This is a genomic window from uncultured Eubacterium sp., assembly GCF_934525195.1.
Classification (GTDB): Bacteria; Bacillota; Clostridia; order Oscillospirales; family Acutalibacteraceae; genus Eubacterium_R.
Window position 1 is genome coordinate 1 of sequence record NZ_CAKSZA010000005.1, and the last position, 57,671, is coordinate 57,671.

Below are 57,671 nucleotides of genomic sequence, written 5' to 3' on the forward strand. Positions count from 1 at the left end.
TTGCATGAAAGAACAGCACGGCAGGATTCCTCCTGTCGCCATATGTTTGAAACAGCATTTCTATCACCTCATATTTTTATAAAAAGCATCATTTACTTCCTTATCCCAATGCCACATCTAGCACCATCATCACGCTGAATCCTACCGCAAAGAACACCGTTCCAAGATTCGAGTGCCGCCCCTGCGACATTTCCGGAATCAATTCCTCTACCACCACATAGAGCATGGCACCCGCTGCAAAGCTCAGCAGATACGGCAGCGCCGGGATCACAAGCTGCGCCGCGAGAAGCGTCAGCACCGCGCCGATAGGCTCGACAACGCCGGAAAGCACGCCGCCGAGAAACGCTCGGCCCTTGCGTACCCCCTCCGCCCGGAGCGGCATGGAGATAATCGCACCTTCGGGAAAATTCTGAATGGCAATGCCGAGGGAGAGCACCAGTGCGCTTGCCGCAGTAATTTGCGTATTTCCCGAAAGAAAGCCTGCATACACCACGCCGACCGCCATTCCCTCCGGAATGTTATGTAAGGTCACCGCCAGCATCATCATGGTGGTGCGCCCGAGTTTGCTTTTCGGACCCTCGGCCTGTTCACTTCCCACATGAAGATGGGGAATCAAACGGTCAAGCTGGAGCAAAAACAGCACGCCGACCCAAAATCCGATAAAGGCGGGAAGAAAGGAGAGCTTTCCCATATCCTCCGACTGCTCAATGGCGGGGATCAGCAAGCTCCAGATGGACGCTGCCACCATCACACCGGCGGCAAATCCGGCAAGAGATCGCCGCACCAAATCACTAAGTGACTGTTTCATAAAAAACACGCAGGCTGAGCCCAGCGTTGTGCCAAGAAAGGGAATCAGTATTCCGAGAAAGGTTTCCATTTGTCTCACCGCCTTTACATTGCGTTTTTATTTGTTCCTTCTGAAGCCCGCTTCATCCCGATATTCGGGATGTTCTTTTATATACGGATCCCGGTCGCCGCAGATGGTATAGTCGCACCGGCAGCCGTTCACGCAGGTAGTCGCCCGTATAAGCTTTGCGTGGAGCAGCTCCATAGACGCAAAGTCCACATTACACAGGGCGGGCATAATATCCGTAAGACCGTGCCGGATGGCAAACTCTGCTGCCGGGCACGCCGTAAATTCATAATAAATAGGCTTGTCGGTTTTATAAGGCGCAACTGACATCTCGTAATCGTGCCATTTGTCGCAGCCGCTTTTCGCACGAACAAACGCCTTATACATCAGCCTCCTCCAGAACGGCTTGTTGCAGTCCACAAATTTCAGTTTGCGGAAAGTCGGAAGAATCAGATTTTCCTCCATCTCTTCGATTTCACGGAACGAGGTAACTGCTTTGCAGACCACATAATAGCTCATGATGGCGATGCAGTCGTAGGTACCGCCTACTCCGTTGTGGAAGTTCTTTTTGCCGCCCAAATCGGTGCGCCAGTCGGAGAGATAGACCGCGTACTGCCGCTGCACCTGTTCCCATATTGTCTTCCGCTCTGCTTTTGGATAGTGCAGGGCGATTTTCGCCTGTATCTCTTTCTTGCAAGGCTTTGAATACAGCACATGGCTTTTGCGGTCGAATAGAAGCTCGTTGTCCTTCATCTGTCTGCTTCTCCCTCACTTCCGCGCTGTGATACAGAGCCAGCTTTTCTTTTTGTGTATCTGCACATCGTGAAACCCCGCCTGCTCCAGATATGCCTTTAATTCAATGTCTTTGTAGATGATCATGCCGCCGATGATCTCCGTCCACTTCTCATCCTTGTCCGTATCGCCGTTGCTTTCGTTGCAGATGAGAAATGTCCCACCGGGCTTCAGCACTCGATAAATCTCCCGGAAGCATTGCGGCAGATCAGGCCAGAAATAGACGGTTTCAAAGGCCGTTACAGCGTCGAAGCGTTCGTCCGCAAACTCCATATCCGCCACACTGCCATGCAGAACGGCGCAGCGATCCTCCGCGATGGCGGCTTCGTTGACCTTTTTGGATTTCTCCACGCTGACAGGTGAATAGTCGATGCCTTTCACGATGCCCTGCGGACATTTTTTCAGAAGTCTCTTGATGTTCGCCCCTCCACCGCAGCCGCAATCCAGCACCTTAGCGTCCGGAGTAAGCTCTAAAAAGCGAAGTCCCCACCGTGCCACAGGACTGTGTCCCATGTTCATCATGGCGACCATGATTTTCCCGCCAAAGCCCACAGGCTTGCGGGTGTTTTCAAAGAATGACATATTACACCTCCAATTTTACACACTCGATATAGGCCAGCGGGAACGAGGCTTTCAGCATACCGCTTTGCCCACCCCGGTAGTTTTCTATTTAAAACAGCAGCCGTGAATCGTGAATCTTGATAAATGTTGAATAAAAGTCCGTTTATAAGTATGATACAATCAGTTAGCAATGACTAACTAATTATATCAAAAAGCGGACAGAAAGTCAATCTGTTTGTCTACCCTCTGAAGTTCCTGTTATCAGTAGGGAGCGTACTTTCCACCATATAAACTTGTCAGATAAGTAATCCTTTTGATAGCTACCTTTGCATTTTTGATGGATAAACAATATAAAAGGGCAAACTTAAAAAAGAGGGTTTAAAGTTTTATTACTTTAAGCCCTCTTTATTTTTTGAAATGTCTCTCAAATTTTTTGCTAATTTCAATTTGTGTTACGATTTTGATTCGAGCGATGTCTCTCAAAAGTCTCAGTCATAAATGCACTAAATCGCACTAAAATGACTTTGAAATTTTGAAATTTGCCGTCTCTTAGAATCTCTCAAAGACTCTCACGATATTTTAAGGCAAAGAAAAAGTGCCCGAATACCGCCGTAAAAAGCAGTATTCGGGCATAAAAAAGCCTCGGAACACGAATGTTCCGAGGTAATGGCAGAGGTATAAGGATTCGAACCTTAAATGACGGAGTCAGAGTCCGGAGTGTTACCGTTACACTATACCTCTATATATGCTAATCGCTTTTGCCTAATTATTATAACATACATTTTCAAAAATGCAAGGGTTTTTTTGAAATTTTTAAAAAAAGGTTGACACAGTGAGTGGGGTGCTCACTGCGTCCTGCTTACAGAGGAGGGGTGTGCCTCTGTTTATATTATGAAGCAAATTTATTATGCCATAATTTTCTTGTAAAGTTCCTTGAGTTCTGCTTCGTTTGTATCTCTTGGATTGCCAGGACGGCAAGCGTCTGCGAATGCGTCTGCTGCAAGAACATCAAGGTCTTCTGCTTTTACTTTTTCATTAACAGCCGGAATGCCTACATCTGCCGAAAGCTTCTTAACAGCGTCAACAGCAGCCTTTCTGTATTCTGCCTGTGACATATCGTCAACGCCCTCAACGCCCATTGCACGAGCAATTTCTCTGTACTTCTCGCCTGTGAAGTCCTCGTTATATTCCATAACGATTGGGAGCATCATAGCACAAGCTACGCCGTGAGGTGTGTCGTAGTGAGCACCGAGTGTATGTGCGATTGAGTGAGCAATGCCAAGGCCTACATTTGAGAAGCCCATACCTGCGATATACTGTGCAAGAGCCATTCCCTCTCTGTCCTCAGGCTTGTTTTCAACTGCACCACGGAGATGCTTTGCGATAAGTTTGATTGCTTCAAGATGGAACATATCAGACATTTCCCAAGCACCCTTTGTTGTGTAGCCCTCGATAGCGTGTGTGAGTGCGTCCATACCTGTTGAAGCTGTGAGTCCCTTTGGCATTGATGACATCATATCAGGGTCAACAACCGCATATTCAGGAATATCGTTTTCGTCAACGCAAACGAACTTTCTTTCCTTTTGAACATCGGTGATTACATAGTTGATTGTAACCTCTGCTGCTGTGCCTGCTGTTGTCGGAACTGCGATTGTCGGAACGGCGTGATTTTTTGTCGGAGCAACGCCCTCAAGCGAACGAACATCTGCAAATTCAGGATTTGCAATGATGATGCCGATAGCCTTTGCTGTGTCCATTGATGAACCGCCGCCGATAGCGATGATTGAATCTGCGCCGCAAGCCTTGAAGCTTTCTACACCCTCAACAACATTTTCGATTGTTGGGTTTGGCTTGATGCCTGAATAAACTGTGTATGGAATTTTTGCCTCGTCAAGAAGGTCTGTTACCTTTGATGTAACACCAAATTTGATGAGGTCAGGGTCGGAGCAAACAAAAATGTGCTTCCATCCCTTTGACTGAGCAATAGGAGCAATTTCCTTGATTGCGCCCTTGCCGTGATATGAAACTGTATTAAGTACGATTCTGTTAGCCATAATGAAAACCTCCGTTTTTTCTTTTCGTTTTCTATATTATACCACAAAATTTTAAGTAAGTATTGTTAAAATTTTAACAATTATTTAAGAATTTTTACTATTTTGGTAAATAAAATAAAATTTTTAACGAAAAACGGAGCTTTTACGACCAAAACCAATCGCAAAAGCCCCGATATTTTTAATGTCTAATTAAATTTGATACCACTTGATTTCGTTTGCTTCAAGATGCAATTCAAAACTTGTGCCGTCACCGACATAAACAGTTGTGTCCTGTGGCTCATAAGTGTTGTTTACAACGCAATACTTGCCGTTCTTTACATAAGCGTGAACCTCAACATTGTAGTTTGTTGAATACCAACGGTGAAGCTCGTCCTCTGCCGAAGCACTCCACAAAACAGCACGATAAAGCACACGGCTGTTCTCGAACGAATACGGAAGTCCGCTGATGTAAACGCCTCTGCCCTTGCCGAATTCTCTGACAGCCATTTGAACTTCCTCGGCGTGTCTTACGGCGAACGGAAGCTCGGTCGCATTTTGAACAAGAACGGTTGTGCCGTCAAGAGCAACAATATTCTTCTTGCCCTCGCCGAAGTCAACATTGCCGTTTTCAGTATCTGCAAGGATGAAGTGGTCTCTGTGCTCCTCGGTGTTGTATCTGCGAGTGTTGAGAGTGAAGCCGTTTTCTTCCTCAACGCCCAAAATATCATTGAGCTGGAAGAACTTGCCCTGCCAATGATGAGCGGCAGGCTCACCGACACCGATAAATCCGCCGCCGTTGAACACGAACTTCTTAACGGCTGTGATAATTTTTTCATCTGCCCAATATTCGCCGCCCGACTGTGCGGTGTCCGCATCGCCGACATTGATGATTACATCAAACTTGTCGAGGAAATTATCGTCATTCTTAATATCATCAAAGCTGATGAACGAAACATCAAACGGTGCACCGCTGAGAGCCTCGATAACTCCGAAATAAGAATAGTTTTGTCTGTAATAAAGTCCGTGGTGAACCATATGATTTGACCAAGAACGCATCTTGCCCCAACAGTTAAGCACAGCAACTTTCTTTACACAATAAGGAGTTACGCCCTGAATATTATCATAAAGAGTGCGGAATTCATCGCAAACACCCTTGATATATTCAACAAATTCAGGGAATTTGAGCGCAAGTTTGAGATAACCGCCGTAGCCGATACGCTGAATAGGACTTCTCAAAATTGCTCGTCTTGCAGTTACCCAATTTACCTTTGCTTCATAAATAGGGTCGCCGCCCTCGCAGAAAACATCAGGGAAGAAATAAGGCAAAAATCTGCCCTCGGTGTACTTTACATTTTTAATATCGCTGAAAAGACGAAGTGTTGCACCGTTGCCGACACTGCCCACAACAGCGTCAAGACCGATTGATGCAAAGTCATCCATAAACGGCTCCATACCAATCCAATGGTCGCCCATAAACATCATTGCTTCCTTGCCGTACTCGTGAACAATGTCCACCATTTCCTTGGCAAGTTTTGCAACCTCACGCATTTGGAACTTTTGGAAATCCTTGAATTCCTTTGACGGAATACGATAAGTGTTGTTCATATAACCCTGGTCAATGATGAACTCCGGACGGAACTTGTAGCCGACCTCTTTTTCGAATTGTTCAAGGATATATGGGCTTACAGAAGCCGAATAGCCGAACCAATCAACAAATTTTTCTCTCGCAAATTCATCAAACACAAGAGTGAACTGATGGAAAAATGTTGTGAATCTGACAACATCAACATAATCGTGAGTGTCAAGGAATCTGCGAAGTCTGTCGAGTGAATGTGCTCTTGTCTTTGGCTGACGAACATCAAAAGTGATCTGCGGCTCAACATCTTTCCACTCGTTGACAACTGCGTTGTACATATGAACCGGGTCCCACATAATGTAAGCAAGGAAACTTACTGTGTATTCGTGGAATGGTGTGCACTTGTTAATCTTTACATTGCCTGTTGCCTCGTCATATTCCCAATCGGTCGGAGCAACAACATCACCTGTTGTGCGGTCGATAACCTCCCACCATCTTGTGATGTCGTCACGATTGTTAACTTTGAGCATATCGGGATAAAGATGATTCATAAGATGAATTTCAAGTGTTGACTCGGTTGCCGTGTAAAACGGAGTCATAATGTACATCTGCTGAATTTCATCAGGGTTAGCCTTTGCCCATTCGTTATCTTTTCTGGTGGTGTAATAGGTTGCATAAATCTTTGCACCTGTGTCTCTAAGCTCCTGTGGGAACTCTGTACCGTCACAGTCACGGATTGCGTCTGCGCCCCATTCGTCCATAATTTCAAGAGTTTCCTTAACCACATCCATATCGGTAGGAATGGTTACTCTGCCTTTGTTTTGCGCCATATTTGTACCTCGTTAATCTATAATTTGTATTTTGTTATTTTTGAGAGTCATTTTGCCGTGATTTCTCTTGCGTTTGAGCGGAACACTCTTTCGCATATAGAATTCGTTGTCCGCAACATAAGCATCAGGATTGCCGGACGGACTTAAAATTCCGCCCAAATCGTCATAGCTGACATTGTTCACAAATGTATTGTGCACCGCTTCACCGAGGCAGAACATCATACATCCGCCCTCGTTGAGCCTTGAATAGTTATATTTATATGTAGTGCCGTCACCCGAATCGGCATCCCACGGCATACCGTCTTGATTAAGTTTTGTGTCTACACCCTCATTGTATTGAAGCAAAGCATTTTTGCATTTCCACGGCCAAATCGCAGCCGCAACCTTGCCCATTCTCTTGCCGGGTTTGGTATAAACACGGTCGTTCATCTCGGTTGCGCAAGTGTCCGAAACATTGTGTTCAACAAGCGGAGTGAGTGCATACATCGGAGTGATTGCGTCACCGCCGATATTCTTTGTGTAGTTGCCGGTAATCAAAATATTAAGGTTGCCGTATTTTTCAAAGGTTTCCTCTTTAAGTTCCTTGCCTGCAAAATCAGCGTGACGATAAGTATATCCGACTGCAATTCCCCATCTGCTGACATTCTTTACAAAACAACCCTCGACAGTTACGCCATCATATCTTGCAACGCCTGTTTTGCTTTCGTCCTCAGGCTTGAAAACGGTCATATAAATACCGCCGTTGTTCATATGCTTGTTGTAAACATTGCCGTTGACATCGTGAACAAAAAGATTTTTGAGTGTGATTGAATGAACAGTTCCTCTGTTTTGAGCAACAACCGCAACACCTGTTCTGTCCCTCTTGTCAGGGTCGCTATAAGCCTCGGGAGAAACAAATTCCTCCTTGTTGGAAATTTCTATATCACGGATGATGATATTCTCCACATCATAAAGAAGCACGGAGGAAGAAACATCACCCTTGTAAATATGCCCTGCGTTGTCGAGTTTTGTGCCGTAATCCTGATACCAAATGCCCTCGCCGTTTGTGTTGATAAACGGAGGGCGCTCACCATCACCGTAAGGTGCAATCTCGATTGCCTCGCCGTCAATGCTTCCGCAATTTTTGAGGTGCAAAAACTGATTGTTGAACACCGCACCTCTTTCAAGCAAAATCTTATCTCCTGCATTGAGTTTGAGCGAATTGACCTTATCAAGAGTTAAAAAGGCGGTTTGAGGAGTCAAGCCGTCATTATTGTCGTTTCCGTTAAGAGAGCTTGCGTAATATGTTGTTGATTTCATTTTCATATTCCTCCTCTCTTATTTTCTTGTAGACAACATCTCGTGATTCTTTAAATCTGAACTTATCGCCGTTATAACGGGTAAATAAATCCTTGTTAAGTTTGTAGTATTCCTTGAGTTGTGATTTTTCAATAGGTTTGTAGCTATACTTAATATCCTTTTGTTCCGACACAAAATCAAGTCTGAAACGGGTAAGTTCCCAATCAAGATACGCTGTCGGTGTAAACTGCTTCAAGCCGTAAACAATCTCACCGTTGTCAAGAGCAGTTTTACGTTTGAAGTTTTCATTTTCACATCTTGACACAACCGCATCAAGACTGCTATCGTCAATCAGTCCGAGCTGTTCGGCAAAAACAAGACACGCTTTTGCATATCTTTCCTCCCTATCACTCGTGAAAAAAATATTATTCATAATCCCTCTCCGATTGTTATTTATGCCCGATTACAAGCCACCATTTCGAGGTTAAAAGTTGCAAATCGGCATATCCCTTTTAATTATAATATATAATACAATCAATATTCAAGGTACAATCAAAACTATATGGTAAAAAAACTGTCGTATTTTTTGGCTATTATTACTAAAAAATACCGCTGCAATTTGCTTGAAAGAACCATCAATTTTTGGTAAACTGAATGTATCACACAAAAAAGGAAGTAACTATGGATATAGTAAAACAATTAGAACTTGAGTTTTCGCTAAAGCCTTGGCAGGCGGAAAACACGGTTAAACTCATTGACGACGGAAACACAATTCCGTTCATTGCACGATACAGAAAGGAAGCCACGGGTTCACTTGACGACCAGTTGCTCAGAGAGTTGAACGACAGGCTGAACTATCTCCGCTCATTAGAGGAGCAAAAAGAAAAGATTATTGCATCCATCACCGAGCAGGAAAAGATGACGGACGACATTGCAAAATCTATCGAAAACGCAAAGACAATGACGGAACTTGAGGACATCTACCGTCCGTTCCGCCCAAAGAGAAAAACAAGAGCATCGGTTGCAAAGGCACTCGGACTCGAACCGCTTGCAGAGGCAATCTACGCACAGGAAAAAGGCACTCCTGCACCTGAAATTTTGGCAGAGGACTACCTGACCGATGAGGTTGCTGACATCGAAAGCGCACTTCAGGGCGCAAAGGACATCATTGCAGAGCTTGTTTCCGACGACCCGAACGGCAGAAAACTTATCCGCTACGCCGTGCACAACAACGGTATGCTCACATCAAAGGGAGCAGATGAAGACCTCGGCGTGTACGAAATGTACAAGGAATACAGCGAACCTGTAAAATCCATTGCAGGGCACAGAGTTTTGGCAGTCAACAGAGGCGAAAAAGAGGGCAAACTCAAGGTTGCAATCGAATTTGACAAGACCATTGCCACAGACCTGCTTTTCAACATTCACTGCAAAAACAACACCAAGGCGACCGACCTTGTTATCGAAGCGATTGAAGATTCATTCAGCAGACTCATCTTCCCGTCTATCGAGCGAGAAATCCGCAACGAACTAACCGACAACGCCTGCGAAGCATCAATCAAAGTCTTTGGCGAAAACACTCGTCAACTTCTTATGCAACCGCCTGTAAAAGGCAATGTCACAATCGGGCTTGACCCGGGCTATCGCACAGGCTGCAAGGTTGCGGTTATCAGCGAAACAGGCAAGGTGCTCGACACGGGAGTTATTTATCCTGCACCGCCACACAACAAAATTGACGAAGCGAAAAAGACAATCACCGCACTTGTGAAAAAGCACAATGTCAAGATGTTTGCAATTGGCAACGGCACGGCATCGCACGAAACAGAGGTGTTTGCGTCCGACCTTATCAAGGAACTCAACTGCGGTATAACCTATATGGTTGTCAGCGAAGCGGGTGCATCGGTTTACAGCGCATCAAAGCTTGCGGCGGAGGAATTTCCGCAATTCGATGTCAGCCTGCGCAGTGCGGTCAGCATTGCAAGACGACTTCAAGACCCGCTTGCAGAACTTGTAAAAATCGACCCAAAGGCAATCGGCGTCGGTCAATATCAACACGATATGCCGCAAAAAGAACTGTCGGCAGAGCTTGACGGTGTTGTTGAAAGTTGCGTAAACAGCGTTGGAGTTGACCTCAACACTGCGTCACCGCAATTACTTTCAAGAGTTGCAGGCGTTTCAAGTGCAGTTGCAAAAAATATTGTTGCATACCGTGAGGAAAACGGCTCATTCACATCAAGAAGCGAGTTGAAAAAAGTTGCCAAATTAGGACCAAAGGCATTTGAGCAATGTGCAGGTTTCTTGCGTGTTGCCGAAAGCAAAAATGTATTTGACAACACTGCTGTTCACCCTGAAAGTTATTCGGCGGCAAAGGAACTTTTGAAAGTTTGCGAAGTGTCTGAAAACGACATCAAATCGGGCAACATCGCAAAACTTCAATCACAGGTGCAAACAATCGGAACGTCGGCGCTTGCGCAAAAACTTGACATCGGCGAGCCGACCCTTGTTGACATCGTCAGCGAACTTTCAAAGCCGGGACGTGACCCAAGAGATGAACTGCCAAAGCCGCTTCTGCGCACGGATGTTATGGGCATGGAAGATTTGAAAGCGGGAATGGAACTCAACGGCACAGTCAGAAATGTTATCGACTTTGGTGCATTTGTTGACATCGGCGTGCATCAAGACGGACTTGTGCACATCAGCCAAATCACAAACCGCTACATCAAGCATCCGTCGGATGTGCTCAAGGTGGGCGACATTGTGACCGTTTGGGTGCTGTCGGTTGATGTTGACAAAAAGCGAATTTCGCTGACTATGAAAAGCCCTAACGAGAAAAAAGATAAAAAATAACACAAAACAAAAATCCGTAAACATAACGCTTACGGATTTTTATTTATGAAGTTATAATTGACAACACATAATCACCGATGAATTGATACTCGGCGGTTATTTTTTTACCCTCAAGCACAATAGCTTTACCACGAGTAAGCGGAAGAACATCCACACCGTCAAAAAGCATTTTTATGCCCTTGCCCGTAAGTTTTGACAACGCCTCTTTGAGCGTCCAAAGAACGGTCAGTTTCACATCGTCATCGCCTGCCCAAGCCTGTTCGGGTTCTGTAAAAAATCGAGCCGAAACATTCTTTTTCACTCTGCCGACAGCCTCAACATCCACACCGACAGGGCAATCAAAAACCGCCAATACACAAAGGTTGCCGCTGTGTGAAACACTGAAATATCTGCCGTCATTGAGATACGGTTTTTCCGTATCGGTATACAAAATCTCATCCTCGCTGATTTTAGCCCTATCAAGCAAAAGTGCAACACAAAGGCACAAATCGGAGTCGGATTTGTCGGCATATTGAAGCGATTTTTTGTATCTTTTCGGATAGTTTTTTTCAACAAATTCAACCGCTGTCGAAGTCAATTCAACAGCGGTCATCATATAAATCTTGTTCATTCAAAATAAAAATATCTGTGCATAAATTCTTCTACTTTAGGGGCATAAACCTTGTTGTAGCCCGCCTTTGTAGGTGATGAATCGTCAACCATATACAGCTTTTTTTCTTTTTTATCAAGCGAAATTTCCTCGTCATCGTAGAAATTAATCACCTTTGAATTCCATTTTTCAGCCACATCATTCGCCGCTTTCACAACCTCGGCATATTTCTTTTTGTTGTTGCTCGGGCAGGTGATAAACACCACCTTGCAACCCCAGTTTAAATCCGCACTTGCGCAAATATATTCCATTGCGCCGTAGAGAGTTGTTGTGTCGTAATCGCCGATATAGTAACTTGAAGTCAACTCGCCGTTTGACTGCTTGCCCTTTGCATTGCACACGGGAACTTCGCAAAAAACGACCTTTGGATTGGTGTTTTTCTCAACCGCTTTTTTGAAACAATAAACAAGTGTATTTTCGTCCTTGCCGTTAAGTTTGTAACCCTCACCGCCGTATTTTTTGCACTTTATGCCGTCAACCGCTTTGAGATAGTCAACAAAAGACTGACCGTCCGACTTTGAGCCAAAGGTAAAGTCCGAACCCAAAAACACATACGGGTCGCCTTTCATAACAGAATTCTCGTTCAATTTCAGTTGCTGAACATTGTATTCATCGTTGTTGCCCTTGCTGATTGAGCCTGTTTGCTTGCCTGCAACAAAATAAATGCCGACAAAAACGACAGCCAACGCCAATGCCAAAACGACAAATAATTTCACTTTATTTTTGGTTTGTTTATCCATCAAAATTTATCCCTTAAACTTTTTGCAACAGGCAAAAACGACAATTGCTCATCGTCCTTGCCTGTTATTAATCTGTCAACCCGTTGTGTCAATTTCCGTGCCTTGCCCTGTGGAGTTTGTGTTGCCGTTCAAGATTTTTTCGTCAAAGAACATATAGGCACCTCCCTGGTTTTCGGCTTTTGAATTGCCCAATGCAACATATTCGGACGAAACATTGTTTTCCATATTGTCGAACTCTTCTTTTGAAATCAAGTAAACCTTACCCGATTCAAGAAGCTGAAGATCCATATTTCTCCAATTTTCAAATCTATGGATGTTAATATAGAAAGTCTTGATGTCAACAGTATCGCCGATTACCGAGCCCCAAATTTCTTGATAGAAGCCGTCAAAAGTTACGGCACCGTGCGGAGCATAGAACAATGCCGACATTTTGCCATAAATTGCATTATAGGTGATATTGCCCCTGTAAGCGGCAATAGCATTTGGCAATTGATACAAATTGTTGTCGTCATTTTCCGAAGAATTATAGAACGGGTCGGAAATAGACACATTGCCTTTGCAAGCCACAAGATAAGACATTCTCATCTCGGTTGAAGTTGATATGGTGATATCGTTATTAGCATAAATCGTAACCGGACAGGATACATTTTTCCTGAGCGTTTTTTTATCAAGAAGAGCGCCGCACTTGTCACACTTATATGTTTTATTTGGGTCATAATTCTTTGTATAAACCAAATATCCGTGAGGGTGCTTTGCCTTGTTTTTACATCTCAATGTTGTGTAAACATCGCCTCTTGAAACAAAACCGCTGTAGCCATCGCCTTTTATTCCGCCTACCAAATCAAGGCTTGGTGTTGAACACTTGAAATCGTGACCAAAGTAAGCCAACGAATCGTGGCACAACAATACTTTGCCGAATGTAAGCAAATCGTGTGTGCCCATAACGGAGGCATTCTTGTTCAAAGTGAAATCACCCATTGCGTAAATTGAGCCGTTCTTAAAGGACAATTTATCCTTCAAGTTATATGCAAACAATTTGAGGTTTTTGACGATTTCGCCACCGATTGTGCCATCACTTTCAAAATTTGCATCAACATGCTTGTAGGTTTCGTTTTCATACGCCTCAGGAAGAACCCACATATCAGAGTTACTTCTGAGAGTTATGTATCTGTTTGCAAATACATATTTGCCGACCGTTGTGCTGGAGAAACCGTATTGCCTGATATATCCCATATACGATACCAAAGCCTTGCCAATGTAGAATTCACCGCCGTCAGCCTTGTCGGTATAATCATCAAGCAAATCGTTTTTAAGTTCCTCGGCGTCCTCATCTTCTATTGCGCACTTGCTGAAATCGCCATTACAAACAGGACAATCAGGGTTTGCCTTGCTGCACTTTGAAGTACAAATACAAACAGGATCGTCTGAACTGTCAGGATTTTCAGCCTTACAGCTATGCCAATCAGAACCGTGAGCGCCGTTGCAGACAGGACAATCATTGTTGAAATTGCCGTCTTCGCACAATTCCGAACAGATACATTCATAAGGTGCCTTACATGCGTCGGCAGGTTTGCTTGCATTGCCGCAAATCGGGCAATCCTTGTCGTAGTCATCATTTGTACAATGACCTGTACAAGTACAAACATTGTCGCCTGATTTCGGTGTTTCGTATCTAAGGGTATCCTTATATTTTGCATCGTATTTGCCGAGTTCAATATATCTGAGTGCGGTCATATCGCCTGCACAGAATACCTTTGTTTTGTCGGCAATGTTGATTTTGCCGAGCGTTGCCTTTATTGAACCGCAAGCATAAACTATTGCACTTGTTTTAGCCTCAAACGAAGTTCCGCACTTTATTTCGCCGCCGCTGAAGATTGTGCCGTGCTCACGAACACAAACATAGTTCCAAGCGCTGATATTATCCTTTGCGAAAATTTCGGAATACTGACCTATATCAATATATCTGTGAGTCGCAATCTTTCCGCCTGAATATACGCTTGTGTCGTGCATAAGCTTAACCATTCCACGAGGAGTGTAATCCTTTCCGGTTCTGATTGTTGTGCCCGGATAGATATTTACCTTTCTGTCGAGGTCAAGTTTGCCCTGAACATAGAGATAGCAAGCGTTGGCATAGTTATAATCGAACTTTGGATTTTGAACTTCTTTTCCGTCTTTTTGGATAAATCTCGGTTCGTCTTCCTCATCAACGAATGTGCCCTTAGATGCCCAAGTGTCGCCGTCATCGGAAACATTGAGCGCTCTGCCGATTTCAAATGCGGTAATCTTGCCGAGAACATCCGTTCTGTTAACCAAATCGCCGTAAACATAGAACTTTGTCATATCGGAAATTCTTGCTCTGTCGTTGAGCAATGCGCTTCCGTGAACATAGAATCTGTTGAACATTGTCTTTGTTCTGCCCTCTTTAAGAGTGGCCTGAACATCGAATCTGTTGTTTACAACAAACTTGAAGTTGTCAAGATTATAGCCGTCAATTCTAAGGCTGAGATTTGTCACACGGTTTTGAAGCCATGTGATAAAGTTGGTTGTTGTGTTAACTCCGCCCTTGTCAAGACCGTCAACGATAAATGTCAAGTTCTTGTGAGGGGTGAAGATACTGTTTGTAAAGAATGAACCGCCAACATAGATGTTTGCATTTGAGAAAACATCAAAATAGTTCCATGTGCTGACACCGCCCCAGCTACCTGCAAGGTCACCGGCTCCGCCTTGACCGTTGGTACTGATTGCCATATTTCCGCCAACATAAAGATATGAACTTGAGTTGAGGTCATCCTCACTGTTAGCTTTTTCAGAAATACCGATTCTTGCACAACGCTTTGAAATGAAGTTTCCGTCACACATAAGCATTGAATTGCGCATTGTCAGCGTACCGCTGTTTGAGAAAAGTTCGCCCGAAGCGAATGTGCTTGAACCGACTTGTGCAGAAATTGCAACATAGTTGATTGCATACTTTTCATAAGAATAGGACTTCATACAACCGTCAACATACATCTTGCCGTAGTTTTGGATTGTGCCGCCTATCTTGGTGTTGTCTGATTCTTTTTCGCTTGTGCCGACAACAAGGTCGCCGCCTGCAAAGAACACAGCGTCCGCAACAGGTGCGGAATAACCACCATTACGGTTTGGATAGAATGTAAAGCCGTTTACAATTGAGTAAGCACCTTTCCAGTCACCTGCAAGAGCCGATTCGGTTGCATAATATCTAATCCAAAGGCTTCTGATTCCGTAATTCTCAAACGCATCTTTTTCGCCAAGTCTATTTACTTCCTCAGTAAAGCCTACTTCGCCTGTATATCCGACTTTACCCTTTGCATAGAATATACCGCCGTTGAGAATAACCTGACCGTAAGTTGCATCGCCTTCTGCGGAGAACACAGGCATTTCTTCTTTTTTGCCCGTTGTGTCTCTGTTAAAGGTTACATATCCTGCAAACATAGCCACATTTCCGCCGAAGTTTGCTCTTGAACCTTGCTCTGCAACGATGGATGCTTTTGCACCCCATTCGTCCTTCATTGTACTGTATACGGCATACGGGTCTTCACCGATGGTTCTCATCCACATGTAAGAACAAGGATTATAGCCCTTGATGTACACATCTTGCATGATGTTAATCTTGCCGTAGTTTTGAACATAGCCGACAAAAATAATTGTATTTTTGGAAACAATGCCTTTATCTCTGTCGGTATAACCGCCGATATAAATGCTTGCATTGCGGTTCTTTGAGCTACCGTTAAGGATAGACTTGCCCTCTTTATAGTTCGAATTACCCTTATCGGTTGGCCAAGTTCTTGCGTTTGCTTCTTCTGTTCCGTCTGCTTTTTTGTAATTTACAAATTCGCCGAATACATAGAACTTGCCATAATTATAAATTGCAGAGTCGGAATAGAACGCACCGCCACAAGAAAGCGAGCAGTTTTCGCCGACATAAACAGCGTTGCCGAGATTGTTGTTTTTGCCGTTTGAGAAAACATCGCCTGTTACATAAAGGTTTGAATTGCCCTCAACAATGATAGCTTCACCACGGTGTGGAACAAGGTCGTTTCCGCCGATTCCGCCCTTGCTTTTTGAATTGTTTGCAAGGTTGCCGTTTACTATTATATCATTGTCAAAGAACAAGGTTTGTTCGCCGAAAACATCAAGTTCTTTGTTGAACTCAAGTTCTCCGCTCTTTGTCCTGCCGATGAATACATCAGCCTTTGGACCCGTGAAAGCAATGCGGTTCTCGATATTAGAAAGTGCAGATGTTGTTGAGCCGTCATCATAATATATTTTGCCCGTGATATACAATGTGCCCTTGACATTGAGTTTGCCGTTGTTAGCAAACTTTATGTTATTGGCACAGAGCATCTGACCTTCTTTGATTGTGATTTCGCCCACAACCTGGACATTACCGCTTGTAACAATTCTTACACCGTCAGCCCTGAAGTTATTTTCCGAAACGGAAACATAAGCCTCCGGGTCAGGAGCGTAGAAAGAATCATCGGATTTATACAATTTGATTGATGGAATTCTCGCATTTTGAGGAGTGAACAGTACACTCGCATTTTCAAGTCTAACTTTATACGTTACAACATCGTTGCCGTCTTTTATTTTCAAAAGATAAACATATGATTTGTTTGCGGTAATCGAGTAGAACTTAACGCTATTTCCAAAGCAGTAAATTCCTGCAAAATTTTCAAGTTGCAACTCAGTTGTCAAAGGACAGTTAACATTTCCCTCAATATATACAACGCCACCGTCTTTGATGTAGAATGTTGTCATGTAAGCACAAGTGTATTCGCCATAAACATACATACTACCCTTTACTGTTTGCGTATTCTTACCACTAAGAAGTTTAGGTGGAGTAACATTAAGGTTTCCGCCAAAATAAAGTTGTGCGCCTGTTTGATAGCAATTAATCAAACCGCTGTTGTGACTGTTTTTAGCGGTTAGTCCTTGATCGCCATATACGCTATATACAGCCTTTTCGGCATCTGCATCAGGATTTTCGGCAATCATCATACCGTCACTATCATTTGAGCACGGAATATCGCCATGAACATAGAGCTCTGCCGAGCCTTCCATATAAACATTGTTCTTGACGCCGTTTACAGAATACGAAACAGAGTTGGATACTTCGGCATTACCGTAAACATAAAGTTCTCCGTCAGTTGCGTGAATAGCACCCTTAGCCGATATGTTTCCGTTAACATACATATTGCCCTCATTAAAGAGAGAAATGTTGTTGTCACATCCTATAAAATGAAGTCCTCCCGGACCCGCAAAGGCAAACTTCGCATCTTTCTTATTCCAAATATAATCAATTAAGAAGTCCTTTGAGCCGGAATCAATAAAGAGTGTGCCCTCATTCTCGATTTTCTGTGCAGAAATCTTTGTTAATTTAAGCTTTGTTCTGTTTACAAGAGTATCTCTGATTGTAAAAGAGCCGTTATATTTGAGAGAGCATTTTGCATTAATCTCAAATTTCTTGGTTAAGATATTGCCCTTGTCAACATAAATTCTGCTGCCCTTGTAGGAACTGAAAGTATCGACAACACGAACATTAATGTCGTGTGCAAAGAAATCGGCATAGTTATTAATATGATATGCATAAATCTCTGTCGAAGTGCTTGCACTTACAAAGAACAAAGCATCGTGATTGTCAATTGTTCCGTTTGTGATTGTGCCGCTGACACTTACGTTTGAATGGCAATAAACCTTTCCGAAGTTATTGAAAGTACAGCCTGCTGTTTCGCCCTGCAATGTTTCGAAGCACTCAAGCTTGCCATAGTTCAAAATATTGCCGAAATCTTTTATGTTAACATTCGATACAAAATCACCGTAGTTATAAAGGGTGTTTATATCGTTAACAAAACTACCGCCGTAAGTTTCAATAACACCGTAGTTTATGATATTACTACCCGACTTAGAGCCGTCAACATCAATCGTCTTGAATGCGCAGATACTTACTACACCGTTTTCGTTGTTTTTAAGATTGTTGAAATAGCATTGATTGTTTGAGCAAACAAATTTGTTGTTTTCAAACAAGCTTTTTGCAACAATAGAGCCTGCAATGCTCATTTCGCCGTTGTTGGTAACATATGATTCAAATGTTGCGCCGTACGAAGTGCATTGGAGTTTTGCATTTGCCGAGTTCACAACGTTACCGTTGAATGTTGCATCGCTGTCAATCTTCAACTCATTATTGTTTGTAACAGTATTGAGCAGAGTAATTCCGCTAATATGCAAAACACCGTTATTTTCCAAATCTCCTTTTTCTATAGTACAAGTGTTGTCAACTCTGATTTCGCCATCTGTACTGTTGAGGAGTTTTCCGTTCACAGCAAAATTGTTTACCTGAATCTTACCCATATTTGTGAGATTTGTTGCGGTAAATTTGGCAGGACAAATAATCTTGCTGTCTTTCTTGTTTTCTACGGTTGCAAAGTTGACATCACCGCTGACATAGATTTCTCCGCCTGTTGAACGGGAGGCGCTGTATTCATTGATGATTTTGTTGCCCTCTGCACTGCCGATAACCTGAATTGTCTTGTGGTTATTGATTGTTCCCGTGCAAATGAGCTTTCCGTTAAAGCCCGGATTTGTTGAAACTTTTGCCACACCAATCAAAGTATCGTTGAAATTGTCGAATGTGCCTGAAACTTCAAGAGTATTTGTAACAAGAAATTCACCGTAGTTTTTGATGTCCTTAGCAGTACAGTTGCTGACAACCAAAAGTTTTTTGCCCTCTTTGATTTCAATCTCGTCGGCTGATTCGATTTTGTTGATAGAAGCGTTTGCATCTATAACAAGTTTTGTTGCTTTGATGCTGTCAATATAAACCGAAGTTCCGTCCTTGATTGTGAGGGTGTTAACTGTGATACTGCTGTCCTTTGGAATGCAGAAGCCGCCGCCCTGTTCGATTGTAAGGTCGTTGATATTAAGACCCGGTGCAGAAAGGAAGCTTCCGTTATAAAGTGTATAGTTGCCGTTGCTCTTTTGGAAGCCTGAAATTGTACCTGTTGCGCCAAGAGCAAAAACTTTATTTTCAGGACTTGTTTTGAACACAAGACCTCCACAGTTAGAGATTGATTGTCCTGAAATATTGTTGCCAAGGATAAGTTTTACACCCGGATTGAAAGTGAGTGTCAACTTGCTATCCTGAACATAGATTTCCTCTGATGCAAAAATGTGAGCATTTTCTGCAAATTCGGTATTTCTGACATCCAACTTTTTGCAGATGACATTACCGAATATTGAAGTGTTCTCTTCTTTTTTGATTTCTTTGCTTTTAATCATATCGGTAACAATGAGAGAACCTTTTTCGCAATTATACATTGCAGATCTTATTCTGTGTTCTCCCTTACCGTGAGTTACAAGCACTGAGCCTGTCTTCATATTAAGGGTATATTTACCGGCAATATCTACAACAGACTTTTCTTTATCTGCATCATTCAACCAAGTATCATTTTCCGGTCTGTTTGCAACAACAATAGCATTTTCTCCTATAGTAATATTGCCGCTACTTACTGAAAGGTCTCTGCCAAGAAAAGTTTGAGATGCTTCTCCGAAAATCATATTTCCGCTGCCGCCGTCATAGAAAATAGCTCTTTGGCAGAAAATCTTGCCGTTCATAACAATGTCTGAGCCGGAAACCTTTTTAATGTCGCCGATTGCGTAGATTTCACTACCTTTTTCGGCAACCATAGTGTTCACAGAAACAGAATAATTATCTTTTGTGTTTGCTTGTTTTGAAACAACAACAGAATTTTCACCGACAGTAAATTCTCCGCCGACTCTGATTTCATATCCACAGATGAGCTTTGAGTTTTTACCGATAGTGAAATTGTGATTTTTACCGTCAACATATACATGGCCGTCAACGATTACGGTTGTGTTGTCGCCGATAGTCAAACTACCGTTGTCCACTTCGAGGTTTCCGCCTATGTGCATATAGGTAGGCTTATCGCTGTCTGAATTATCACCGATTACAGAATCGGCTTCACCACCGGAAATTTTAGCATTATTTTTTACATCAACCGAATGTCCGGATTTTACTCTGATACCAAAATAAGCCCACGATGTAGATGTATATTTCCAAATTGTTTTGATTTCAGAATACTGTGTTTTGTCACTAAGCTCATATTGCCAATCATGATCACTGTATTTCTTTGATATTTCATAAAGTGTTCCGCCGTCAGCCCAAGTTGCTGTGGATTTAGGTTTGTTAAGTTCATTGTATTTATCTTTTACAATTTTGCCGATTTGTTCAGCATTCATTTCAAAATCCTTGCGGGTTTCTTCCAAAATGCCGTCAACATCTTTTCCGTTAACCGTGGTTTTTCCGGAAACTTTCTTTTTTATTGCTCCGTCCTTGCCCGGAAGCAAATCTTCATATGTATATGTTTTATCAACATTAACAAGTTGGTTGTTTTCAAAGTCAGGCTTTATGTAATTCTTTGAAATGTTCGATGTGCTTTCGGTTTCGACACTTACGCTGGTTTTGATGTCATATCCAAGGTCTGCAAGGGTTGCGTCAACCAAAGTTCTGTAACTTGACGGAACTCTGTCAACCCTCAAATCCTCAGGGATAGTGAGCTCTGCCTCGTCGATAGCTTCGGTTTCAGCCTCGATTTCCTTAATTCGCTTGTCAAAATAATTTTTCTTTGTGCCCGATGCCATAAGGAACACATCTTCCTTTTTAGGGGCAGAATCTTCAAACTTGCTCTCGCTTGAAAGAGTAAGTTTGTTTTCGATATAATGCTTTTTCTTGGCTACCGCATCACTGCCATAGTGCTTATCGTAGTCCCAAATAGTGGAATTGTTATAATCGTCATCAACAAGGACATCTTCTTTTTCAAAGTTCTTTACCGCATCCTTGCCGTATTTGCTTGAATTTTTCTTTGCATACGAATCAATAACATTTTTGGCAGAATTAAGCTTTCCGTTTTTGTCAAAAACTTTTGTGCCGTTATATGTGGTGTGATGGCTGTTGTTACTACCGTACTTTTCAAGCGTGTATGTTTTATAATCCATACTGTTTCCTGACGGATCGGTAGAAGTCAGTTTAAACTTCAAAAGCGGTGAAGTTGCTTGATTTGTAAGCACATCCGATGATGCAAAAGAATTGTCAATATAAGTGTCGGCTTTGCCGGCCTCAACCTTTGTAGGGTCGTTTGTTGCGTCTGCCGCACTGTCTGAAAATGTGCCGTCTTTGTTTTCAACGGTTCCAAGAGTGTTCTTGAGATTTATGGTTTTCTCAAGTTGAGTTTGTGCTTTCTTTACGGCTTCTTTTACAGACACCGAATCCGAAACCTCGGCACCGTCTCCATTCTCAGATTCGTCATACTTAGAAACAGTTGCGTTTCTTACAGAACGGTTTACAACTCTTACAAAATAAGGGCGCATATTCGGAATAGCCATAGGGTCTGCATTTTGCTTGAATGTTTTTGCAATTGCAAAACGATAGCCTGCCTCCGCCTGCTCGGTAACTTTGCCGAGTTTGTTCATCTGAACAACATTTCTGTTAGTATTTTCGGCATCAATAATTTTCAACTCGGCAGTTTGGTCACTATCCGACTTAGTGAATGTGATTGTGCTGTTTTCCTTGTCAATATTTGTGCCGTCATACAAAAGCAAGCTGTCATTGGTTGCTGTTGGGTCATAACCTACCGAAAGGAAGCCTTGGTAAAGCTCGCTTATATTTGTTCTGTTTTCTTGAATGTCCTCCATTATTTTATTTGCCATAGCATTTGTTGTGGCATAAATAATGGACTTTTGTCCTACAAGCTGATATTTATTTTTGGAAACATATTTAAGGTTATCCGCCTGTGCAAGAACAGCATTTTTTTGCACCTCAGGAAGATTTATGCACTCCTTTAAATAGACCTCGCCTGTTTCAAGGAACGCCCTTCTCAAAGTTTCCTGACTTGTGATTTTGTCAAAATCCATTTGGTCAATGATATAAAGAACAGCCTGTGTTTGTTCGATATACTGATAGTTTCTGACATAAACACGGGTGTTAAGGTCTTTTTCGGAGCCAATAACTGTTCCGAGAAGAGAACCGTTTGCTATTTTGCCTGCCGAGAAATCAATCTTATTAACAGCGGAAAAATGAACTCGATTGTAGTCGTCTTCGGTCTGAGTATCACCTGTACACTTTCTAAAATCTTTTTTACAAACATCACAATAGGTATTTACCGCACCCTCGGCGCACAACGATTGACAAATACACTTTGAGTCTTTGCCATTGTAATCCGCATCTTTGCCTCGGCTTGCCTGAATTGTATTTACACCGATGCTGATATCGGCATTTGAGTGAACATCGGAATTGATAATAGCGTGAGAAAGGCTTGCGTTTACAAGTTCGTTGTAGTTCGGCGTACCGCCAACCCAGCCAACTATTTTTTGGATAAATTCCTCATTAACCTTATTAATAAAGTTAACAAAAATATTTGTTATTGCCTGAGTATTGTTAGTTCTTCCGTTGATTCTGAGCGCCATTTCTCTGTAATCATCACTTGTTTTGGAAGAATTTGCGATAATTGAATACTTAAAAGCTTCCGGCATAGCATACGGTTGCATTTCGGTCTTGGCATAACCCACTCCCGTAGGGGCAATGTTAAGCCCTGAAAGAGAACTTAAAAAGCCTTTAAGCTTTACTTTGATGGAAATTTTTATGCAGGCATAATCCATATAAGAACCCTCAAGTTCCCTATCGTCATCCTGATTTTCTTCCCAAATACCGCCTTTTCTTTCAACGGTAACAGTTGCACCCGGGTCGCTGTTGCTTCCGTATTTAATTACGGTTTTTGTTGCAGTAGATTCGCCCTCGTCCACAACACCGTCGCCGTACTCGGTAATGTCAAAGCGATTCTTGCTCATATAAACTTCAACATTTTTCTGTATTTCGGAATCATCGCCGATATTTTCAATCTCGTGCATAACAGAATATGTTGTAGCATCTACCGCATTTTGCAATTTTGCCCATTGATAATAAGTCATACCCACATCAATAATCAATGCGAGAACAGACAAAAGTGCAAGACTGGCGAATATAGAAATAAGCGCTATATCGCCGTTTTCTTTTCGTCTAAACAATTTTTTCAAAGCAATCACTCCTCTTGCTTATAGGATGTTACTGTTTAGGCAGAAACTATTGAACATCCTCTGCCTTTGAATGTGCAAGCGACAATTCCGTTTGAAGTCTGAATATCAAATCTTCGCACTTGTCGATTGCTTCCTCGTATATTTTTGAAATTTGAATAAAGCGTTCGTCGGTTACATTTGTGTAGTTTTCCTCAGCGCTTGTTCTCAAATTGTTGATTTCCGAACGATTTTTGTCAACCTTCTTTGTAAGATGTGCAACATCTCTCTTGAGGTCCTCGTTTTCCTTGGTGAGCTTTCTGTTTTCATCACCCAAAAGTCTGTGTTTGCTAAACAAAGCGTCGTATTTTTCCTGCAATTCCTTTAGTTGAGAATCGTCAACAACTTTAACCGCCTTAGGAGCTTCGTTGATTTTTTTCATCAATCTTTCTTTTTCTTCAGTTGCAAATTCATTTTTTGCAGTGAGGCTCTTAACCTGCTCCTTGAGTTCATTAACCTCGTATTCAAGCATAGAATTTGTGTTTCTGAGGTCCTTGACCTGATTGTCAAAATTCTCCGAAGCGTTCTTTTGCACATTGATAAGGTTTGAGATATATTCGTCAACCTGTGCGGTGTCATAGCCTCTGAGGGACTTGTCAAATTCCACCTTGTTTGTACCTAAAATTTGGCTTCTGTCTACGATTTCTTTGTTACTCATTGTTCAATTCTCCACTCCGAAATAATTTATTTGAATATCAGAACATCCCCGACATTTATGCCGAGTTGTTCAGCAGTTCCCGCATTCAGTTCAAGGATTTTTTTTGCGTTTTTAACCTTTTTTCTGACCTTATGCGGAGGAACGGCAGGGTCGATAAACAGCACCCTATTGTCCTTGTCAAGTGCGACGGTATCTATGGAAAACCGCATACCGAAAGTGTGAATTTCATCACACGGTGTAAGAAGCAAGCCGTGATTTTCTGCCATATTCTTGCGGTACATCAAGCCCATAAATCTGCGCACAAAATGATTTGCGTTTTCAACTTCTTCTACAAGGAGCTTGTCGCCCTTGTATGCTTTTAACATTTTCATAATTAAAATATTCCGCCCTTAAACTGATCCATTACTTGAATAATAACCGGACCCATAATAATACAAATGATAGCCGGCAAAATCAAAAGAACGGTAGGAATAGTCATCTTTGTCGGAACTTTTGCAGCTTCTTCTCTGATTTTTTCTCTCTTTGCGACACGAAGCTGTTCGGACTGTGCGGCAAGTACATTTGTAATCGGAATACCGAGAGTATTTGCCTGAATAACGGCTGAAACAAAGGTTTTCAACTCATCAACATCTGTTGAATCCGAAAGTGCTTTAAGTGCGTCGTTTCTGCTTTTACCAAGCTGAATTTGCTTGAATACGGTTACAAGTTCATCAATAAGCGGGCCTTCCATACGCTCAGACACCTTGAGAAGCGAGGCGTCAAAGCTAAGACCTGCCTCCATACAAACGCTGAGGAGGTCAAGTGTGTCGGGAAGCTGTGCTCTGATTGCGCCCTGATGGCTTTTGATTTTCTGTTTCAAAATAAAGGTTGGGGCAAGCACCGAAAGCATTGCGCCGACAACAATTACAAGCCAAAAATAGCTTGTTACATCCATCAACAACACGCCGATACCCGTAAAAACAATTGTGCCGACAACTGCAACAGCTGTTTTAAGATAAGTAAAACTACCTGTCGACATATGAAGTCCTGCCTTGCGAAGCTGAAGAGCAAGCTTTTGAGTTTCCTGTCTTTTACGAGCGGATTTTGTCTGCTTGTTGCCCTGGTCGTCAAGGTTTGAAAGCTTTTTAACAAGCGGTTTGATGTTACGGTCATAGAACGAAGTTTCGATGTTTTTGTACTCAGCGGTAACAGCCTCTTTGTCGATAGACTTCATTCTTTTGAGGTTGTTGTCCTCTTCTTTACCCTTTTTGCCGAATATTGCTATGCACAAAACCAAAATAAGTAAAGCATATGTAATTACCAATACAGCTATCATAGCGTTTCTCCTACATCTTTATGTTGATAATCTTCTTTACGGCAAGGAAGCAAAGAACTTCAAGTCCTGCTGCAACGCCCAAGAAAATATGACCCAAAGTTGTTGTAAACAACGGCATAATGAATTCTCTGTTTATTAAGAAAAACAATACACAAAGAACAATAGGCATTGAGCCTACCATAACGGCGGTTGACCTACCTGAAGCGGTCGATGCTTTAAGTTCTTGCTTGAGTTTCATTTTTTCCTTGATGGAATTTGCGATGCCCTCCAAAATTGAAGAAAGGTTACCACCTGTTTGTCTTTGAATAAGCACCGAAGACACCATAAGAGGCAAATAGTCGCTGTTAATTCTCTTATTGAGTCGCTCTAGAGCTTCATCCATTGGCATACCCATTGTCATTTCCTCAAGCACGACAGAAAATTCGCTTGAAATCGGGTCTGGCATATCTCTTGAAATAGCTTCCATTGCCTGAGTGAAGCTCAAGCCTGCACGAAGCGAACTGCAAGAAATCATCAAAGCGTCCGAAAGCTGAACATCAAACTTTTTAACTCTTTGTTTTTGCTTAATTTTTATAAGTACGAACGGGATAAACGCACCTACAACGGTTGCGCCGAGTGCAACAGGTGCAAGGCTCTCCGAAATAAGAAGAATAAACAAAGCCGGCAAAACCGAAATGATTATCCAAATAAGCAAGAATTCCTCGGGACGCATCTTGATGTCGGCACTTTGAAGCTGACCGTAAAGGGCAGAACCGATTTTTACAAAAAAGCCGTTTTGACCATCTTTTTTCTTGCGTCTTTTTTTCTTGCTTTTAACAAGAGCAACCTCTGTGTAGCCCTCCTGCTTTTTCAATTCTTCCATTCTTTTGTCTGCGGCAATCTTTGAAGAGCCTAAGGTATAAGACAAAATGTAGGCAATAACAAAAGCCAAAAGAGCAAATGCTGCGGTAATTAAGATTATACTAATCGTTGAACCAGTCATTGTTAACCACTACTCCGTTTTCTCTTATTTTTTCAACACATTTAGGGATGATGCCTGTCGGCTTAAATGTACCCTTGAACTTACCGTTTGAGTCATATTCACCCTCTGTTTCGTAGGTGAATATATCCTGCATTCTGACAACATCTCCCTCCATACCGACAAGTTCGGAAATAGAGGTTACTTTTCTTGAACCGTCACGCAAACGAGCCTGCTGAACAATGAGGTTGATGGCTGACGAAACCTGGTCTCTGATAGCCTTTGACGGCAATTCGGAACCCGACATCATAACCATTGTTTCTATACGGGAAATTGAGTCCCTCGGTGAGTTGGCGTGAATGGTGGTGAGTGAGCCGTCGTGACCCGTGTTCATTGCCTGGAGCATATCCAAGGTTTCTTCGCTACGAACCTCACCTACGATAATACGGTCAGGTCTCATACGAAGTGAGTTTACAACAAGGTCTCGGATACTGATTCTACCCTTGCCCTCCATATTTGCCGGACGGGCTTCGAGAGTGAGAACATGCTCCTGATGAAGCTGAACTTCGGCTGAGTCCTCAATTGTGATAATTCTTTCATCCGACGGAATATATGACGAAAGTACATTAAGAAGTGTTGTTTTACCCGAACCTGTACCACCCGATACAATTATATTAAGTTTGCCTTTTACCGCTGCTTCCAAAAATTCGAGCATTTTCGGCGAAACCGAACCCCATTTTACAAGGTTTTCGGCTGTGATAGGTGTTTTGCCGAACTTACGAATTGTAAGAATCGGACCTACGAGCGAAAGAGGCGGAATAATTACATTTACACGAGAACCGTCAAGCAAACGGGCGTCACACATCGGGCTTGATTCGTCAACATGTCTGCCTACTTTTGATACTATTCGGTCGATAATTTGCATAAGATGTGCGTCATCCTTGAACTGAATGTCCGTAAGGACAAGCTTACCCTTTGACTCAACATAAACATGGTCGTGACCGTTTACCATAATTTCCGAATATTGGTCGCTGTCGATAAGCGGTTGAATAGGACCGTAGCCCATAATATCGTCAAACAATTCTTTTTTGACAATCTCTCTGTCAACTCTCGCAATATTAAAATCCGGCCGTTCAACATATTCATCAATGAGTTTTTTCATTCCATCATCAGAAATGTCGGCATTGTCAGCACCGAGTTGTTGCTCGATAATCAATGCGTGGATTCTGATTTTAACATCTGCGTATCTGTCCTCAAGAACAGGTTTGATTTTTTCTGCACCGTCAAGAGGATTGCTTGTTTGCGCTGAGGAAATGCCCTCGGAATTGTCGGGTGTCGAAGCGTATCTGTTAAGTAGTCCCATTTATGTATCTTCTTTCATTTGTAATTATAGATTATTTTGAGAAAAGTCCTTTTTTCTTGCCTTTGGCAGATTTTACAAGACCCTCCTTGCCCTCACGCTCCATAATTACCTTGTCGGCAAAAGCATTAAGTTCTTTTGCGAACGGTGATCTCGGTTTGTATGAAACGGCAGGCTGACCGCTATTGAGCGAGTCGTTGATTGTTTTGAGGTCGCTGGAGAAAATAGCGTAAGCCTCCATATTCAAAATATTTTCGTAGTCGCTGATTTTTACATTGTTTTTCTTGGTGTTCTTGTTGATAACAAGTTTAACTTTATCTGCCTGATTGATTTGGTACAAAACATTTTGGCAAAGTTTTGCACGCTTAAGGGACAAAATATTAACATCGTTTACCATAAAAATGGTGTCGCTTGATTCAAGCGCTGTGATGACCGGGTCGGTGAGAATGCAACCGCAGTCAAGGATGATGTATTCATAATTATTTCTTGCAACATCAATGATAGCCTTGACATGACCTGCCTGAACGTACTCGGCAAGTTCGGGTGATGACGGAGAAGCAAGCACCGAAAGACCCGAAGCGTGAGTTACGGAACAGTTTGTGATATTGTCAATTGAAATGCCGAGCGAATCTCTTACAACATCAACGATGGTTTCTGTCGGGTTGAGGTCAAGCGCCATATCAGCGTCGCCAAACTGGAGGTCAAGGTCAACAAGGAGAGTTTTTTTGCCACGGCTTGCAAGATTGACTGCAAGGTTGGTAGAAATTGTTGTTTTGCCGACACCGCCTTTACCGCTGAAAAACGCATAAACATGCGACCTTGTTTTACGCTCAACATTGATTTTTTTGCTGAGCTTTCTTTCGCTGTTAATAACGCCCTCAAGATTTTTTGTAAGGTCCTCAGGCTTGATTTCGAGGCTCATAACCTGACGGACACCGTAGCGAGCAGCCGTGTTTACAAGGTCAACCGTTACATCATCGGTCATTACAACAGGTGAGCAACCGTTTGAGGCAAGTTCCATATCCTCGATAAATGCAAAAAATTCTTCGTCAATATCAGCACTTTCCGCTGCAAAAATTACAACATCCGGTGAATAACCCAAAATTCTTGTTTTGGCTTCGGCATTGAATTCGCTGTAGCCTATGATTTCAAGTTTTTCCGAGTCAATTTTGTTTTTGATATTTACCTTGATGTCGGTTTGCTCGGCGCAAACGACAACGCTTATTATGTCAGACATAAAAGTTTCTCCTTTTGTTTTGTGTTTTCCAAAAAATATTATTTAGCATTCGCAGGTGCTGTTGTCGGAGCATTGTTTCTATGCTTCAAAACAAGCTTGAACGAATTTTCATTTTCGATTTTATAAAGTGCAAGTGCCTGCTTTTCCGTTACCTGAACGGTGAGTGTACTGTACTCGGTAAGGGTTGTGCCCGAAGCGGAAGCGTTCTTGCTGGCAGTAGCCGTTGAAACTCTCATAATAGGAAGATTTTTGTAAGCAACCTTTGATTTTTTGGTTTCTGCATCATACACCAAAACATCAACCTTGTCGCCCTCGTTGATGTAGCCGTCAACACTTGTTACGCTTCCTGCGCTGAAAGAATAAGCAACCTTGCCCTTTGGAAGTTTGAGCGAAAGAGCAACATCCGCACCGTTGAGATCCTCAACTCTTTTGACATTGATCGGTTCGCCTGCATAAAGCGGGTCAACAGTTACCTTGCCGACAAGTTGTTTTTGCTCTGTTGCAACATTTTCTGCATTAACATCGGAAGCAACAACTGTTTTCTTTGTGAACACGCCTGCGTCCTCCGCAAACATTTCCTCGGTGATGCTTGAGTTTTGAGCCAAATCGTTTACAGGAACGATAATCTCAACCGTATCGGCATCCTTGATTGTTGTCTTTTTATCGATTTCGCTTGCAAAGAAATATGTAGCGAAGCCTGCGATTAATGCAAAAATAACTGCGATTAAATAAACTTTTTTCATTTTGTTCTCCTTTTATGAAAGCTTTGTGTTGACAAAACTTTTATTTATTATCTAAGAGAGCAAATATATGCTCTCTAATAAATTATTATATATAAATATTAAGGTCGACAAATCAGTCGCCATCGTTTCCATCTGCACGGAAAGTGAGATTTTCCTCAACCTTATAAACAGATTTGCAAGCAAGGTTGCGAGTCATTCTGCTTTCTCCAGGCTTTGCATCCCAGTTTACAAGTGGGGTAATGGCATGATGAACACCTCTTACAATTACCGTCACATCACCGTTTGAACGGCTTGCCGGGGTGTAGGTTTCAAGCCCTGTTGGCGTATAATTTTTGTCTTCTGAATAAGACACGGTGACCTTAACATTGTCAAACTCCGCCGGAACAGTTCTTTGCACCTGCAACAAAATTCGTCTTTCTTGGTCGGAAATACCCAAATTTTGCATTTGCTGAACCCGCTCGGAAGAAGTGAGATTTCCGTCAAGAACAGACTTGTATGCGTCAAGGGTATAAGTTCTTTGGTATTTTCCGCTTTCCGGATCGCCGTCTACTTTTTCTTCATAAGGCGTGCCGTCATTTTTCAAAGCAACATGAGTGTACTCAACACAGGCAATACGGGCGGCATTTCTTGCGGAATTTTCAACAGAAATCTGATGATAAAAAAGCCATCCAAAATCAAAAGTCATAGCCAATATAAGCATAAATACAGGAAAAACCAGCACAAATTCAAGCATTGATTGACCGTCTTCGGCTTTTCCCCTTTGATAAAGTCGATAATATAATTTTTTCAAGAGATTTCACCTCTTAATACTTATTTACAATAATTTAACATTATGTCCAATTATGAATAGTGGGGCAGGAAATCCTGCCCCAGATTCATTTTAAATTTTTACGAAAACTTTCTTACTAATTAGCAAGTGCATTATCAATATCTTTCATCTTATTGTTAGTAGCGTTTCCAACATCCTTAGACTTATTCTTAACAACAATAAGAATACCGATAAGAACAAGAGCTACAAGAGCAATAATAAGAACATACTCAAGCATGCCCTGACCGTTTTCGTCTTTGATAAACTTCATCATAATAATTTACTCCTTTATATTAATTTATTTATGATTTGAATTATTAAATTTCAATTTGCCCAACCATTTTTTCAATAAACGGGAAGCAAATAGAAATTACTGAACCTAAAGAGATTAGCGGGCCGAGAGGAATCATTGTTTTAATTCCGCCCTTTTTGGTTGCCTTGAGATAAATCAGGCAAGCAATGGCGAGCAATCCCACAAGCACCATTGATTGGAGGAAGCAAGTGAAATAAATACACAAGCCGAGGACGGCACAGTATTTTGTGTCACCGGCTCCAACCGGTACTTTGAGCAGAGTGGTGAATGCACAAGAAGCAAATCCTATGAAGAAACCGAACCCTGCGGTCAGCAGTATAGATACATCCTTTTGAGTGATGCAATAGTATGTAAGGTACACTGCTTGAATTATTATCATAAGCAGAAGCAAAGGATTTGGAATTTTCCTAACCAACGAATCCACAACTGCTATTGATGCGATTGGAATGAGGAGCAACTCGTTTCTTATTGCGAGCGCCGTGTCCGTTGAGGTCAGCATAATTGCCACGGAAGCAACTATTCCGACGACTATCGACATCACCTTGAAAAGCGGTGTGTCAATCGGTGCGGCTTTGACGGGGTCGTCTGTTCGTTTGAGCGTCAGCTTTTTTGAAAGGAAAATTGTGACAACTCCGAGAATTAAGCCCCAGCCTGCTCCGATTAATACCTTAATCAAAATTGAATCTGTAAACATTTAATCTCCTGTGGAACATCTGCTGTTCCTTAATACAAGATTACTACTTTTTACACAAAAATTCAATAAAAAATTCACAATCTCGTAATTTTTGTAGGGTTTTCCTATTTGAAAAAACGGTTTTGTGCAAATTGCACAAAGAAATGAAAATTTAGTTAATTTTTAGTTAATAATTCACGGTGTATTTTTTGATTTCAAACTCGGAATTATTGTACATTGCAAGTTTCCTGTCAAAATCTTCCTGCGCTTTTTGGCTCTTTTTTTCGTTGCAATACTTCAATTTGCGGTCGTCAAGGTCTGCCTCATAGAACATAAATTTGCCACCCTTGGATTCCGCTTTTGCAAACTGATGTATGAGTTTTTCGCCTTTTTTCACATCTGTGAACTCGATTTCGGTCGAATCAAAATACAAAGCAAACTCTGCGTCGGCTCCCGTTACGCCCGCTCCGCTTTTGAAATTCTTTTCCATCACATAATTATATGCTTCAAGCGGAGTGGAGTTGCTTGATTTTTGTGCAAAAGTAACAGAATAGTCTTTTTTTGTCGATATATCCTGCGCCACCATTCGTGCACATTTATCTACTACAGGAGAAATGCCTGCTTCGGCGAGAGCCTGCATCCAACCGAGCCAGCCATACAGAGCCGTATATCTTTCAACGCTGATGACTGCGCCGTCATCGGTCAAATTGTTTGCAATTGCAGTTGCAAGAGGAGAAAAAGCCTGCTGATAAGCGTTTTCTCTTTCGCTTCTTTCGCCGATTACGCTGACCCCGCTTGTCTGCTTTTGCGCAATGTCGAGAAGCCCTCTGAACGAAGTAACGACGCTTGCTTTTTCGTCAAGTTCAAAATCGTAAATATCTGCCGTGACAAATTCAACATTTGAAAGACCGAGTCTTTCGGCAAGTGCTTTTGCATTGTTCACGGCAAGTTCGTTTTTGTCAACGCCGACAACGTGGCAATTCGGATATTGCTGAGCAATAAAACAAGTGACAAGACCGCAATCGCAGCCAACATCAAGCACCGTGCCGTGAAAATACTCTGTGCTGTCGATAATCATATTGCCGAGATGCCTGAAAAGTCCGCTGTCAAACGCTGCCGAAACGCACAAAGAACCGTCAAGCGATTTGTTTTTCAATCTATAAAAATAATCGTTGTCCGAATTCTGCCCCTGTGCTCTTGAATTGAGAGTGTCGGCAAGTTCCTTGACATAGCCCTTGTCGGTTTTCATCATAAGATTTGCCAAAAAGTCGTTTGTGTTTTTGTAATATTTCAGGTCGAGCGCCTGCATATAATTGTCTACTTGCTCGTAAGTTTGCATAACATAACCTCACATATATTAATATTTATATATTACCAATAAGATTATCTCCCTGTCAAGTAGAGATAACAAAAGCCTCCAATCAAATAAGCCTCCCCTTAAATGTAAGGGGAGGTGGATTTTGCGTAGCAAAAGACGGTGGGGTTTTACCTTATTTGCTTAATTCTTTTAACCCCTCAGTCGTGCAGAAGCACGACAGCTCCCCTTTATAACATTAAAAGGGGAGCCTTATTTGGTTTATTTATAGAGAGCACCGTATGTTTTGCAAGCTTCGTAATCTGCCGCCTGAACATCATCTGTGCCGAATGCTGCCCAACACTGCGGACGGAAAATTCTATCGTCCGAAACATTGTGCATATTTACAGGAATTCGGAGCATTGAAGCAAGGGTGATAAGCTTGTCGCCTACGTGACCGTAGATTGTTACGCCGTGGTTAGCGCCCCAATTTGCCATAACGCTGTAAACATCCTTGAATGCGCCCTTGCCTGTGAGGGTCGGAGCAAACCAAGTTGTCGGCCAAGTCTTGTCTGTACGTTGGTCGATAGTGTTGTGGATTTGGTCAGGGAGGTCAACCGTGTAGCCCTCAGCAAGCTGAAGAACAGGACCGATTCCGTCAACAATGTTGATACGGAGCATTGTTACAGGCATTTCTGCCTTGCAACGGAAGTGAGATGAAAATCCGCCGCCACGGAAATATTCGTAGTTTGCTCTGCACCAATCTGTTGCATCGATGCAAGCCTTGATGTCGTCCTCTGTCATCTTCCAGAACGGTTTCATACAGCCTTCGCCGTTTTCGTTCTTTGAAGCACCGCAGCCGTCAAGCGCAGTTGCACCTGAATTGATGAGGTGAATGAAGCCGTCTTTTGCAACACCGTCAGGACGCATACCTGTCACTCTTTCGCAAGCATCGGGACTCCAATAAGTACGAACATCGTGGAAGCAAGGAGCTGTGTCCGAAACAAGAGTGCCGAGAATCATTGAAGCGCCGTTGAGTGTATCGTTTTCTGTTGCGAAAGGAGTCGGCATCTTCTTGCCGTTCCAATCGAATGTTGAAGCCATAATAGCCTCGGTGAAGTCTGCGTTAGGAAGCCAGTCTGTCCAGTTTCTCTGACCCTGGAAACCGCCTGCAACAGCGTTTTTGCCGAGTGCTTCCTCGTGCCAGCCCATTTCGTCAAGCTTCTTGTTGCCGAAAAGAATGTCACGAACGATAAGTGTCATCTTTGTGATGAACTCCCAATCCTTGTCAGGAGAAACAACCTTTGATTTTCTGATAATTTCAGGGAAGTCCTTGCCTGCGTTTACATCAAAACCTTCCTTGCAGTTAGCCTTTACCCAAGCGATAGCCTTGTCGTATTCATCGTGATCGTAGATTTCAAGAGTTATTCTGCGCACGATTTCTGTCATATCAACCCATTCAGGACGGATGCCGAGATACTTCTGGAAGAAATCAGCATCACAATATGAGCCTGCGATACCCATTGCGATACCGCCGAGGTTTACATATGACTTGTTCTTCATCCAGCCAACAGATACGGCACACTTTGCAAAACGCAAAATCTTTTCCGCAACATCGGCAGGGATTGACTTGTCGTCCATATCCTGAACATCGTGGCCATAGATTGAGAATGCAGGCATACCCTTTTGTGCATAAGCAGCCATAACAGCGGCAAGATAAACCGCACCCGGTCTTTCTGTACCGTTGAAGCCCCAAACAGCCTTGATTGTTTTTGGATTGTTGTCATATGTTTCCATACCGTAGCACCAGCAAGGAGTTACGGAAAGAGTTGCAACAACATTTTCTGTTGAGAACTGTTCCTCGCAAGCAGTAGCTTCTGCACCGCCGCCGATAGTTGTGTTTGAAACAACGCATTGAACAGGTGTGCCGTCAGGATAACAAAGATTTTCTTCAATGAGTTTTGCGGCAGAAGTTGCCATACCCATTGTTTGCTCCTCAAGGCTTTCACGCACGCCGCCCCATCTGCCGTCAATTACAGGACGGATACCGATTTTAGGATAATTCATAAAAACTTACTCCTTTACAAATTTATTTTATAGCGTTTAAAAATTTTTCGTAAGCCTCCTCAAAACTTTGAGGATTAACAGGCTTGTACTCTTTTAGATTTTCCTGTGATTTGATAATTGCTCTGCCGGCATTGACATCTTCAATATCTCCGAGTGCGATGAGCTGGAGAATGATATTGCCGAGAGCGGTCGCCTCTGTCGGACCTGCAACAACAGGCAAGTTGAGGCTGTCGGCTGTCATCTGACAAAGGAAGCTGTCCTTTGTGCCGCCGCCGAGGAGATGAAGCACATCAAAGCGTTTGCCCGTGTTTTCTTCAATCTGCTTGATTGCAAAACGGTACTTCATTGCAAGGCTCTCGTAGATACATCTAACCAACGCACCGTCCGATTGAGGCTCGCCCTGACCCGTCTTTTTGCAATAATCACGGATTTTTTTAGGCATATCCTTTGGAGAAGCAAAGATGTCCTCGTCAGGGTCAATGAAAAATTCAAACGGTTTTTCATTCCTTGCAAGTTGTTCCATATCATTATAGGAATAGTCCTTGCCCTCTTCTCTGAAATTGCGTCTGATTTCCTGAATCAGCCACAAACCGCTGATATTCTTTAGGTAATTGATTTTGCCGTTTGCACCGAGTTCGTTTGAAAGTTCATCCTCCATACTTTTTTCGGTAAGAATCGGCTCGTCACATTCACAGCCGATGAGCGACCAAGTTCCGCAAGAGAGGAACGCCGCTTCTTCGCCGTCAACGCTCGGCATTGCACAAACAGCGCATTGTGTGTCGTGGCCTGCAACCTTGATGACCTTTATGCCGTTGTATTCTCCTGCAACGGTTGCACTTTCAACGATAGGCGGAAGCATATTTTCGCTCTTGCCGGTGAGTGCAAAAACATCCTTTTGCCACTCGGCATTTTTCAAATCAAGCATTTGAGATGTTGAAGCGATAGTTTGCTCCGCCGTTTTTGCTCCGCAAAGTGCATAAGCAAAGAGGTCGGGCATAAACAGGAACATATCGGCGCTGTCGTTTTTCTCTATCAAAAGCTGAAAGAGGGTGTTAATAGGCATAATCTGATTGCCTGTTTTTTCGTACAAATCCGTTTGAGAAATGCTCTCAAATATTTTTTGCGGTGCGTCCTTTGTTCTGCCGTCACGGTAGCAAATCGGCAAATCGGCAATTGCACCGTCAGCGTTTACAAGACCGTAATCAACACCCCAAGTGTCAAAAGCAAGGGAGTCCGCATTGTCGGCAAGCTCTATCGCCTTTTTTACTTCACCGAGCAGATACGGAAAATCCCAGCGGAGATGACCGTCTTTTTCGGTGAGAACATTGTCAAAACGGTGAACCTCGTTGTACTCGATTTTTCCGTTTTTGTATTCGGCAAGGATTGCCCTGCCCGTTGACGCACCAAAGTCGAATGCTAATACTCGGCTCATACTGTTACTACTCCTTTTTTGAGCAAAACATTTGCGTAAATTGCGGTTTCGCCTGTTGCGATAATAAGATAAGCATTCTTTGCTCTTTCATAAAAAGCAAAGCGCTCGGTCATTTCAATATCGTGATGGTCAGGCTCGTATTTGTTTAAAACCTTGTCGTACTCTGCCCAAATTGCAGGAGTCGGGGTGTTGTCGCCCTTAACAACTTCCATAAGTGCAACAGGCTTTTCGGTGTATGTATCAAGCGGAATAAGTGACAAAACAGCGTCCAAAACATCGGTTGTTGAATGTCCGTCCGCACGAACAACAATTGCGTTTTTGCCAACGCTTTCGCAAGGGAAATTACCGTCTGCAATTACAAGCTCGTCACCGTGTCCCATCTCGCAAAGAGCCTTGAGAAGTTCAGGTGAAACAATAGGATTGATACCCTTGAGCATAATCAATCCTCCTTTTTGTGAAGCATTTCGTCATCAGGATTGTATACCTTATAGCCCGGATGACGGCCTGTGATTTTGTAATAACTTCTGAGGTCAATAAGCTTTTGGATGTTTTTGTGGTCAATGTCGTGGCTTCCGCCGAGAATAACGGCATTGATTGTGATTTTTGCCCAAAGTTCAAGGCTTTCCATTCTGTAAAAAGCTGTGATTACATCACTGCCTACTGCAAGAGCGCCGTGATTTTCAAGAAGCATAACATCGTGCTCCTCAAGATAAGGCTCGATAGAATCAGGAACTTCCGTTGTTGACGGAGTGCCGTACGGTGTGAGAGGAACTGCGCCGATTGCAGCAACATCCTCAATCATATTGTACATATCCATTGCCTTGTGAGCCACCGCAAAACCTGTTGCTCCCGGTGGGTGTGCGTGGATTACGCTTGTTACATCGGGTCTTTTGTCGTAGCAACGAAGGTGCATTTTGATTTCGCTTGACGGACGAAGACCCTCTGCTGCTTCAAGAACATTACCCTCTCTGTCAATTCTGATGAGCTTGTCAGGAGTGATGAACGACTTGCTCATACCTGTCGGTGTTGCAAGGATTGTGCCGTCCTCAAGCAATGCACTTACATTGCCGTCATTGGCAGCAACCCAACCGAGTTGCCACATCTTATGGCACACATCACAGATTTGCTCTTTGATTGTTTCGATATCCATAATTAAACTTCCTTTCGGTTTATAATACTATATTTATATTATACTGTTGATTTTTACCGATAACAAGGTGTATAATGATAAGTAGTAGGACAATATTGACATTTTAGGTGAAATTATGCGATACATAGGCTATCAGGAAAATCAGGTGCGTGGCACTTTTGGCTTTCCTATACAATTATATTATGTTGACGCCAATCATCCGCAATACGAAATGCCGTTTCATTGGCATATGGAATGTGAGCTTATTCTTGTGCTTGACGGCAAACTTCAGCTGACAATCAACGGCACGGCATACACCTTGCAAAAAGGACAGAGTGTGTTCATCCCCGGAGAATTCATCCACGGCGGAGTGCCGGAGGGTTGCATATACGAATGTGTTGTTTTTGACATTGAACGATTTTTGGCTCAATCTCCGCAATGCCTTGAAAAATACACCTCGGCGCTTGACAACGGCGATGTTGCGGAAATGATATTTGACGGCAGTTCAAAGTGCGGACAAATCGTTGACGAACTGTTTGTGAATATGGAAAAAGAGGGGTCAAACTACACTTTCACCACAACAGGTTTGCTGTGGCAGTTTATGGGTGAATTGCTTGAGCAAAAAGCGCCGCACAGCACGGATGATTTTGACACGGTTTACCGCAAAAACAAGCAGATAAAACGAGTGCTGACAAAAATCAGGAACGACTATTCAAAGCCATTGACCCTTAACGATTTGGCAAGAGAGGCTCACCTCAATTCGCAATATTTTTGCCGTGCGTTCAAGGAATTGACGGGCAAATCACCGATTGACTACCTCAACTATTACCGCATTGAATGTGCGGCGGAACAATTGCGACTGCCCGATTTGTCGATAACGGAAATTGCGTTGTCGTGCGGTTTCAACGATTTGAGCTACTTCAACCGAATGTTCAAACGCAAAAAAAATATGACGCCGTCACAATACCGAAACAAAATTATGTAGGGGCAAATAAAATTCAAACCATATAAATCGTAGGGGCGAACTGTGTTCGCCTAAAAAAGGAGTGTGTTTTTATGAAAAAATTATTATGTGTACTTATGGCAACGGCAATGATTTTCACCGTCTTTTCAGCCTGTTCAAAACCGACAGAAAACGACAAGCCGACCACCGAAGCACCAACCACCGCCCAATCGGGCTTTGACACCGACACCGAGGGACTTATGACCCCCGATGAGATTATGAATGACGCATCAACCGTTGATTTGGGTCATTATATGGAAGTTGAGGGGCTGAAAAAAGTTGAGGAAAAAGATGACGAATCAGCCACAGGAACAATCAGTTATTACGACAAGAACGGCGAAATTGTATACAAAAAGTATATCGGATACGGCGAAGACACATTCGATTATTACATCAAGTCGAATTCCGACAAAGACTTAACCGTTAAATATATTTTGGAAGACGGCAAAACAATCGGTGTAAACGCCGAGTGCGAGGACTACGCAATCTCTTTCAACAAGCTTGACGGCGGTGCAAAATACGGCGCAAACGACATATACATCACTTCGCAAAAGAAGTATGACAACGATTTTCCGAAAATTGCAGAATACCAATATGACGGCGAAAAGTTCAATCTTGTAGGCAACACATTTTACGGCAAAGACGGTTATTGCAGATATTCGTGCACCGATGGCGACAACGACAAAAAAGTTGAAGATGAACTTATACTTTTTGAAAAAATCGACACCCCGCAGGTCAACAATGATTTGGCAGAAATGGCAAACGACCACAGGGTTTTGAGCGTTGAGTTCATTGAGGGTCAGCACACAATCAAATACACCGAGGATAAAAACGGCAAAAAATCGTGGTTTATCGACGGTGAAATATACTTTGTGTTTAACAGTAAAAAAGGTGCAGAGCAATTTGCAAGCAAATACGGCTTGACTGCAAAGAATTCGGAATACAACGACAGATACTACACCTGTACCCTCACCGCTTCAATTCCGATTGACGAGGACTACACCGACTTTTACAGCTTTTCATCGCAGGATTTCAACGACTACATCTTCGGCAGACTTCACCTTTCAAACAACGGCACAGTCCTCAACATCACCGAAAACGACACAAACCTTGTGTTTTATTAATACGGTTAAAAAAATAAAACCTTAGAAAGCATTTGCTTTCTAAGGTCAAATGGTCGAGGTGACAAGATTCGAACTTGCGACCCCCACGTCCCGAACGTGGTGCTCTACCAAACTGAGCCACACCTCGATATTGATTTGTTACTTGTGTATTATATCACAATCGTCAGAAAATACAATAGTTTTTTCAAAATAATTAGTTCAGCTCCCGATTGAAAATGCAGTCGAGAGCTGAATTTTTGCTTTTTTATTACTTTTGTTCGTTGCTTTGAGCCTTTGCAAGTTCCTCGGCGAAGGTCATAATCTTGTAATTATTGCTGTCCGCCTCGATTTTGTCGGTGAGGATTTGCACGGTTTCAACGAGTGCCCAAACCTCTGCCGCAACCAAACCGAGTCCAAAGAAAAGTGAGCCGATGAGTGCAACGAGAAGCTGTGCTGTGCCCTTGCCGTTGTTTCCGAGATAGAAATTGTGAATTCCGAACGCACCGAGTGTTGCGCCCAAAATGACTGCAACATATTTCTTCTTCGGCTTGTAATCTTCGGGATAATCGGTCATCGGAGCAGGCGCTGACATAACAGGATTGTAATAAGGCGCTTGCTGAGTTGGGTCGTAATAATTCTGCTGCGGCGCACCGAACGGCTGTGAATACTGCTGATTGCCGTCAAATGAATTTTGATATTCGCCATAGTTCATTTCAGGCTGGGTTGGTGGCTGATAATATGTATTTTCCGGCTGTGGTTGCTCTGCTCTTTCAACAGAAGCCTCGACCTCCGGCTGAACCTCGTTTTCAGGCTGTGCCTGTGCTGTTGTTTGAGTGTCTTGTTCAACGGTTGTGCAGGTGCAAATTTCACCCTCAAGCAAATCTCTTCCGCAATTAGGACATTTCATAGTTATATCTCCTTTCAAATAACTTTATTGTCTATGTGTATATATTATGACAAATTATCGACAAAGTCAAATTTATTTAATTAACAAATATTATATTTTTTGTAAACACGGACAAAAACGAACCGAACTATGTAGAAATCACCGCAAAATTTATACAAATTTTATAATAATGTAATTAATAAATATTGAATTGTAAAAGATATAGTTATATAATAAATTTGATTAAACTATCAGGAGAACTGCTATGACAGAATTTATGGGTAAGGACTTTTTGCTTGACACGGATTGTGCAAAAAAGCTGTTCCACGATTTTGCGGAAAATATGCCTATTTGCGACTATCACTGTCATTTGAGTCCAAAAGAAATTTACGAAAACCGTGAGCCGAGCGACATATCTGAGCTTTGGCTGTCGGGCGACCACTACAAGTGGAGAGCGATGCGAAGTGCGGGCATTGACGAAAAATATTGCACAGGTGACGCTTCGGGTGAAGAAAAGTTCATCAAATTCGGCGAAGCTTTGCAATACTGCATCGGCAATCCGCTGTATCATTGGGCACATATTGAGCTTCAACGATACTTCGGAATCGACACTCCGCTGAATGCGAAAACTGCGAAAGACATCTACAAAAGAGCAAACAAGGCAATCAAAAACGGTGATTTTCGTCCGCAGAGCCTTATCACAAACAGCAATGTAAAAGTTGTTTGCACAACGGACGACCCGATTGACAGCCTTGAATATCACAAAAAGCTGAAAAGCGTTGACGGTTTTGACTGCAAGGTTTTGCCGACATTCAGACCCGAAAAAGCGCTGAACATCAACATTGACGGCTTTGCGAATTACATCAAGGAATTGGGCAAGGCGGCAGAAATTGAAATTTCATCATACAAAGATGTGATTGACGCACTTCTTAAAAGATGCGATTATTTCAACGAAGTGGGTTGCAAAGTTTCAGACCATTCGTTTGACTATGTGCCGTTTGACATTGCAACGGATGACGAAATCGAAAAAGTGTTCCGCAACGCTATGAACGGCGAAATTCCGACACAGGCTGACGGCGACAAATACAGAACTGCCGTCCTCCTTGCACTCGGCAAGAAATATCACGAGCTTGACTGGGCAATGGAAATCCACATCGGTGCGCTGCGCAACAATTCCACAAGAATGTTCAATGCAATCGGTGCGGACACAGGATTTGACAGCGTCGGCGACTGCGAAATTGCATACACGCTTTCAAGATTTTTGGACGCACTTGATGTCAGCAACTCGCTTCCGAAAACAATATTGTTCAACCTCAACGACAAGGACAACACCGTGCTTGCAACAATGCTCGGTAACTTCCAAGGCACAGAAGCAGAGGGCAAAATTCAATTTGGACCTGCGTGGTGGTTCCTTGACACAATGGACGGTATGACCGCACAGATGAAGTCGCTCGGCAATCTCGGTGTGCTCGGCAAATTCATCGGTATGGAAACCGATTCACGCTCATTCACCTCATACGGCAGACACGAATATTTCAGACGAATTATGTGCCGTTTGCTCGGCAGATGGGTTGAGGACGGATGGTACGCCTATGACGAGGACATACTAAAGGAAATCGTTTGCGGAATTTCCTACAACAACGCAATAAAATATTTCGGATTTTAATTATACTATCAAAAAAGGATGAATTATTATGGAACTTAAATTAAGACCAAAAGAAGAATGTATGTTTGACGAGGTTTCACTCGGCGAAATTATGCTCAGACTTGACCCGGGCGAAGGCAGAATAAAAACCGCACGCTCATTCAGAGCCTGGGAAGGTGGCGGAGAATACAATGTTGCCCGTGGACTTCGCAGATGCTTCGGTATGAAAACATCTGTTATCACCGCTTTTGCGGAAAACGAAATCGGCTATCTTATGGAAGATTTGATTCTTCAAGGCGGAGTTGACACATCACTCATCAAGTGGGTGCCATATGACGGAATCGGCAGAACCGTGCGAAACGGAATCAACTTCACCGAAAGAGGCTTTGGCATCCGTGGCGCTGTCGGCGCATCCGACAGAGGCAACACAGCCGCTTCTCAGCTCAAGCCTGAGGACATTGACTGGGATTACATCTTCGGCACACTCGGTGTTCGTTGGCTTCACACAGGCGGAATTTATGCCGCACTTTCCGAAACTGCCGCTCAAACAGTTATCACAGCCGTTAAAAAAGCAAAGGAATACGGCACAATCGTTTCTTACGACCTAAACTACCGCCCGTCACTTTGGAAAGGAATCGGCGGTCAGGCAAAGGCACAGGAAGTTAACAAGGAAATTGCAAAATATGTTGATGTTATGATTGGCAACGAGGAGGACTTCACCGCTTCTCTCGGCTTTGAGGTTGAGGGCAACGACGCCGACCTCAAGGAACTCAATATGGACGGCTACTACAAAATGATTGAAACCGTCACAAAGGCTTATCCAAACTTCAAGGTTATTGCAACAACGCTCCGCACGGTAAAAACCGCAACAGTCAACGACTGGAAAGCTATTTGCTGGGCTGACGGCAAAATTTACAATTCTCTTGAGTATCCGGGACTTGAAATTCTTGACCGTGTCGGCGGCGGCGACAGCTTTGCATCGGGTCTTATCTACGGCTTGATGACATATGAGGACGCACAAAAGGCTGTTAACTACGGCGTTGTTCACGGCGCACTTGCAATGACAACTCCGGGCGACACATCAATGGCTTCGCTCAAAGAAGTTGAAGCAAAGGTGAACGGCGCAGGCGCCCGTGTTCAAAGATAATCACAATCAATATATTAAATTATAGGAGAAAATAACTATGTCAAATAAAATTGAAACTCTTGCAAAAATTCAAGAAGTCGGAATTGTTGCAGTTGTTCGTGCAACATCCATTGAACAGGCAGAAAAAATCACAGACGCTTGCATTGCCGGCGGTGTGGCAGCCATTGAGCTTACTTTCACCGTTCCGCACGCAGACAAGCTGATTGAAGCAATGAGAGCAAAGTACAATTCGGGAGAAATCATCATCGGTGCAGGCACGGTTATGGATGCCGCAACAGCAAGAATTGCAATCCTTGCAGGTGCTGAATACATTGTTTCGCCGTACTTTGACCCTGAAACCGTAAAATGCTGCAACAGATACGGAATTCCGTCTATGCCGGGCATCTACACACCGACAGAGGCTGTGCACGCAATGGAATGCGGTGCCGATGTGCTCAAAGTGTTCCCGGGCGACATTGCAGGTCCTCGCTTCATCAAGGACATTCACGGCCCTATTCCAAACGCAGTTATGATGCCGTCGGGCGGTGTTGATGTTGATAATGTCAAGGACTGGATAAAGGCAGGCGCTGTTGCTTGCGGTGCAGGTTCATCGCTTATCGCAGGCGCAAAAACAGGCGATTACGACAAAATCACCGAAACAGGCAAGCTCTTTGTTCAGAGAATCAAAGAAGCAAGAGAAGAAATGAAGAAGTAAAAAACGATAACAAAAACCGTAAGTATCGAAAAATATCGAACTTACGGTTTTATTATTTGCCATAAAATCTTGTTGAAAACTTTATACTCCGCTGTATGCGTTGAAGCCTCCGTCAACAGGAATGTTCACGCCTGTAATGAATCCGCTGTACGCCTCATCGCAAAGGAACAGAAGTGTTCCGTCAAGTTCCTCAGGCTCGCCAAAACGCTCCATAGGAGTTGCGGCAAGGATTTTGCCTGTGCGGGCGGTCGGAGTGCCGTCCTCGTTCCAAAGAAGCGCTGCGTTCTGCTTGGTTGAGAAAAATCCCGGCGCAATGGCATTTACTCTGATTCCCATAGGTGCAAAGTGAACAGCCATCCATTCGGTGAAGTTCTTTACCGCAGCTTTGGCAGCCGAATATGCAGGAATACGGGTGAGCGGTCTAAACGCATTCATTGAAGTTATCATAACAATGCAAGCGTGCTCTTTTTCCACCATATCTCTTGCAAAAACCTGTGTCGGAATAAGAGTGCCAAGGAAGTTGAGATTGAATACAAAAGAAATTCCCTCGGCATCAAGATCAAAAAAGGTCTTTACATTCTCGTCCTTTTGAACAAGGTCGATTTGCTCCAAAGTGTCCTTTGTGGTTGTGCCCTTCGGATTATTACCTCCTGCACCGTTGAGAAGAATGTCGCAAGTGCCGAGTTTTTCGTTTATAGTCTTTCTTGCATTTTGCATCGACTCGCTGTCAAGAACATTGCAACCTACCGCAATGGCTTCTCCGCCGTTTGCAACGATTTCGTCAGCACAAGCCTGTGCAGCCGCCTCGTTCAAATCAAGCACGGCAACCTTGCAGCCCTGCTTTGCAAGAGTTTTTGCAAACTGTCCGCAAAGGACTCCGCCGCCGCCTGTAACAACGGCAACCCTGCCCTTTAAATTTTCATGTGTCATTTTATTGTCCTCGTATCTGAATTGATGTTTATTTTCTTGATTTTTCAACTGCTTCCCAAAGTCCGTTGAGATAGCACGCACCGAGCGCTCTGTCGTAAAGTCCGTAGCCCGGTCTTGCAACCTCGCCCCATATCATTCTGCCGTGGTCAGGACGGATATATCCGTCAAAGCCGACCTCCTGCAAAGCCTTTACAATCTCGTACATATCGAGAGAGCCTGCATTGCTTTCGTGTGCGGTTTCGTTGAACCATTGATTGTTAATCTGCACATTGCGAAGATGCGCAAAATAAATTCTGTCGCCTGCCGATTTGATGATTTCCACAATATCGTTGTTTGGACTTGCACCGAGTGAGCCTGTGCAAAGGGTCAAGCCGTTGTATTTTGACGGCACCATTGCAAGCAATTTTTCGACAGCGGTTTTGTCCGTGATGATTCGTGGAAGTCCAAAAATGCTCCACGGCGGGTCATCGGGATGTATTGCCATTTTGACATCACATTCCTCGCAAGTCGGCATAATCGCTTCAAGAAAATACTTCAGGTTTGCCCACAAATCGTCCGCAGTGACATCCTTGTATTTTTCAAAAAGCTCCTTGATTTCGCCCATTCGCTCGGTTTCCCAACCCGGCATTGCATAGCCGTTTGAATTGTCGTCAATCTCTCTGAACATATCCTCCGGTGACTTGCCCTCCACCTGCTTGCCGTCATAGCAAAGGCAGGTTGAGCCGTCAGGCAAAGGCATATAAAGGTCGGTTCTCGTCCAGTCGAAAACAGGCATAAAGTTGTAGCAAATCACCTTTACGCCGACCTTTGAAAGATTGCGAATAGACTCCTTGTAGTTCTCGATATACCTATCTCTTGACGGCAGACCGATTTTGATGTCCTCGTGCACATTTACACTTTCGATACATTCCATTGTAAGCCCCGAAGCGGTGATTTCGTCATACATTGCCTGAACTCTGTCCATAGTCCAAGCCTCACCGGCAGGCAAATCGTGGAGGGCGGGAACAACGCCGACCACATTTGGTATTTGTTTGATTTGGTCAAGAGAAACAGTGTCTTTTTCTCTGCCAAACCATCGAAATGTCATTTGCATACGCTTATCCTCCGTTTGTTTATCATCTTAATTTTAGCACATCATTTATGCACATTCAACTGTTAATCTTTGCTTTTTCAGAAAAAATTTGAACCTCCTCGCCGATATTTTCAAGCACCTGAGCATTGCACTTTGCCTCTGCCGAATTGAAGTTCAAAGTGACATCTATCTGCTTCGACTCAATGTTTTCCCTCCCGAATTCGCCGACAAGTTTTTGTTCGGCAAGTTTTTCGGCAAGTTCAAGCAGAGCCTTATCCGACAAATTGACCGTGTAGATGTTATACTCTCTTACGCAAGTTTTGACTATGCCGATTGGCACGGGGCGTTCGTTGATTGTGAGATACGAACTGTGCCGTTCAAGTTCTGCCGTTTCTTTTTGGATTTTTCCGACATACAGCGGAAGATACAATCCGAAAAACGAAATCGCCTTATATTCTTTTTCGCCGAGATATTCACGTCTGCACTGCTCACGGCTGACGGTCAGGGTGAACTGCTCGTTGACCCTTGCAACAAAATCTCCGCTTGCATGTGCAAAAAAGTTTTCCTTTTTCTCCTCGGGAGCATAAACGCCCGACACAAGGATTGTGCCCTTTGTCACGCTGTCGCCGACAAAAGCCTGCTGCCAGCCGTCCTTGACCATTGCCGACACAATCACTCCGTCCTTAACTGCCGTGAGATTTGTGTAGTCCTTGCTCTCGATACTCGGTTTTGGCGTCGCTTCTTGTATTTCCACCCGTGCTGTCGTGCCGATTCGATTTATGTGCACCCACGCAATTTCATCAAAGCTTGCAAGCATCAAATCTTCAATCCGTTTTTTCTCCTCAACGTTCCAATGAGTGCCGATGCGAAAATCGTTTTTGTCCAAAAACGATTCAATTCGGCTCTGTTCAATGGTTGAGTTGCCGACATATTCGATATTCCACACAAAGCCCGAAAGAAAGCAAAAAAGAGCAACGCACAGCACACAGCCGACCGCCAAGCCCGACCGTGACATCAACCGTGACGTATAAAACGGCAGACCGCATTTTTTGATTATCTTCACCTTGCCGCCGTGACGAAAAGCAATTCTGTGCAAATATTTATATACCTGCACAGGACACCTTGCCGTGAGCCTGCTGTCGCCGCAAATATCATAAATATTCAGCCCAAGACGAAAGCACTCGTCCAAAAAATCTGCCGAAAAACCGCCCGAAAACGAAAACTCAACATAGCCGATGAACCATTGAACAACCCTGTTAATCACTGCAATACTCCACGGAAAGAATATCACCGTCAATCACAGCACCTTCAGGCGAAAACTCGTTTATGCTCAGCATTGAGCCGACAACGACAAGGCAGTATTTTCCGAGATTGATTTTTATTCTGTCACGGCTGTATTCCACAATCCCCTTTAAGCCGTCCACAACGCACTGTGACGAGCCGACAAGGTGAACATGCGGACACTCACAATAACCCACAACGGTATTGTTCAGCCTCTCTTTTTTCTTCATAAAATCACCGTAGAATTTTATGCGCAGTAAAAAAGAAATATCACCGTTTGAGTTTCAACCACACAAACATTCCGACAGTCACGGCAAGCGAAAGTGCAATAACAATTCCCGCGCCGTATGGCGAATTAATGAGCGGCAGATTTTTAAAATTCATCCCGAACCAACCCGTAATGAAACCGAGCGGTGCAAAAATCACGGTTACGACTGTAAACAGTTTCATCGTGTTGTTAAGCCTTAAATCAAGCGCCGACTGATAAGCGTCTCTGAGATGCACAATGCCGTCAATCAGCATTTTTGAATTCTCTCGCAACCTGTCCGCCCTTGCGCTCAAAAGGTCAAAATATTTCAGCTCATCTTCCGGAAAGATTTCAAAATCATTGTCGCCGAGTTCCTCTATTATGTCACGAATTTTTGAATAATATCCGCCAAGTGCAATGCACCTCTGCTTTTCGCAATAAAGCGTTTTGTTAAGGCTTTCACTCTCCCTGCCGTCAAGAATTTGCTTTTCCGTCACCGCAAGACTCTTTTGAAAATCGGCAAGAACCTCATTTTCGTTTGCAAGCAATTCGTCAACAAAAGCATACAAAAGCCTTGCATTTGAAATTTCTCCGCCACGCAATCTTGAAATCGTGTTTTGCACGGCGGTCAAATGCTTTTTTGTGCAAGCGCTGACAACAATCACCGCCTGTTGCCTGACATAGATATTGCACTCCTCAAAACAAACACAAATACAGTCCCCGCCCTTAAAATAAGCGGGCGTTCCCATGCCGTTTTTCGGCAAATCAAAAAGCCTGCCAACCTCGTCAAGCTCGGATACACCAATATATCCGAGTGACAGGTCGCAGGCTTGAGCCTCCTCAGCGGTTACATTTTCAACCTCATCACGAAAAGCATAAAACATAAAATCACCTGTTTTAGTATTTCAAAAAAACAGATGATTATACATTTTGTGAATACAGCAAAATTGCCGATTCGACTATTGAGTTTTGCCGATTAGTTCTTTCTGATCATATCTGAAAGAGCTGTAAAAAGAATATCTTTGTCGTTTTTCAAATCCGCATTAATCACAAGACCTGTTACGGCATAAACAATAAGTGACACTCTTGCATAATCAACCGTACCCGGCTGAATGTTATTGTTTGTACAAATTGTTTCGATAGCTGATTTTTGCAACTTTTCTGTTACAGGAATAGCAAGTCTGCTGTTCTTGTACTTTTCAATAATATCGGCGTTGGCAATTATGTTGTTGATAATATCTGTGACAACGACACTTGGATTAACGTGAGCCTGCTGAATGTTGACAGTTGAAGCATAATCGGAAACCGATGCCACCAAACCCTCAATGATTGACTTTACACAATCCTCAATGCTCTTGTAGTGAAGATAGAATGTACTCTTGTTAATTCCTGCATCGCTGCAAACCTTAACAACTCTAACCTCATCCAAATTCTTGTCCTTTGTTTGTTCCAAAACAGATACCAAAATTGCCCGTCTTGTTCTCACAATTCTTTTATCCATAAACCTTTGCCTCCTTGTGAAAACTATAAAATTATTTATTGATTATATTAGCACATTTTCAACTATTTTTCAACATATTTTTCGCTAAATTAACAAGCCAATAACAAATAAATCCGCATACCTACGGTATACGGATTATGAGTCTTTTTTGTAATTAAAATGTGCTTGATTTTTTGCACTTTTTTGGGTGTCAAATGTTACCAGCCGAGTCTTACAATTTCGATTGTGCAACCGCCAACGCCGAGTTTGTAACATTCGCTGTGACCGCCAGGAGTGAAAATATCAATTCTGCCCTGACGTGACAAGCCGCTGCCTCCACGGTCAACCACCGTGTAGTTTGTGCCGTCAACGCTGATAACTGTGCCGAGCGGCAACCAGTTGCATGCAACATAGTGAGGGTCATCCATACCGTTCTTGATTTTCTTACCGGATGATGTGATACCTCTTGAATTGCCGTTGCAAGTTGCACAAGCACAATAATGGCTGTATCTGCCTTTAATAACCTGACCAAGCTTGTAGCCGTTCTTCGATTTTACGCCGTTAGCCTTTACTTCGCTTGACGAGTCGTCATCTTTCTTTGACTTTTTCTTTTCGGTTTTCTTTGTGCCGACAACAACTTCTTGTTTTGTTGCTTCTTTTGTTACAATTCGTGATACTTCGGTTGAGTCCTTTTCCTTACCGTTAACAAATCTAACTTTGTAAGTTACTTCTACCTCACCGTTTTCGCCCTTTGTGATGACCTTCTTTTTGCCGTCTTCAAGGGATTTATCCTTTGTTTCTACTGTTGAATACTTAACTTCTTCTGTCTTTTCGACTGTTTTGTACTCAACTCTTTTAACCTTGATCACAAGGTTCTTTTCAAGTTTTGAATCAAGTGACGGCTCGGTGTAGTCGTCCTTGCCGAGTGTTACGCCTGCTGTTTTGAGCAAGTCTGCAACAGTGCCGTTTGTCAAAGCAAACTTTGCTTCTGTTCCGTCAGCCTTAAGAGTTACATACTGTGCGGATGTAATCTTAATTACCATACCGTCTGTAATCTCTGTGTTTAGACTGTAATTGATTTGGTCGCTATTCTTGACATTGACGCCAAGCTGTGAAAAAGCTTCGCCGACCGTGTGCGAATAAATCTGATACGCTGTAATGTTTCCGTCAAACTCAACATAAATGGTGTTAAGTCTGTTTACTACAATACTGCCGCCCTCCGACTCCTTAAAATCGGATATGTCCAGCTTATCGCCGGCAGATATCACAATACCTGCGGATTTGAGAATCTCGATAGGTTCCGTCTCAGTTGTAGTAACAGCTACACTTCTTGAGCCGTCAACAATGCTGACTGTGTATTCGTCAGAGGTTTTTGCAAAAGCCGTACCCGCAAACATTGTGACAAGAAGCACAAGCGCAATTACTATTGTCAGGACTGTTCTGAAAAAACGTTTGCCTGCAAATGATTGGTTAGTCATCTTAATCTCCTTACTTTCTTAACAAGTGAATTTGGCATTTGTGGAGCAAATTCCCACATCGCCTAATATCATTTTGTCACGAACGCTTGCTATTATAGCGAGATTTCACAACAAGTCAAGTCGGTGGAGTAATATTTTTTGTGCAACATTGACAAAAGGTTACAGCCGTAATATTATTGTAACTTTTAAAATGTCCATATCTTGTGGTTTTGAACTTTTGTGCTTTATCACACTAAATTGAATATTTGGGAAAGGTGACGAACTTCTTACAAAACCTTACGATTTTGTAACATTTTTGCATTGGAAATTTTTGGCAAACGCAAGATATAGTATTAATTTTAAAAAAGTGCGTTTTTTATTTCCACATATAGAATTTCGCAAAATATTTTATTGACAAACATTTCACAAACTTTTGTGCAGTTTTTTATGCTTTTGTTCTTCCTGTTTTCAACCTATATATTATAATATATAAATTATATACATTAATAAGGAAAACTCAGTTAACAAAATCCGACAAAAAAGAGGGCAAACAACTGCCCTCTTAAAATAATCATAATTTTTGAAGCTTGGCAAAGTTTGCCATAAGCTTCTTTGTGCCTGCCTTGTCAAACGCAATTTCCATAAGTGTATCGTTGCCCATCGGTTTTGCCGAAAGAACAACGCCCGTGCCGAAAGATGCGTGACGAACGGTGTCGCCGACAGCATAAGTTTCTGTGCTCGCCTGCGGTTTTGTTCCGCCAACCTGGCCGAACGAGTGAGCCACGGTGCTTGAGCTTCGTCTGCCCTCGCCGATTGGAGTCGATTTGCTGTACTTATACGGCTTTGCAGGTGAGCCGAAGTGGTCGTTATAACTGCCCGGTGAATAGCTCGACTGCATTCTTACCGTCTTATCCTCGCAGATGTCGGTCGGAATTTCGCCGACAAAACGAGAAAGCATATTTCTGCTTGTTGTGCCGTAGAGCATACGCTGACGAGCCGACACGAGATACAATTTTTCTCTCGCACGGGTGATGCCCACATAAGCAAGACGGCGTTCTTCTTCAAGGTCCTCATCGCTGTACATACTCTGATTGCCCGGAAAGATGCCCTCTTCCATACCCGGAATGAACACAACAGGGAATTCCAAGCCTTTTGCCGAGTGGAGAGTCATCAGCACAACGCTGTCCTCGTCCTCATTATACGAATCAATGTCAGAAACAAGCGCAACATCTTCAAGGAAAGTTTGAAGGGTGAAGTTTTCGTCATCCTCCTGATACTTGACGAACATTGACGAAAGTTCCTGAACATTGGCTTTTCTGTCGTCTGCCTTTGACGGGTCGTCCTCTTCGAGATACGCAAAATACTCGGTTTGCTCCAAAATCTCCTGAAGCAAATCGTTCACGCTCATTCCGTCCTCTAAATCCTCACGGAAGCCATTAATCATATTGCAAAATGCCTTTAGCTTATTTGCGCTTCTCTGCGTCTTTGCAAACTCATCTGCCTGCTCGCAGACTTCAAAAGCAGTCATTTTGTTTGCCGCGGCAATTTCCAAAATGTAATTGAACATAGTGTCGCCGATGCCGCGCTTAGGAGTGTTAATTATTCTTTGAAGTCGAACATTGTCGGCTGTGTTGTTGATGAGTGCAAAATACGACACAATATCCTTGATTTCCTTGCGGTCAAAGAAGCGGTTGCCACCGATAATTCGATAAGAAATACCCGATTTTGCCATCATAATTTCTATGTTTCGGCTCTGCGCATTCATACGGTAAAGGACTGCGTGATCCTTGTAGCTCATTCCGTTTTTAACATTTTCGTTGATTTGGTCGATAATGAATTGCGCCTCGTCAAGCTCGTTGTTTGCGGTATAAAGCATAATTTTGTCGCCGTTTTTGCCTGCATAGGAACGGAGTCGCTTGTCGGCAAGTCTTGTCTTATTATTGGCGATAACAGCGTTGGCAGCGTCAAGAATATTCTGCTTTGAGCGATAATTTTCGGCGAGTTGAAGCTGAATAACCTTTACGCCCTCATCTTCGTATCTTTCCTTAAAACGCATAATATTTTCGATTGTAGCGCCTCTGAAACGGTAAATACTTTGGTCATCATCACCGACAACACAAATGTTGTGATATTCGCCTGCAAGCAAATATGTAAGCACATACTGAGCGTAGGAAGTGTCCTGATACTCATCAACAATGATGTACTTGAACTGGTGCTGATAGGTTTCCAAAACATCGGGATTTTCCTTGAGAAGTCGAACCGTGTTGAAAATCATATCGTCAAAATCCATTGCGTCCGAACGCAAAAGTTCCTGCTGATAATCACGGTAGCACTCGGCAATCTTGGATTTTCTGAAATCATTTTGATTGGTGTGCTTATACTCTCTCGGGTCGATAAGGCTGTCCTTTGCACGGCTGATTTCGGTCAAAATCGCACGGTGATTGAGGAACTTGTCATCAATTCCGAGATTTTTCTGCACACGCTTCATAACACGCTTTTGGTCGTCTGTGTCGTAAATTGTGAAATGCTGTGTGTAGCCGAGTCTGTCGCCGAAACGGCGGAGCATACGACTGCACATACTGTGGAAAGTCTGCGCCCAAATGTCGTTTGCCTCAACACCTATTGTGTTTTCAAGTCTTTCTTTAAGTTCGCCTGCCGCCTTGTTGGTAAAGGTGATTGCAAGCACCTGCCACGGACGGGCATAGCCATCTTTGATGATATGCTCAATTCGTTTTACAACAGTTGCGGTTTTTCCTGTTCCTGCACCTGCAACAACAAGCACAGGTCCGTCAACAGTGTCGATAACCTGCTGTTGCTCACGATTTGGTTTTACTGCGTCTTTGTTCATAATATTTTCCCTTTGTGTCAAAAACAGAGGTGGAACGGATTGTACCACCTCTGTGAATTTTTATTGTGTTTGTTCTTATCCAAGAAGGGTAAGCAAAATACCTGCTGCAACGGCAGAGCCGATAACACCCGATACATTCGGGCCCATAGCGTGCATAAGAAGGAAGTTTGACGGATTCTCCTGCTGGCCAACCTTTTGCGACACACGAGCAGCCATTGGAACAGCGGATACGCCTGCCGAGCCGATAAGCGGATTGATTTTGCCCTTTGTAATAACATACATAAGTTTGCCAAAGAGAACACCGCCGGCTGTACCGAATGCAAACGCAATCAAGCCGAGAAGAACAATCTTCAAAGTGTTGAGATTGAGGAATGACTGTGCAGAAGTTGTTGCACCGACCGACAATCCCAAAAGAATTGTAATGATGTTCATAAGTTCGTTTTGAGCCGCCTTTGCGATACGTTCTGTCTGTCCGCTCTCTTTGAGGAGGTTGCCGAGCATAAGCATACCGACAAGAACCGCAGCGTCAGGAAGAAGAAGCGAAACGATAACTGTTACCATAATCGGGAACAAAATCTTTTCGAGCTTTGAAACAGGACGAAGTGTGCCCATAACAACGCTACGCTCTTTTTTGGTTGTGAGTGCCTTCATAATAGGCGGTTGAATAACAGGCACGAGAGCCATATAGCTATACGCCGCCACGGCTATTGTGCCAAGCATTGCCGGAGCAAGTTTTGAAGTTACGAAAATGGCGGTAGGACCGTCTGCACCGCCGATGATTGCGATTGAGCCTGCCTGCTGAGGGTCGAAGCCCAAAACAATAGCGATTACATAAGCAACGAAGATGCCGAGCTGTGCGGCAGCACCGAGAATGAATGATGACGGGTTAGCAATAAGTGAGCTAAAGTCAGTCATAGCGCCGATACCGAGGAAGATAAGCGGAGGATAAATTCCCGCCTTAACTCCAAAGTAAAGGAAATCCATCAGACCCGGCGTGAGTGTGTTGCCTGCCGTGTCGGTCATTCTGCCGGCCACCAAATCAATGAAGCCCTGCAAATCGTGATACTGCACCGCAAGGTTTGCACCCGGCAAATTGGCAAGGAGCATACCAAATGCGATTGGTATCATCAAAAGTGGTTCAAAGCCTTTTTTAATTCCCAACCAAAGGAAGAAAAAGGCAACGATGAGCATAATAAGATTTTTATATCCGCCGTCTGCGGTAAAGAAGTAAGCATATCCGCTGTTAACAAGGATACTTTTAACTACTTCCCATACACCCTGTAATATTTCCATATAGGTTTGTCCTCCTTAAAACGGTCTTGTATTATCCACAACAGCAGCCTGTGCCCAAGGATTGCGGGTTGAAACAGGACTTGCTTTGCGAGATACGGAGCGAATGACCGCCGAACCGCCCTCCATTGCATAAACGGCAGCGCTGATAGCCGCAACAACCTCGCCGCTTATACCTTCTTCAATAACAGGAGCGTTTGTCGGAGCAGGAGCTGGAACGCTCTCACTTGCCTTTGACAAAGCAGCTTCCATTTCACTTTGAATTTTTTTTGCTTCTTTTTTCTTTGCATTTGCCTGTGACTTTGACACAACCGCACCAAACGCATAAAAAACGCCGATTAAGACAAGCAATGTGCACAGAACAATTCCGATTCCGGCAACAATTACGGTTGCGGTAAAAGTTACAGACCTATCCGCAATAATGCCTGCTGCCAATGTTATAGTATCCATACAACAATTATCCTCCGTATAAAATTTCATACATCATTCATTATATAGCATAGCCAAACTTTTTTCAACAATTATTTTATATAAAAATATTAAAAAAACCGCAAAATACTATTGATTTTCTTTGCAAAAGTGTATATAATAATGTTATCGATCCTTTGGAGGTGGGTTATGAGCAAAGAAGCACTTATAATTGCAATCCTTATAGCGCTTATCATCCTTTGGTTTGCAGAGACCCTTGGGATGCAAAAAACCTCACGAATTCTCGCCGGAGCGATTGATCTTGGTTTCGCAGTATTGCGCTGACAATACTATCTTGATAATAATAAAAAAACGCATTCTTCCCAAATCGGATGCGTTTTTTTATTTTGTCAAAACAAAAATGCCGTGGGTTGATACCTACAGCATTTTTAAAGCCCTTTTATCCTATCTTAACCCCTCAGTCGTGAAAACACGACAGCTCCCCTTGCAACAAGGGGAGCCAATCAAAAAATATAACAGCGTTATTTGGAACTTTATCTTGTTCTGACGGTGATTTCGCCGGAGCGGAGGGTTTCGTGAGTGCCGTCTGCAAGGACGACCTCAAGTCCGCCGACATCGTCAATGCCAACCGCGGTGGCGAGAGTGACAATTCCGTTTTTGATAAAATTGATTTCCTTGCCGACAGTCATACTGTGTGAGCGATAGTAATCAATGAACGCGGCATAATCGCCCGTGACGATTTCGTTCAGTTCATTTGCAATAGCAGCAATAAACTCTGCTCGTTTGACAGGTGCTTCAAGGCACGAAGCATTTTGCACATCCGACGGAAAACTGTGAGTTTTGAGATTCACGCCGATACCTATTATAACAGAATCTACCGTCTGAGTTTCAAAATCCGTTACAGCCTCGGTCAAGATGCCGCAAATCTTTTTGCCGTCAACATAAACATCATTCACCCACTTGATTTGCGGGGTGACATCCGTCAGCTTTTCGATAGCCCTGCACACAGCAACCGAAGCAGCAGTTGTGGCGGTGACGGCATTTTGAAGCTTCGCCATAGGATGAACAACAAGGCTCATATAAATTCCTGTTTTTGCAGGAGAATAAAAGCTTTTGCCCTGTCTGCCTCTGCCTGCCGTCTGTTCTTCTCCGACAACAAGCAACGGCTTTAAGTCGCCGTCAACAATAATTCGCTTTGCTTCATTGTTTGTGGAATCAATACTTTCGTAAAAAGCAATGTTGCAATCAAAATCTATATATCTTTTCAGTTCGTTTTCGTTCAAAATATCATTATCCAAATCAAGCATATAGCCACGATTTGTAACAGCTTGGATTGTGTAGCCTTCAGCCTGAAGCGCCTTGACAGCTTTCCACACACCTGCACGGCTTTTGCCGAGGCTCTGTGCAAGTTCCTCACCGCTGACATATTCGCCGCTGTGCTCGGTCAAATAATTCAAAATTTCTTCTTTAAGTGCCATATTATTAATTACATTATATATAGGATTATTTTTTGATATAGAAAATCGCAAATGTTTTCGGTCCGCAATGAGATGAAATTGTGCAACCCGCGTCGGCAACGATGACCTGATTGAACTTGTCCTTACCCTCAATTACGCCCTTTGCAAATGCCAAAGTTTTTGGCGACACTCCGCCGCTTTCCGCAATAACAACACGGTCAGGCTCAATACGTTTTATCTCATTCATTCTGTCGGTGATGTACTGCTTATAAACAATATCGATTTTGCCACGGTATTTTTTTGCCACCTCGAGCTTGCCTGTTTGATTGTCAACCGCAATGGACGGCTTGATGCCGAGAACATTTGCGCCAAATCTTGCAACGGTTGAACATCTTCCGCCCTTGTGGAGATATTCGAGTCCGTCAAGAACAAAGGTTGCGCTCACCTTTGGCACAAGTTTTGTAACCTTGTCGGCAATTTTTTTGGCGTCCAAACCCTTTGCACGAAAATCGCAAGCCTTGAGAACCAAAAGTCCCTGTGCGGTGCAAAGCGTTTTTGAATCAACGCAATAAACATCATCAAATTCGCTTGACGCAACAATCGCATTTTGGAACGATGACGAAAGTCCTGACGAAAAGCCGATGTGAACAACCTTTTTGCCCTCGTCAACAAGTTTTTTGAACACCTCATAATATTCCGCAGGGGTGACCGCCGAAGTCTTTGGAAGCACGCCCGTCTTTTCAACATACGCATAAATATCATCGGGTTTGATGTCAACGCCGTCACGATACACGCTGTCGCCCAAAAGAATTGTCAACGGAACGACTGTGATTTCGTTTTCCTCAATCAACTCCTGTGGCAAATCACATGTAGAATCTGTTGTAATCGCAATGTCCTTAATGTTTGTCATTTATCACTTAACTCCAAAATTAATTTTAATCTTGCTTATGTTCTCTCTCTTATACGGCTGGTCAAGATTTATGGTTAATACTTCGGCACCTCCCGAACCGTTTGACAGTTCGGCATTATAGGAAACGTCAAAATTATTTGATGTGCCGTCATTTAGAGTAAGACGAACCGAAAAGTCTTTATTTTTAACAAGGCTCTTTTTAAAAGTATAACCACTATTTGCATAAAGAATAATCTTATTTTGATTTATTTCAATGCGTGAAATCTTATTCAAATCGCTTGAATTCTTTGAAAAATCCTCTGTTTCAAGATTGGAATCAACAGTTCCTTCAAACTGAACATAATCAATAAGAGTGTCACCGCCTTTGGCTTTGTTTGCATTTTTGCAAACAGACTTCCACTCGTTGCCGTCATAATCGTATCTATATGCACCATATTCCATATTCGGCTTGAAAGACATTGTTTTACTTATAACATTTGCCTCTCTGGTTACATCGGTCAACGTAAG

The 57,671-nt window shown here is 43.0% G+C and carries 46 protein-coding genes and 2 tRNA genes (1 of these 48 running past the window's edge); 7 read left to right on the forward strand and 41 right to left on the reverse strand.

What is annotated here, in order from left to right:
- Positions 1–100 precede the first annotated feature (100 nt).
- The 8 genes from Q0E03_RS06020 to Q0E03_RS06055 form a co-directional block, all read right to left on the reverse strand.
- On the reverse strand, positions 101–877 hold the full coding sequence (locus Q0E03_RS06020) for a ZIP family metal transporter (RefSeq protein WP_297130396.1): 777 nt from the start codon (positions 875–877) through the stop codon (positions 101–103).
- Between the two features lie 27 nt (positions 878–904).
- Positions 905–1,606, reverse strand: a complete 702-nt coding sequence (locus Q0E03_RS06025; RefSeq protein WP_297130399.1) for an L-2-amino-thiazoline-4-carboxylic acid hydrolase — start codon at positions 1,604–1,606, stop codon at positions 905–907.
- 15 nt (positions 1,607–1,621) lie between these two features.
- A complete protein-coding gene (locus tag Q0E03_RS06030) occupies positions 1,622–2,227 on the reverse strand; it encodes a class I SAM-dependent methyltransferase (protein WP_296968944.1) in 606 nt (201 codons plus the stop codon).
- 646 nt (positions 2,228–2,873) lie between these two features.
- A tRNA-Gln gene (locus Q0E03_RS06035) sits at positions 2,874–2,947 on the reverse strand.
- A gap of 164 nt (positions 2,948–3,111) precedes the next feature.
- A complete protein-coding gene (fucO, locus tag Q0E03_RS06040) occupies positions 3,112–4,260 on the reverse strand; it encodes a lactaldehyde reductase (RefSeq protein ID WP_297130402.1) in 1,149 nt (382 codons plus the stop codon).
- A gap of 189 nt (positions 4,261–4,449) precedes the next feature.
- Complete coding sequence (gnpA, locus tag Q0E03_RS06045; RefSeq protein WP_297130406.1) at positions 4,450–6,645, reverse strand: 1,3-beta-galactosyl-N-acetylhexosamine phosphorylase; 2,196 nt, start codon at positions 6,643–6,645, stop codon at positions 4,450–4,452.
- A gap of 12 nt (positions 6,646–6,657) precedes the next feature.
- On the reverse strand, positions 6,658–7,944 hold the full coding sequence (locus tag Q0E03_RS06050; protein ID WP_297130409.1) for a polyhydroxyalkanoate depolymerase: 1,287 nt from the start codon (positions 7,942–7,944) through the stop codon (positions 6,658–6,660).
- A complete protein-coding gene (locus tag Q0E03_RS06055; RefSeq protein WP_297130412.1) occupies positions 7,910–8,356 on the reverse strand; it encodes a hypothetical protein in 447 nt (148 codons plus the stop codon). The genes Q0E03_RS06050 and Q0E03_RS06055 overlap by 35 nt, the downstream gene beginning before the upstream one ends.
- 248 nt (positions 8,357–8,604) lie before the next feature.
- Between Q0E03_RS06055 and Q0E03_RS06060 the strand changes: the two genes are divergently transcribed.
- On the forward strand, positions 8,605–10,767 hold the full coding sequence (locus tag Q0E03_RS06060) for a Tex family protein (protein WP_297130415.1): 2,163 nt from the start codon (positions 8,605–8,607) through the stop codon (positions 10,765–10,767).
- A gap of 43 nt (positions 10,768–10,810) precedes the next feature.
- On the opposite strand, the gene Q0E03_RS06065 is transcribed toward Q0E03_RS06060, so the two are convergent.
- From Q0E03_RS06065 to Q0E03_RS06150, 18 genes are all read right to left on the reverse strand, one after another.
- Positions 10,811–11,377, reverse strand: a complete 567-nt coding sequence (locus Q0E03_RS06065) for a 4'-phosphopantetheinyl transferase superfamily protein (RefSeq protein ID WP_297130418.1) — start codon at positions 11,375–11,377, stop codon at positions 10,811–10,813.
- Entirely contained in the window at positions 11,374–12,132 is a 759-nt protein-coding gene (locus tag Q0E03_RS06070) for a hypothetical protein (protein ID WP_297130421.1), read from the reverse strand. The genes Q0E03_RS06065 and Q0E03_RS06070 overlap by 4 nt, the downstream gene beginning before the upstream one ends.
- 99 nt (positions 12,133–12,231) lie before the next feature.
- On the reverse strand, positions 12,232–23,262 hold the full coding sequence (locus Q0E03_RS06075; protein WP_297130424.1) for a hypothetical protein: 11,031 nt from the start codon (positions 23,260–23,262) through the stop codon (positions 12,232–12,234).
- A gap of 46 nt (positions 23,263–23,308) precedes the next feature.
- Complete coding sequence (locus tag Q0E03_RS06080) at positions 23,309–23,956, reverse strand: DivIVA domain-containing protein (protein WP_297130427.1); 648 nt, start codon at positions 23,954–23,956, stop codon at positions 23,309–23,311.
- A 26-nt stretch (positions 23,957–23,982) separates the two neighbouring features.
- Positions 23,983–24,327 carry a DUF192 domain-containing protein gene (locus Q0E03_RS06085; RefSeq protein WP_294836195.1) on the reverse strand — a complete coding sequence of 115 codons (345 nt, stop codon included), beginning with the start codon at positions 24,325–24,327 and terminating at the stop codon, positions 23,983–23,985.
- A gap of 2 nt (positions 24,328–24,329) precedes the next feature.
- On the reverse strand, positions 24,330–25,271 hold the full coding sequence (locus tag Q0E03_RS06090) for a type II secretion system F family protein (RefSeq protein WP_297130431.1): 942 nt from the start codon (positions 25,269–25,271) through the stop codon (positions 24,330–24,332).
- A gap of 10 nt (positions 25,272–25,281) precedes the next feature.
- Entirely contained in the window at positions 25,282–26,253 is a 972-nt protein-coding gene (locus Q0E03_RS06095; protein WP_297130434.1) for a type II secretion system F family protein, read from the reverse strand.
- Positions 26,234–27,592, reverse strand: coding sequence for a CpaF family protein (locus Q0E03_RS06100; protein WP_297130437.1), 1,359 nt, complete (start codon positions 27,590–27,592; stop codon positions 26,234–26,236). The genes Q0E03_RS06095 and Q0E03_RS06100 overlap by 20 nt, the downstream gene beginning before the upstream one ends.
- A 31-nt stretch (positions 27,593–27,623) precedes the next feature.
- On the reverse strand, positions 27,624–28,826 hold the full coding sequence (locus Q0E03_RS06105; RefSeq protein ID WP_297130440.1) for an AAA family ATPase: 1,203 nt from the start codon (positions 28,824–28,826) through the stop codon (positions 27,624–27,626).
- A 38-nt stretch (positions 28,827–28,864) separates the two neighbouring features.
- Positions 28,865–29,569 carry a Flp pilus assembly protein CpaB gene (gene cpaB, locus Q0E03_RS06110; RefSeq protein WP_297130443.1) on the reverse strand — a complete coding sequence of 235 codons (705 nt, stop codon included), beginning with the start codon at positions 29,567–29,569 and terminating at the stop codon, positions 28,865–28,867.
- A gap of 112 nt (positions 29,570–29,681) precedes the next feature.
- Complete coding sequence (locus Q0E03_RS06115; protein ID WP_297130446.1) at positions 29,682–30,359, reverse strand: TadE family protein; 678 nt, start codon at positions 30,357–30,359, stop codon at positions 29,682–29,684.
- Between the two features lie 115 nt (positions 30,360–30,474).
- Complete coding sequence (locus Q0E03_RS06120; RefSeq protein ID WP_297130448.1) at positions 30,475–30,651, reverse strand: Flp family type IVb pilin; 177 nt, start codon at positions 30,649–30,651, stop codon at positions 30,475–30,477.
- A gap of 43 nt (positions 30,652–30,694) precedes the next feature.
- Positions 30,695–31,384 (reverse strand): prepilin peptidase, encoded by a 690-nt coding sequence (locus tag Q0E03_RS06125; RefSeq protein ID WP_297130451.1) that lies wholly within the window; start codon positions 31,382–31,384, stop codon positions 30,695–30,697.
- Between the two features lie 166 nt (positions 31,385–31,550).
- The gene (locus tag Q0E03_RS06130; RefSeq protein ID WP_297130455.1) at positions 31,551–32,702 is read right to left on the reverse strand and encodes a class I SAM-dependent methyltransferase; all 1,152 of its coding nucleotides are present in this window, start codon (positions 32,700–32,702) and stop codon (positions 31,551–31,553) included.
- A gap of 237 nt (positions 32,703–32,939) precedes the next feature.
- Positions 32,940–34,724 carry an L-fucose isomerase gene (locus Q0E03_RS06135; RefSeq protein WP_297130465.1) on the reverse strand — a complete coding sequence of 595 codons (1,785 nt, stop codon included), beginning with the start codon at positions 34,722–34,724 and terminating at the stop codon, positions 32,940–32,942.
- A 22-nt stretch (positions 34,725–34,746) separates the two neighbouring features.
- Complete coding sequence (locus Q0E03_RS06140) at positions 34,747–36,156, reverse strand: rhamnulokinase family protein (RefSeq protein ID WP_297130468.1); 1,410 nt, start codon at positions 36,154–36,156, stop codon at positions 34,747–34,749.
- A complete protein-coding gene (locus tag Q0E03_RS06145) occupies positions 36,153–36,593 on the reverse strand; it encodes an RbsD/FucU family protein (RefSeq protein WP_078768696.1) in 441 nt (146 codons plus the stop codon). Before Q0E03_RS06145 ends, Q0E03_RS06140 begins: the two co-directional genes overlap by 4 nt.
- A gap of 2 nt (positions 36,594–36,595) precedes the next feature.
- On the reverse strand, positions 36,596–37,306 hold the full coding sequence (locus Q0E03_RS06150) for a class II aldolase/adducin family protein (protein WP_294836173.1): 711 nt from the start codon (positions 37,304–37,306) through the stop codon (positions 36,596–36,598).
- A gap of 115 nt (positions 37,307–37,421) precedes the next feature.
- Here Q0E03_RS06150 and Q0E03_RS06155 point away from each other — a divergent pair, with 115 nt between their 5' ends.
- Both Q0E03_RS06155 and Q0E03_RS06160 read left to right on the forward strand, forming a co-directional pair.
- A complete protein-coding gene (locus Q0E03_RS06155) occupies positions 37,422–38,270 on the forward strand; it encodes an AraC family transcriptional regulator (protein WP_297130472.1) in 849 nt (282 codons plus the stop codon).
- A gap of 71 nt (positions 38,271–38,341) precedes the next feature.
- Positions 38,342–39,412: a hypothetical protein gene (locus Q0E03_RS06160; RefSeq protein ID WP_297130475.1), complete on the forward strand. Its 1,071-nt coding sequence runs from the start codon at positions 38,342–38,344 to the stop codon at positions 39,410–39,412.
- Positions 39,413–39,462: 50 nt separating this feature from the next.
- Here the strand turns inward: Q0E03_RS06160 and Q0E03_RS06165 are convergent.
- Together Q0E03_RS06165 and Q0E03_RS06170 are read right to left on the reverse strand one after the other, a co-directional pair.
- A tRNA-Pro gene (locus Q0E03_RS06165) sits at positions 39,463–39,539 on the reverse strand.
- Positions 39,540–39,659: 120 nt separating this feature from the next.
- Entirely contained in the window at positions 39,660–40,298 is a 639-nt protein-coding gene (locus tag Q0E03_RS06170) for a TM2 domain-containing protein (protein ID WP_297130477.1), read from the reverse strand.
- A gap of 244 nt (positions 40,299–40,542) precedes the next feature.
- Here Q0E03_RS06170 and uxaC point away from each other — a divergent pair, with 244 nt between their 5' ends.
- From uxaC to Q0E03_RS06185, 3 genes are read left to right on the forward strand one after another with little or no spacing between them, the layout of a single operon-like run.
- Positions 40,543–41,943, forward strand: coding sequence for a glucuronate isomerase (uxaC, locus tag Q0E03_RS06175; RefSeq protein WP_297130480.1), 1,401 nt, complete (start codon positions 40,543–40,545; stop codon positions 41,941–41,943).
- A 25-nt stretch (positions 41,944–41,968) separates the two neighbouring features.
- Positions 41,969–43,069: a sugar kinase gene (locus Q0E03_RS06180; protein WP_367270244.1), complete on the forward strand. Its 1,101-nt coding sequence runs from the start codon at positions 41,969–41,971 to the stop codon at positions 43,067–43,069.
- Between the two features lie 37 nt (positions 43,070–43,106).
- Positions 43,107–43,763: a bifunctional 2-keto-4-hydroxyglutarate aldolase/2-keto-3-deoxy-6-phosphogluconate aldolase gene (locus Q0E03_RS06185; RefSeq protein ID WP_297130485.1), complete on the forward strand. Its 657-nt coding sequence runs from the start codon at positions 43,107–43,109 to the stop codon at positions 43,761–43,763.
- 81 nt (positions 43,764–43,844) lie between these two features.
- On the opposite strand, the gene Q0E03_RS06190 is transcribed toward Q0E03_RS06185, so the two are convergent.
- The 10 genes from Q0E03_RS06190 to Q0E03_RS06235 form a co-directional block, all read right to left on the reverse strand.
- Positions 43,845–44,693, reverse strand: coding sequence for an SDR family oxidoreductase (locus tag Q0E03_RS06190; RefSeq protein ID WP_297130487.1), 849 nt, complete (start codon positions 44,691–44,693; stop codon positions 43,845–43,847).
- Positions 44,694–44,721: 28 nt separating this feature from the next.
- A complete protein-coding gene (gene uxuA / locus Q0E03_RS06195; RefSeq protein WP_297130491.1) occupies positions 44,722–45,786 on the reverse strand; it encodes a mannonate dehydratase in 1,065 nt (354 codons plus the stop codon).
- A 55-nt stretch (positions 45,787–45,841) separates the two neighbouring features.
- The gene (locus Q0E03_RS06200) at positions 45,842–47,029 is read right to left on the reverse strand and encodes a sporulation protein YqfD (protein ID WP_297130494.1); all 1,188 of its coding nucleotides are present in this window, start codon (positions 47,027–47,029) and stop codon (positions 45,842–45,844) included.
- The gene (locus Q0E03_RS06205; RefSeq protein WP_297130497.1) at positions 47,022–47,276 is read right to left on the reverse strand and encodes a YabP/YqfC family sporulation protein; all 255 of its coding nucleotides are present in this window, start codon (positions 47,274–47,276) and stop codon (positions 47,022–47,024) included. Before Q0E03_RS06205 ends, Q0E03_RS06200 begins: the two co-directional genes overlap by 8 nt.
- A 40-nt stretch (positions 47,277–47,316) precedes the next feature.
- Positions 47,317–48,177, reverse strand: a complete 861-nt coding sequence (locus Q0E03_RS06210; RefSeq protein WP_297130501.1) for a CorA family divalent cation transporter — start codon at positions 48,175–48,177, stop codon at positions 47,317–47,319.
- Between the two features lie 92 nt (positions 48,178–48,269).
- Positions 48,270–48,794 carry a TetR/AcrR family transcriptional regulator gene (locus tag Q0E03_RS06215; RefSeq protein ID WP_297130503.1) on the reverse strand — a complete coding sequence of 175 codons (525 nt, stop codon included), beginning with the start codon at positions 48,792–48,794 and terminating at the stop codon, positions 48,270–48,272.
- A gap of 197 nt (positions 48,795–48,991) precedes the next feature.
- On the reverse strand, positions 48,992–50,251 hold the full coding sequence (locus Q0E03_RS06220; protein ID WP_297130504.1) for a 3D domain-containing protein: 1,260 nt from the start codon (positions 50,249–50,251) through the stop codon (positions 48,992–48,994).
- Between the two features lie 550 nt (positions 50,252–50,801).
- Complete coding sequence (locus Q0E03_RS06225; RefSeq protein ID WP_297130507.1) at positions 50,802–53,078, reverse strand: ATP-dependent helicase; 2,277 nt, start codon at positions 53,076–53,078, stop codon at positions 50,802–50,804.
- A 75-nt stretch (positions 53,079–53,153) separates the two neighbouring features.
- Positions 53,154–54,371 carry a sodium ion-translocating decarboxylase subunit beta gene (locus Q0E03_RS06230; RefSeq protein ID WP_288528091.1) on the reverse strand — a complete coding sequence of 406 codons (1,218 nt, stop codon included), beginning with the start codon at positions 54,369–54,371 and terminating at the stop codon, positions 53,154–53,156.
- Between the two features lie 15 nt (positions 54,372–54,386).
- Entirely contained in the window at positions 54,387–54,818 is a 432-nt protein-coding gene (locus Q0E03_RS06235; protein WP_297130511.1) for an OadG family protein, read from the reverse strand.
- 168 nt (positions 54,819–54,986) lie between these two features.
- Here Q0E03_RS06235 and Q0E03_RS06240 point away from each other — a divergent pair, with 168 nt between their 5' ends.
- On the forward strand, positions 54,987–55,121 hold the full coding sequence (locus Q0E03_RS06240) for a hypothetical protein (RefSeq protein ID WP_294836126.1): 135 nt from the start codon (positions 54,987–54,989) through the stop codon (positions 55,119–55,121).
- A 209-nt stretch (positions 55,122–55,330) separates the two neighbouring features.
- Here Q0E03_RS06240 and Q0E03_RS06245 read toward each other — a convergent pair whose 3' ends face one another.
- The 3 genes in view from Q0E03_RS06245 to Q0E03_RS06255 are tightly spaced (at most 25 nt apart) and all read right to left on the reverse strand, a layout consistent with a single transcriptional unit that may run on beyond the window.
- Entirely contained in the window at positions 55,331–56,275 is a 945-nt protein-coding gene (locus Q0E03_RS06245) for a biotin--[acetyl-CoA-carboxylase] ligase (protein WP_297130514.1), read from the reverse strand.
- Between the two features lie 25 nt (positions 56,276–56,300).
- A complete protein-coding gene (locus Q0E03_RS06250; RefSeq protein WP_297130517.1) occupies positions 56,301–57,164 on the reverse strand; it encodes a DegV family protein in 864 nt (287 codons plus the stop codon).
- A 3-nt stretch (positions 57,165–57,167) separates the two neighbouring features.
- On the reverse strand, positions 57,168–57,671 hold the 3' portion of the coding sequence (locus tag Q0E03_RS06255) for a hypothetical protein (RefSeq protein WP_297130520.1). Its footprint extends 774 nt past the window's final position; only the last 504 of its 1,278 coding nucleotides appear in the window; its start codon lies off the right edge, out of view; its stop codon occupies positions 57,168–57,170.

Coding starts and splice junctions, on each gene's coding strand:
- Q0E03_RS06185 (WP_297130485.1), top strand. CDS start 43,107: ATGTCAAATAAAATTGAAACTCTTGCAAAAATTCAAGAAGTCGGAATT.
- Q0E03_RS06235 (WP_297130511.1), bottom strand. CDS start 54,818: ATGGATACTATAACATTGGCAGCAGGCATTATTGCGGATAGGTCTGTA.
- Q0E03_RS06140 (WP_297130468.1), bottom strand. CDS start 36,156: ATGAGCCGAGTATTAGCATTCGACTTTGGTGCGTCAACGGGCAGGGCA.
- Q0E03_RS06095 (WP_297130434.1), bottom strand. CDS start 26,253: ATGACTGGTTCAACGATTAGTATAATCTTAATTACCGCAGCATTTGCT.
- uxuA (WP_297130491.1), bottom strand. CDS start 45,786: ATGCAAATGACATTTCGATGGTTTGGCAGAGAAAAAGACACTGTTTCT.
- uxaC (WP_297130480.1), top strand. CDS start 40,543: ATGACAGAATTTATGGGTAAGGACTTTTTGCTTGACACGGATTGTGCA.
- gnpA (WP_297130406.1), bottom strand. CDS start 6,645: ATGGCGCAAAACAAAGGCAGAGTAACCATTCCTACCGATATGGATGTG.
- Q0E03_RS06125 (WP_297130451.1), bottom strand. CDS start 31,384: ATGTTTACAGATTCAATTTTGATTAAGGTATTAATCGGAGCAGGCTGG.
- Q0E03_RS06220 (WP_297130504.1), bottom strand. CDS start 50,251: ATGACTAACCAATCATTTGCAGGCAAACGTTTTTTCAGAACAGTCCTG.
- Q0E03_RS06025 (WP_297130399.1), bottom strand. CDS start 1,606: ATGAAGGACAACGAGCTTCTATTCGACCGCAAAAGCCATGTGCTGTAT.
- Q0E03_RS06105 (WP_297130440.1), bottom strand. CDS start 28,826: ATGTCTGACATAATAAGCGTTGTCGTTTGCGCCGAGCAAACCGACATC.
- Q0E03_RS06020 (WP_297130396.1), bottom strand. CDS start 877: ATGGAAACCTTTCTCGGAATACTGATTCCCTTTCTTGGCACAACGCTG.
- Q0E03_RS06170 (WP_297130477.1), bottom strand. CDS start 40,298: ATGAAATGTCCTAATTGCGGAAGAGATTTGCTTGAGGGTGAAATTTGC.
- Q0E03_RS06135 (WP_297130465.1), bottom strand. CDS start 34,724: ATGAATTATCCTAAAATCGGTATCCGTCCTGTAATTGACGGCAGATGG.
- Q0E03_RS06060 (WP_297130415.1), top strand. CDS start 8,605: ATGGATATAGTAAAACAATTAGAACTTGAGTTTTCGCTAAAGCCTTGG.
- Q0E03_RS06230 (WP_288528091.1), bottom strand. CDS start 54,371: ATGGAAATATTACAGGGTGTATGGGAAGTAGTTAAAAGTATCCTTGTT.
- Q0E03_RS06130 (WP_297130455.1), bottom strand. CDS start 32,702: ATGCAAACTTACGAGCAAGTAGACAATTATATGCAGGCGCTCGACCTG.
- Q0E03_RS06155 (WP_297130472.1), top strand. CDS start 37,422: ATGCGATACATAGGCTATCAGGAAAATCAGGTGCGTGGCACTTTTGGC.
- Q0E03_RS06055 (WP_297130412.1), bottom strand. CDS start 8,356: ATGAATAATATTTTTTTCACGAGTGATAGGGAGGAAAGATATGCAAAA.
- Q0E03_RS06065 (WP_297130418.1), bottom strand. CDS start 11,377: ATGAACAAGATTTATATGATGACCGCTGTTGAATTGACTTCGACAGCG.
- Q0E03_RS06050 (WP_297130409.1), bottom strand. CDS start 7,944: ATGAAATCAACAACATATTACGCAAGCTCTCTTAACGGAAACGACAAT.
- Q0E03_RS06245 (WP_297130514.1), bottom strand. CDS start 56,275: ATGGCACTTAAAGAAGAAATTTTGAATTATTTGACCGAGCACAGCGGC.
- fucO (WP_297130402.1), bottom strand. CDS start 4,260: ATGGCTAACAGAATCGTACTTAATACAGTTTCATATCACGGCAAGGGC.
- Q0E03_RS06085 (WP_294836195.1), bottom strand. CDS start 24,327: ATGAAAATGTTAAAAGCATACAAGGGCGACAAGCTCCTTGTAGAAGAA.
- Q0E03_RS06090 (WP_297130431.1), bottom strand. CDS start 25,271: ATGATAGCTGTATTGGTAATTACATATGCTTTACTTATTTTGGTTTTG.
- Q0E03_RS06225 (WP_297130507.1), bottom strand. CDS start 53,078: ATGAACAAAGACGCAGTAAAACCAAATCGTGAGCAACAGCAGGTTATC.
- Q0E03_RS06120 (WP_297130448.1), bottom strand. CDS start 30,651: ATGATGAAGTTTATCAAAGACGAAAACGGTCAGGGCATGCTTGAGTAT.
- Q0E03_RS06160 (WP_297130475.1), top strand. CDS start 38,342: ATGAAAAAATTATTATGTGTACTTATGGCAACGGCAATGATTTTCACC.
- Q0E03_RS06215 (WP_297130503.1), bottom strand. CDS start 48,794: ATGGATAAAAGAATTGTGAGAACAAGACGGGCAATTTTGGTATCTGTT.
- Q0E03_RS06250 (WP_297130517.1), bottom strand. CDS start 57,164: ATGACAAACATTAAGGACATTGCGATTACAACAGATTCTACATGTGAT.
- Q0E03_RS06150 (WP_294836173.1), bottom strand. CDS start 37,306: ATGGATATCGAAACAATCAAAGAGCAAATCTGTGATGTGTGCCATAAG.
- Q0E03_RS06145 (WP_078768696.1), bottom strand. CDS start 36,593: ATGCTCAAGGGTATCAATCCTATTGTTTCACCTGAACTTCTCAAGGCT.
- Q0E03_RS06030 (WP_296968944.1), bottom strand. CDS start 2,227: ATGTCATTCTTTGAAAACACCCGCAAGCCTGTGGGCTTTGGCGGGAAA.
- Q0E03_RS06240 (WP_294836126.1), top strand. CDS start 54,987: ATGAGCAAAGAAGCACTTATAATTGCAATCCTTATAGCGCTTATCATC.
- Q0E03_RS06190 (WP_297130487.1), bottom strand. CDS start 44,693: ATGACACATGAAAATTTAAAGGGCAGGGTTGCCGTTGTTACAGGCGGC.
- Q0E03_RS06080 (WP_297130427.1), bottom strand. CDS start 23,956: ATGAGTAACAAAGAAATCGTAGACAGAAGCCAAATTTTAGGTACAAAC.
- Q0E03_RS06100 (WP_297130437.1), bottom strand. CDS start 27,592: ATGGGACTACTTAACAGATACGCTTCGACACCCGACAATTCCGAGGGC.
- cpaB (WP_297130443.1), bottom strand. CDS start 29,569: ATGAAAAAAGTTTATTTAATCGCAGTTATTTTTGCATTAATCGCAGGC.
- Q0E03_RS06205 (WP_297130497.1), bottom strand. CDS start 47,276: ATGAAGAAAAAAGAGAGGCTGAACAATACCGTTGTGGGTTATTGTGAG.
- Q0E03_RS06210 (WP_297130501.1), bottom strand. CDS start 48,177: ATGTTTTATGCTTTTCGTGATGAGGTTGAAAATGTAACCGCTGAGGAG.